This is a genomic window from Colwellia sp. BRX8-5 (assembly GCF_014077325.1).
Lineage (GTDB): Bacteria > Pseudomonadota > Gammaproteobacteria > Enterobacterales > Alteromonadaceae > Colwellia_A.
The window spans coordinates 1-57,671 of the sequence record NZ_JACGVR010000002.1 but is presented as its reverse complement, the minus strand read 5'-3'; the positions used below and the strand labels follow the sequence as shown (position 1 = coordinate 57,671).

General features: G+C 37.4%; 53 protein-coding genes (1 of these 53 running past the window's edge). 42 read left to right on the top strand and 11 right to left on the bottom strand.

Translation table 11 applies throughout. The features are described 5' to 3' along the window. Both H4J62_RS01815 and H4J62_RS01810 read right to left on the bottom strand, forming a co-directional pair. Positions 1-1,070: the 5' portion of an HD-GYP domain-containing protein gene (locus H4J62_RS01815; protein ID WP_182215569.1), read on the bottom strand. The gene continues 121 nt to the left of window position 1, outside the view; the window shows 1,070 of its 1,191 coding nt (coding positions 1-1,070); the start codon lies at positions 1,068-1,070; its stop codon lies off the left edge, out of view. 14 nt (positions 1,071-1,084) lie between these two features. Beyond that, the gene (locus H4J62_RS01810; protein ID WP_182215568.1) at positions 1,085-2,107 is read right to left on the bottom strand and encodes a DUF484 family protein; all 1,023 of its coding nucleotides are present in this window, start codon (positions 2,105-2,107) and stop codon (positions 1,085-1,087) included. 284 nt (positions 2,108-2,391) lie between these two features. Here H4J62_RS01810 and H4J62_RS01805 point away from each other — a divergent pair, with 284 nt between their 5' ends. The 7 genes from H4J62_RS01805 (at position 2,392) to rplI (ending at position 8,286) form a co-directional block, all read left to right on the top strand. Then, a complete protein-coding gene (locus H4J62_RS01805; protein WP_182215566.1) occupies positions 2,392-3,009 on the top strand; it encodes a tetratricopeptide repeat protein in 618 nt (205 codons plus the stop codon). Positions 3,010-3,302: 293 nt separating this feature from the next. Further along, entirely contained in the window at positions 3,303-5,690 is a 2,388-nt protein-coding gene (gene rnr / locus H4J62_RS01800; protein ID WP_404842397.1) for a ribonuclease R, read from the top strand. Between the two features lie 93 nt (positions 5,691-5,783). Then, the gene (gene rlmB / locus H4J62_RS01795) at positions 5,784-6,536 is read left to right on the top strand and encodes a 23S rRNA (guanosine(2251)-2'-O)-methyltransferase RlmB (protein ID WP_070375544.1); all 753 of its coding nucleotides are present in this window, start codon (positions 5,784-5,786) and stop codon (positions 6,534-6,536) included. A gap of 243 nt (positions 6,537-6,779) precedes the next feature. Continuing rightward, positions 6,780-7,199 (top strand): 30S ribosomal protein S6, encoded by a 420-nt coding sequence (rpsF, locus tag H4J62_RS01790; protein ID WP_070375545.1) that lies wholly within the window; start codon positions 6,780-6,782, stop codon positions 7,197-7,199. Positions 7,200-7,206: 7 nt separating this feature from the next. Beyond that, positions 7,207-7,527: a primosomal replication protein N gene (priB, locus tag H4J62_RS01785; protein ID WP_070375546.1), complete on the top strand. Its 321-nt coding sequence runs from the start codon at positions 7,207-7,209 to the stop codon at positions 7,525-7,527. A gap of 58 nt (positions 7,528-7,585) precedes the next feature. Continuing rightward, complete coding sequence (gene rpsR / locus H4J62_RS01780; protein ID WP_070375547.1) at positions 7,586-7,813, top strand: 30S ribosomal protein S18; 228 nt, start codon at positions 7,586-7,588, stop codon at positions 7,811-7,813. A gap of 20 nt (positions 7,814-7,833) precedes the next feature. Continuing rightward, on the top strand, positions 7,834-8,286 hold the full coding sequence (gene rplI / locus H4J62_RS01775) for a 50S ribosomal protein L9 (protein ID WP_182175428.1): 453 nt from the start codon (positions 7,834-7,836) through the stop codon (positions 8,284-8,286). 140 nt (positions 8,287-8,426) lie between these two features. Here the strand turns inward: rplI and H4J62_RS01770 are convergent, their stop codons facing one another. Continuing rightward, the gene (locus H4J62_RS01770; RefSeq protein WP_182215565.1) at positions 8,427-9,356 is read right to left on the bottom strand and encodes a 1-aminocyclopropane-1-carboxylate deaminase/D-cysteine desulfhydrase; all 930 of its coding nucleotides are present in this window, start codon (positions 9,354-9,356) and stop codon (positions 8,427-8,429) included. Between the two features lie 115 nt (positions 9,357-9,471). Here H4J62_RS01770 and H4J62_RS01765 point away from each other — a divergent pair, with 115 nt between their 5' ends. The 12 genes from H4J62_RS01765 to H4J62_RS20605 all read left to right on the top strand — a co-directional run bounded on the left by H4J62_RS01765 (position 9,472) and on the right by H4J62_RS20605 (position 20,686). Further along, entirely contained in the window at positions 9,472-10,377 is a 906-nt protein-coding gene (locus H4J62_RS01765; RefSeq protein WP_182215563.1) for an MSHA biogenesis protein MshI, read from the top strand. Further along, the gene (locus tag H4J62_RS01760) at positions 10,377-10,982 is read left to right on the top strand and encodes a PilN domain-containing protein (RefSeq protein ID WP_182215561.1); all 606 of its coding nucleotides are present in this window, start codon (positions 10,377-10,379) and stop codon (positions 10,980-10,982) included. The genes H4J62_RS01765 and H4J62_RS01760 overlap by 1 nt, the downstream gene beginning before the upstream one ends. Beyond that, positions 10,975-11,673, top strand: coding sequence for a hypothetical protein (locus H4J62_RS01755; RefSeq protein ID WP_182215559.1), 699 nt, complete (start codon positions 10,975-10,977; stop codon positions 11,671-11,673). The genes H4J62_RS01760 and H4J62_RS01755 overlap by 8 nt, the downstream gene beginning before the upstream one ends. Further along, the gene (locus H4J62_RS01750) at positions 11,666-12,007 is read left to right on the top strand and encodes a hypothetical protein (RefSeq protein WP_182215557.1); all 342 of its coding nucleotides are present in this window, start codon (positions 11,666-11,668) and stop codon (positions 12,005-12,007) included. The genes H4J62_RS01755 and H4J62_RS01750 overlap by 8 nt, the downstream gene beginning before the upstream one ends. 14 nt (positions 12,008-12,021) lie before the next feature. Further along, entirely contained in the window at positions 12,022-13,731 is a 1,710-nt protein-coding gene (gene mshL / locus H4J62_RS01745) for a pilus (MSHA type) biogenesis protein MshL (RefSeq protein WP_182215556.1), read from the top strand. Between the two features lie 12 nt (positions 13,732-13,743). After that, on the top strand, positions 13,744-14,652 hold the full coding sequence (locus H4J62_RS01740; protein ID WP_182215554.1) for an ExeA family protein: 909 nt from the start codon (positions 13,744-13,746) through the stop codon (positions 14,650-14,652). Continuing rightward, entirely contained in the window at positions 14,649-15,803 is a 1,155-nt protein-coding gene (locus H4J62_RS01735) for a lipopolysaccharide assembly protein LapB (RefSeq protein ID WP_182215553.1), read from the top strand. The genes H4J62_RS01740 and H4J62_RS01735 overlap by 4 nt, the downstream gene beginning before the upstream one ends. Positions 15,804-15,805: 2 nt before the next feature. Then, entirely contained in the window at positions 15,806-17,521 is a 1,716-nt protein-coding gene (locus tag H4J62_RS01730; RefSeq protein ID WP_182215551.1) for a GspE/PulE family protein, read from the top strand. Between the two features lie 14 nt (positions 17,522-17,535). Further along, entirely contained in the window at positions 17,536-18,771 is a 1,236-nt protein-coding gene (locus tag H4J62_RS01725) for a type II secretion system F family protein (protein ID WP_182215549.1), read from the top strand. Positions 18,772-18,910: 139 nt separating this feature from the next. After that, positions 18,911-19,444 (top strand): hypothetical protein, encoded by a 534-nt coding sequence (locus tag H4J62_RS01720; RefSeq protein WP_182215548.1) that lies wholly within the window; start codon positions 18,911-18,913, stop codon positions 19,442-19,444. A gap of 139 nt (positions 19,445-19,583) precedes the next feature. Continuing rightward, positions 19,584-20,180 (top strand): type II secretion system protein, encoded by a 597-nt coding sequence (locus H4J62_RS01715; protein WP_182215546.1) that lies wholly within the window; start codon positions 19,584-19,586, stop codon positions 20,178-20,180. A gap of 44 nt (positions 20,181-20,224) precedes the next feature. Continuing rightward, positions 20,225-20,686 carry a prepilin-type N-terminal cleavage/methylation domain-containing protein gene (locus tag H4J62_RS20605; RefSeq protein WP_182215544.1) on the top strand — a complete coding sequence of 154 codons (462 nt, stop codon included), beginning with the start codon at positions 20,225-20,227 and terminating at the stop codon, positions 20,684-20,686. A 69-nt stretch (positions 20,687-20,755) separates the two neighbouring features. On the opposite strand, the gene H4J62_RS01705 is transcribed toward H4J62_RS20605, so the two are convergent. Beyond that, positions 20,756-22,387 carry a PglL family O-oligosaccharyltransferase gene (locus tag H4J62_RS01705; protein WP_182215542.1) on the bottom strand — a complete coding sequence of 544 codons (1,632 nt, stop codon included), beginning with the start codon at positions 22,385-22,387 and terminating at the stop codon, positions 20,756-20,758. A gap of 223 nt (positions 22,388-22,610) precedes the next feature. On the opposite strand from H4J62_RS01705, the gene H4J62_RS20600 reads away from it, so the two are divergent. From H4J62_RS20600 to H4J62_RS01625, 16 genes are all read left to right on the top strand, one after another. Next, positions 22,611-23,117 (top strand): prepilin-type N-terminal cleavage/methylation domain-containing protein, encoded by a 507-nt coding sequence (locus H4J62_RS20600; RefSeq protein WP_182215540.1) that lies wholly within the window; start codon positions 22,611-22,613, stop codon positions 23,115-23,117. Positions 23,118-23,148: 31 nt separating this feature from the next. After that, complete coding sequence (locus H4J62_RS01695) at positions 23,149-23,649, top strand: type II secretion system protein (protein WP_182215538.1); 501 nt, start codon at positions 23,149-23,151, stop codon at positions 23,647-23,649. After that, positions 23,636-24,211: a type II secretion system protein gene (locus tag H4J62_RS01690; RefSeq protein ID WP_182215536.1), complete on the top strand. Its 576-nt coding sequence runs from the start codon at positions 23,636-23,638 to the stop codon at positions 24,209-24,211. Before H4J62_RS01695 ends, H4J62_RS01690 begins: the two co-directional genes overlap by 14 nt. Before the next feature lie 74 nt (positions 24,212-24,285). Then, positions 24,286-25,104, top strand: coding sequence for a PilW family protein (locus H4J62_RS01685; protein ID WP_182215535.1), 819 nt, complete (start codon positions 24,286-24,288; stop codon positions 25,102-25,104). Continuing rightward, on the top strand, positions 25,094-25,546 hold the full coding sequence (locus tag H4J62_RS01680; protein ID WP_182215533.1) for an MSHA biogenesis protein MshP: 453 nt from the start codon (positions 25,094-25,096) through the stop codon (positions 25,544-25,546). Before H4J62_RS01685 ends, H4J62_RS01680 begins: the two co-directional genes overlap by 11 nt. A 194-nt stretch (positions 25,547-25,740) precedes the next feature. Next, positions 25,741-26,292 (top strand): PEP-CTERM sorting domain-containing protein, encoded by a 552-nt coding sequence (locus tag H4J62_RS01675; RefSeq protein ID WP_182215532.1) that lies wholly within the window; start codon positions 25,741-25,743, stop codon positions 26,290-26,292. Between the two features lie 711 nt (positions 26,293-27,003). Continuing rightward, a complete protein-coding gene (locus H4J62_RS01670) occupies positions 27,004-28,047 on the top strand; it encodes a rod shape-determining protein (RefSeq protein WP_070375565.1) in 1,044 nt (347 codons plus the stop codon). Positions 28,048-28,183: 136 nt separating this feature from the next. Further along, positions 28,184-29,104 (top strand): rod shape-determining protein MreC, encoded by a 921-nt coding sequence (gene mreC / locus H4J62_RS01665; protein WP_070375566.1) that lies wholly within the window; start codon positions 28,184-28,186, stop codon positions 29,102-29,104. After that, the gene (gene mreD, locus H4J62_RS01660; protein ID WP_070375567.1) at positions 29,091-29,570 is read left to right on the top strand and encodes a rod shape-determining protein MreD; all 480 of its coding nucleotides are present in this window, start codon (positions 29,091-29,093) and stop codon (positions 29,568-29,570) included. Before mreC ends, mreD begins: the two co-directional genes overlap by 14 nt. Before the next feature lie 36 nt (positions 29,571-29,606). Further along, entirely contained in the window at positions 29,607-30,224 is a 618-nt protein-coding gene (locus tag H4J62_RS01655) for a nucleoside triphosphate pyrophosphatase (protein WP_182215530.1), read from the top strand. Beyond that, positions 30,221-31,687 carry a ribonuclease G gene (gene rng, locus H4J62_RS01650; protein WP_182175473.1) on the top strand — a complete coding sequence of 489 codons (1,467 nt, stop codon included), beginning with the start codon at positions 30,221-30,223 and terminating at the stop codon, positions 31,685-31,687. The genes H4J62_RS01655 and rng overlap by 4 nt, the downstream gene beginning before the upstream one ends. A gap of 194 nt (positions 31,688-31,881) precedes the next feature. Beyond that, the gene (locus H4J62_RS01645) at positions 31,882-35,823 is read left to right on the top strand and encodes a YhdP family protein (RefSeq protein ID WP_182215529.1); all 3,942 of its coding nucleotides are present in this window, start codon (positions 31,882-31,884) and stop codon (positions 35,821-35,823) included. After that, a complete protein-coding gene (locus tag H4J62_RS01640; RefSeq protein WP_182215527.1) occupies positions 35,816-36,652 on the top strand; it encodes a carbon-nitrogen hydrolase family protein in 837 nt (278 codons plus the stop codon). Before H4J62_RS01645 ends, H4J62_RS01640 begins: the two co-directional genes overlap by 8 nt. 26 nt (positions 36,653-36,678) lie before the next feature. After that, positions 36,679-38,118 carry a metalloprotease TldD gene (gene tldD / locus H4J62_RS01635; RefSeq protein WP_182175476.1) on the top strand — a complete coding sequence of 480 codons (1,440 nt, stop codon included), beginning with the start codon at positions 36,679-36,681 and terminating at the stop codon, positions 38,116-38,118. Between the two features lie 256 nt (positions 38,119-38,374). Beyond that, positions 38,375-38,614, top strand: coding sequence for a hypothetical protein (locus H4J62_RS01630; protein ID WP_182175477.1), 240 nt, complete (start codon positions 38,375-38,377; stop codon positions 38,612-38,614). 86 nt (positions 38,615-38,700) lie between these two features. Beyond that, entirely contained in the window at positions 38,701-41,142 is a 2,442-nt protein-coding gene (locus H4J62_RS01625; RefSeq protein ID WP_182215526.1) for a TonB-dependent receptor, read from the top strand. Positions 41,143-41,204: 62 nt separating this feature from the next. Here H4J62_RS01625 and H4J62_RS01620 read toward each other — a convergent pair whose 3' ends face one another. Together H4J62_RS01620 and H4J62_RS01615 are read right to left on the bottom strand one after the other, a co-directional pair. Next, positions 41,205-42,035 (bottom strand): S1 RNA-binding domain-containing protein, encoded by an 831-nt coding sequence (locus tag H4J62_RS01620; RefSeq protein ID WP_182215524.1) that lies wholly within the window; start codon positions 42,033-42,035, stop codon positions 41,205-41,207. A gap of 70 nt (positions 42,036-42,105) precedes the next feature. Next, entirely contained in the window at positions 42,106-42,558 is a 453-nt protein-coding gene (locus H4J62_RS01615; RefSeq protein ID WP_182215523.1) for a TerB family tellurite resistance protein, read from the bottom strand. A gap of 188 nt (positions 42,559-42,746) precedes the next feature. On the opposite strand from H4J62_RS01615, the gene nagX reads away from it, so the two are divergent. From nagX to H4J62_RS01590, 5 genes are all read left to right on the top strand, one after another. Further along, on the top strand, positions 42,747-43,898 hold the full coding sequence (gene nagX, locus H4J62_RS01610; RefSeq protein WP_182215521.1) for a transmembrane glucosamine N-acetyltransferase NagX: 1,152 nt from the start codon (positions 42,747-42,749) through the stop codon (positions 43,896-43,898). Between the two features lie 265 nt (positions 43,899-44,163). Next, positions 44,164-45,363: an efflux RND transporter periplasmic adaptor subunit gene (locus tag H4J62_RS01605; protein ID WP_182215519.1), complete on the top strand. Its 1,200-nt coding sequence runs from the start codon at positions 44,164-44,166 to the stop codon at positions 45,361-45,363. A 3-nt stretch (positions 45,364-45,366) separates the two neighbouring features. Beyond that, positions 45,367-48,582, top strand: coding sequence for an efflux RND transporter permease subunit (locus H4J62_RS01600; RefSeq protein ID WP_182215518.1), 3,216 nt, complete (start codon positions 45,367-45,369; stop codon positions 48,580-48,582). A 174-nt stretch (positions 48,583-48,756) separates the two neighbouring features. Beyond that, on the top strand, positions 48,757-49,059 hold the full coding sequence (locus tag H4J62_RS01595) for a hypothetical protein (protein WP_182215516.1): 303 nt from the start codon (positions 48,757-48,759) through the stop codon (positions 49,057-49,059). A gap of 95 nt (positions 49,060-49,154) precedes the next feature. After that, entirely contained in the window at positions 49,155-49,580 is a 426-nt protein-coding gene (locus tag H4J62_RS01590) for a hypothetical protein (RefSeq protein WP_182215515.1), read from the top strand. A gap of 340 nt (positions 49,581-49,920) precedes the next feature. Here H4J62_RS01590 and H4J62_RS01585 read toward each other — a convergent pair whose 3' ends face one another. The 3 genes from H4J62_RS01585 to H4J62_RS01575 form a co-directional block, all read right to left on the bottom strand. Further along, positions 49,921-50,448, bottom strand: coding sequence for a histidine phosphatase family protein (locus H4J62_RS01585; protein WP_182215513.1), 528 nt, complete (start codon positions 50,446-50,448; stop codon positions 49,921-49,923). A gap of 33 nt (positions 50,449-50,481) precedes the next feature. Then, complete coding sequence (gene sthA, locus H4J62_RS01580; protein ID WP_182175485.1) at positions 50,482-51,918, bottom strand: Si-specific NAD(P)(+) transhydrogenase; 1,437 nt, start codon at positions 51,916-51,918, stop codon at positions 50,482-50,484. Positions 51,919-52,006: 88 nt separating this feature from the next. Then, positions 52,007-53,125: a fatty acid desaturase gene (locus H4J62_RS01575; protein ID WP_182215512.1), complete on the bottom strand. Its 1,119-nt coding sequence runs from the start codon at positions 53,123-53,125 to the stop codon at positions 52,007-52,009. Positions 53,126-53,353: 228 nt separating this feature from the next. Here H4J62_RS01575 and fabR point away from each other — a divergent pair, with 228 nt between their 5' ends. Then, the gene (gene fabR / locus H4J62_RS01570) at positions 53,354-53,971 is read left to right on the top strand and encodes an HTH-type transcriptional repressor FabR (RefSeq protein WP_070375583.1); all 618 of its coding nucleotides are present in this window, start codon (positions 53,354-53,356) and stop codon (positions 53,969-53,971) included. A gap of 5 nt (positions 53,972-53,976) precedes the next feature. On the opposite strand, the gene trmA is transcribed toward fabR, so the two are convergent. Continuing rightward, positions 53,977-55,074, bottom strand: a complete 1,098-nt coding sequence (gene trmA, locus H4J62_RS01565) for a tRNA (uridine(54)-C5)-methyltransferase TrmA (protein ID WP_182215510.1) — start codon at positions 55,072-55,074, stop codon at positions 53,977-53,979. 247 nt (positions 55,075-55,321) lie between these two features. On the opposite strand from trmA, the gene H4J62_RS01560 reads away from it, so the two are divergent. Continuing rightward, positions 55,322-56,590 (top strand): DUF5610 domain-containing protein, encoded by a 1,269-nt coding sequence (locus H4J62_RS01560; RefSeq protein WP_182215509.1) that lies wholly within the window; start codon positions 55,322-55,324, stop codon positions 56,588-56,590. 60 nt (positions 56,591-56,650) lie between these two features. Here the strand turns inward: H4J62_RS01560 and H4J62_RS01555 are convergent, their stop codons facing one another. Continuing rightward, a complete protein-coding gene (locus tag H4J62_RS01555) occupies positions 56,651-57,094 on the bottom strand; it encodes an RNA-binding protein (RefSeq protein WP_070375587.1) in 444 nt (147 codons plus the stop codon). Between the last annotated feature and the right edge of the window lie 577 nt (positions 57,095-57,671).

Sequence of the window (57,671 nt, the reverse complement as noted above, 5' to 3'; positions counted from 1 at the left end):
TAACGGCCATCTAGAGAATTATAGAATGAACGCACATTAGGATTGATTGGATCGCCATCATTTCTGCTTTCGACAATAGCCAGTTTATTGGAACTCAATTCGACTAATGAACCAACAGGATAAATACCCATACACTTGATAAATAAGTCGACTAAACGCTGATCTAAATGCTCTTTTTGCGCCAAACTTCGTAAAATACTAAATGCTTTTATATGGCTATAACCCTCTTTATAACAACGGTTGGCGGTTAGGGCATCAAAAATGTCACAAATGGCAATCATCCGACCATATTTCGTGATTTTTTCTTTAGGGATGTTATAAGGGTAGCCAGTGCCGTCGAGCTTCTCATGGTGGAGTGCAGCAACTTCAAGACTCAATTCGGAAATACCCGGCGTCGACTCTATTATTTTTATCGAATGGTTTACGTGGCTTTTCATAATGGTAAATTCAGCTTCTGTTAACTTACCCGGTTTATTTAAAATGCTATCTGGGATATTAATTTTACCGACATCATGTAAAAAAGCACCAACTGAAAGTAACTGAATTATTTTTTTGTCTATTTTTAAAAAGCGCGCAAAAATCGTCATTAATACAGAAACCGATACTGAATGCTCGAGTAAGTACTCATCTTTTTTCCTGATATTGATCACACAGGCTAAGGCATCCGCATTTTTAAATACGGTATCAATGGTTTTATTCGTTATTTCAATAACGGGTGTTAGGTTTATATTTCGTCCTTGTTGAGCATCTGAAAATACTTGCCGTTGAATCTCTTTTGATTGATTAAAGAGTTTTTTCGCTTTGTTTATCTCTAAGATAATGGGGGATTTATTACTTGCTGGTAAGGGCGTCTCTTTTATACGACCAACAATATTATTATCGGCATCGAAGGTGAGTGTTTTGCTGGTATCAATTAATAAACTTTCGACGCCCCTGCTACGCAAATTACCTATAACCTTGATATTTTTTATATGGCCAGGGGTTGTTAAGCTGTATGCGCCTCGTTGTTTGGCGATATCAACCACATAATGCCCTTTTAATAATCCTGAAATTTCAATTTCAACAATCATAAATAATATACTCGTTAAACTAGCAGCTGTTTTCTATTATTCTTTAGTTGATATAAATGGGTATCCGCCTCTTTTAGCAGTTCGTCCATAGAACGTTTACCATCACTTGCTGCTACCCCACAGGTTATTGTAACGGGTAAAATTGCTTGTTGATAAGGCATAGGGTTTTTAATAAAAAACTCGCTTAAACGTTTTGCTGCTAGTTCTGCTTCTTGGTATTTTTGGCTTGCCAATACCACAACAAATTCATCGCCTGCGAAACGAAAACAGCGGTCATTTTCTCTTATTAATCCTTGTAAATTTGTCGCTATATAAGCCAGTACTCTATCACCACAATCATGACCGTATCGGTCATTAACTTGTTTGAAATCATCACAATCAACAAATAATAGTGAAAAGGGAACGCCATACCTTTGCTGTCGTACTAACTCCTCAGCAATAAAAATTTCCATTAAACGACGGTTGGCAACACCGGTTAAGCGATCATAATGTGCCATGTATTCAAGTTGCTCTCGAATGAGCACATTGGATAAGCACAAACTTACTTTAGTAGCGAGTTGCTCTAAATGAAAGGTGCCGAGTATATTACTAAAGCGACTTTTATCTCTATCAGAAAACAATAGGCTACCAAAAAGTTGCCCTTCTAGTATTAAGGGAATAAGCGCAATAGATTGTGCTTCTATAAGTAATTCAGGAGGTATAACAGCAGGTAAATTATCTAAATCATTCGTTAGGAAAGGTTTACTGTCATGATGAAAAGCTTTTAGCTGCTCTAAAGATATTTTGTTACTATGTCGTTGTTGCCAATTCGATTGCAATCGTTCATTGAATAAATAGCTGATCGGTGTTGGTTCAACCAAAAGTAAAGTAATCTCAGTGATATCAAATTTTTGTTGTATGGAGTTCAACAAACGTTGGATAAGTTCTTCACAAGATTTACTTTCAAGTACTTCTTTTTCTATTTCAAATAGCTTTAGTGCAATGTTTTCATTAGCTTTTGAGTTGGCGATTAGTTGCTCAATCTCTAATTCTGACATAATCATTTCTTGTTTTATGAAACCGTTTTAATTGTGTTCTTTTCAGAGCTATTGTGCAAGGGCTTAGTCAGGTCCCCTTTGTTAATCGCTATATTTACTAAAACATCACTTTTAAACGCTAAGGTAGTTGAGATAATGGTATTAATATTGCTTAATCTTTAATCGTTGATAAGAGAGGATGTTGGCAACAAAAAAATGTCAGTCTTTATTACTTAACCTTTTTTATGTTCAGCCGATAATAAGTTAATGCTTATATATTTTTTTGAATTTTTGGATTGTCATTTATGCGATTTTTATTAGTAATTTTAGCGTTGTTATTTTTTATAAGTAATACCTGCTATGGTCAAAAACTTGAAGCAGTGCAAATTTATACAGATAACCAGCTTTTGGGTTTGATTAAAGAGAATAAACATTTGGGGCAAGTTGTGCTCGACGAATGTCAGCTTGTACAAGACATTGAAGCACGAGCCACTAAATCAGAATACCCTTCGTACCAATTTCTTTGGGGGGATATGCTAGCGTATGGTGTCTGTGTTAAAAAAGATGTGCCGCTTGGACTTCACTTTATGAAAAATGCTGCAGACCAAGCTTTGCCTGAGGCACTTGAACAACTGGGGCGTTACTACCATACCGGTAAATTTATGCAGGTTGATGTAGAAAAAGCAATGTTTTATCTCAAAGAAGCCGCGGCAGTAAATAATTTAAAAGCACAGATCCGTTTAGCGGATATTTATGCACAAGGCTATGGTAGTCCATTAGACTACCCAGAGTTATATACACAACTTCATCACTCAGTTACCGATGATAAAAAAATTCATCAGCAAATTGCAAAAATATTATCAGCGTTGGCAAATAAAATGCCGGAGCATGTTGTTAATTCAGCCAAAGAAGGTAAATTTTAAGCTGTTTTTCATGTGATGACATTTTTTATCGCATTACTCTCTTAATAGCTTTAGCTAGTAAATCCCATAATTAACATGGGGCTAAACGATTTATATTGCGTTATTAAATTTTAAAAAAGCATCATCATTCGATAAAATTAATGTCTATCGACAGCGTTTTTAATTACCACTTAAAACCAACGCTTTGAATGGTAACGGGTATAGGTATATAATTGCTGTATTAACACATTAATCGAGTTTATCCCCTGAAAGATCCTCATCAAAAACGCGAAGCACAAAAATACGACAATCCAGTGGCGAGTCGAGAATTACTATTATCAGTAATAGAAAACTCTGCTGTGCCACTTAATTTTAAAGCGATATGCAAAGCTTTGAATTATCATGATGAAACGCATCATGTTGGCGTAAAACGACGTTTGCGTGCTATGGAAAATGCAGGTCAGCTTGTTTTTAATAAACTTAAGCAATATGTCATTCCTGCCAAAAATAGTTTGATCACGGGTAAAGTTACCGGTCATCGTGATGGTTTTGGCTTTTTTATACCTGACATTGCTAAAGGTGAGAAGCCAGGCAAAGATTTTTATATTTCATCTCATGAAATGCAACGGGTATTCCATGGTGATATTGTTAGCGCTATTTTAGTGGATCGTACCGATCGCAAAGGCCGACAAGAAATTAAAATAATTGAAGTCATTGAACCGCGTAAAGCCGGTATTGTTGGCCGTTTCTATGTTGAACATGGTATCGCTTATATTGTTCCAGACGATGCGCGTATTAAGCAAGATATTTTGATTGAACCCGAAAGCAAGCTTGGTGCACGCCACGGACAAATGGTGGTGGTCAATGTTCTGCATCGCCCATCAAAACGCAATAATGCCGTAGGTGAAGTGATTGAAGTCTTAGGTGACCATTTAGCACCAGGCATGGAAATTGACATTGCTCTACGTGAGCATGATTTACCGCACGAATGGTCTTCTAGCGTTATTGAAGAAGTTGCAACAATAGCAGACGAAGTCGAAGACGAAGCAAAAATTTCACGAGTTGATTTACGTGACTTACCGCTAGTTACTATAGATGGCGAAGACGCCAGAGATTTTGATGATGCTGTTTACTGTCAGCCTGAAGAATCCGGTGGCTGGCGTTTATGGGTGGCTATAGCCGACGTAAGTTACTACGTACGTAATGGTACAGCGCTTGATGATGAAGCTATATCTCGTGGTAATTCGGTGTATTTCCCGAGCCAAGTTATTCCTATGTTACCGGAAAAACTATCTAACGGTTTATGTTCATTAAACCCTGATGTTGACCGTTTATGTATGGTTTGTGAAATGACTATCAGTGCGTCAGGTGAGTTGTCGGGTAGTAAGTTCTACTCTGCGGTTATGCGCTCACATGCTCGTTTTACTTATAGTAAAGTAGCAGCAATTCTATCGGGTGAAGACGCAACCGAAAAGGCAGCGTTGCGCGAACAATATCAGCCATTAGTCGGCGATTTAGAAAATTTATATCAAATGTATTTAGCATTAAAGACCTCGCGAACTAATCGTGGTGCCATTGCCTTTGAAACCTCCGAGTCTCTATTTTTGTTTAATAGTGATCGTAAAATAGAATCGATTGTGCCACTTATTCGTAACGATGCGCATAAAATCATTGAAGAATGTATGGTTTTAGCGAATGTGGCAACGGCAAAATTTGTAGAAAAACACCAAATGCCGGGCTTATTCCGTGTTCATGACAAACCGAGTGAAGATAAGTATAAAAACTTTGTCAGTTATTTAACTGAGCTTGGCATATCCTTGCCAACGCGAGAGCAACCTGAACCTGCTGATTACGCTAATATTTTAAACCATGTTCAAGGTCGTCCGGACCAAGAGTTGATCCAAACCATGTTGCTGCGCTCTATGCGCCAAGCAGTTTATCAAAGTGAAAATTTAGGACACTTTGGTTTAGCACTCGAGTCTTATAGTCATTTTACTTCGCCAATTCGTCGTTATCCAGATCTAGTTATTCATCGAGTGATTAAAGCGATTCTGGCAAAGCAAGCACAAAGCGCTAACGAAAGTAATGAAGCGAACGCCGGATTTTACCAATACTCACCTGAAGAAGTTATTGAACTAGGAGAGCATTGTTCAATGACCGAACGTCGTGCAGATGATGCGACTCGTGATGTTGCTGATTGGTTGAAATGTGAATTTATGCAAGATCACGTTGGTGATACTTTCACCGGTGTTATTTCAACCGTTACTAATTTTGGTCTATTTGTACGCTTAACCGATTTACATATCGAAGGCTTAATTCATATAACCTCTTTAGGGCATGACTATTATCACTTTGATGATGTTCGCATGTGTTTGAGCGGTGAACGTTCGGGCACTAAATATCGTATTGGTGATGTTTTAGAAGTTAATGTTGCCGCAGTAAACTTAGATGAGAAAAAAATAGATCTCGTTTTGTCGGGTGAACAAGCCCCGAAAAGTAGTGGTAAACCTGATGGTAAATCGAAAGCTAAAAGTACAGGGCTGAGAAAAAACGCCGATCAGGGCTTTAATAGGCCCAAGGGAACTAGCGACAAAGGAGCGCCTAAAAAGCCAAAAGACAAGAAAACAGAAAAATCAAAAGCTAAAAAGCGTACCGCACGAAAAAAACGTCCAGGTAAAAATGCTCGTAAAACGGCTGAGTAATATCGGTTAAAAAGTCGTAACGATTAACGTTCGACCGATACGTAATGAAGCTCGATATAGAGTAATTAAAGAAGAAGTTGAAAAGAGAATAACATGGCAAAACAAGACGAATTAGTATTTGGCATTCATGCTGTTAATGAATTAATTAAACGTGCTCCAGAACGCTTTATTGAGCTTTTTTTATTAAAAGGTCGTGAAGATGAACGGTTAATGACGATCATTAATTTGTCAAAAAAGTATGACATATCCACCCAGCTTGTTAGCCGTAAGGTCCTTGATGAAAAAAGTGATGGCGAACAGCATCAAGGCGTCTTAGCACGTATTACTCAAGGAAAAACTTACACCGAAAATGATCTCGTTGATATTCTAGCCCAAGCCAAACAAAAAGATGAAACACCCTTTTTATTAATTCTTGATGGTGTCACCGATCCTCATAATCTTGGTGCGTGTCTTAGAAATGCAGATGCGGCCGGTGTACAGGCTATTATTGTTCCAAAAGATAATGCGGCCCGCTTAACAGCAACAGTGCGTAAGGTTGCTGTTGGTGCAGCTGAAACCGTGCCATTGGTACAAGTGACAAATTTAGTACGTACGATGAAACAGTTGCAAGACAATGGTGTTTGGATTATTGGTACAGCAGGAGAAACGGATCATTGTTTGTACGATGAGAAATTAGCTGGCCCAATGGCATTAGTGATGGGCGCAGAAGGCAAAGGTATGCGTCGATTAACCCGTGAAAACTGTGATCAATTAGTTAAATTACCTATGGCTGGCAGTGTTTCAAGTTTAAATGTTTCTGTTGCTACCGGCATTTGTTTGTTTGAAATAGTACGCCAACGCCGTTAATGCTTACCTACATTTATGGTAGTTAAGTTGCTCCACAGCTTTAAACCTCAATAAAATCATCAAAGAAGTCATTTTCTTGGTGATTTTTTTGTTTATTGCCCTGTATCCTTATATTTATCTTGCCTTCGCTGCTTATATTTACTACACTTCGCGACCTTAATTCAGCCCGAACTTTTTGTTCCTTGCCTCTTTCTGGTGTTTGGCTGAGCCAGCTAATGAGGCTACAACCGTAAGGAGCTCGTAATGCGTCATTACGAAATCGTATTTATGGTTCACCCTGATCAGAGTGAACAAGTACCTGGCATGATCCAGCGCTATACAGACTTGATCAATGCTGCTGAAGGCAAAGTCCACCGTCTTGAAGACTGGGGCCGTCGCCAATTAGCATACCCAATCAATAAATTGCACAAAGCACACTATGTTTTATTAAACATTGAAGCGCCACAAGCAGTTATTGATGAGCTTGAAACAGCTTTCCGTTACAATGATGTTGTTATTCGTAACATGATCATGCGTACTAAAGACGCAGTAACAGAAGCGTCAGCAATGGCTGCTGCTAAAGAAGAACGTCGCGACGATCGCCGCGAAGTTAAGAAAGATGCTCCAGCTGTTACAGAAGCACCAGTTGCTACTGAAACTACAGAAGAAGCTGCGAGCGAATAAGTAACTCGTGACAAACTCTCTTTATGAGAATTGCCTTGTGTTGGTAGGTGAAGTGGTAAAACCACCGAAAAAATCAACAAGCCCTGCAGGTATTCAGCATTGTCAGTTTTCAATGGACCATAAGTCCATACAAAATGAAGCTGGCATGAACCGACAAGCATTTGTCCGGATACAGGTTGTCGCAACAGGTGAGCTGTCACAAAACTTAACTCGTGATTTAATTGCGGGCAGTAAGCTCAAAGTGACTGGTTTTATAAACCGTCATGAATCAAGAAATGGTAACCCACTTCTTGTCTTACATGCTCAACATATTGAAATGATTAATTAAGGTGGTTTTTTTGGTTGGTTAATCTACCCAATAAAGACACCATATTTAGGAGAAATCCATGTCTCGTTTTTTTAGACGTCGTAAGTTCTGCCGCTTCACAGCGGAAGGTGCTACCTCTATCGATTATAAAGATATTGCTACACTGAAAAACTATATCACTGAAAGTGGTAAAATCGTTCCTAGCCGTATTACTGGTACTGCCGCTAAATATCAACGTCAACTTGGTCGTGCGATCAAGCGTGCTCGTTACTTAGCTTTATTACCATATACTGATTTACATAAGTAACCTAAAAAGGGGTTTTGAAAATGGAAGTAATACTTCTTGATAAAATCGCCAAATTAGGCGGCCTTGGTGACAAGGTATCAGTTAAATCTGGTTATGCACGTAACTTCTTATTACCGCAAGGTAAAGCAGTTTTTGCATCTGAAGCTAACGTTGAACATTTTGAAGCACGTCGTGCTGAAATTGAAACAGCATTAGCAGCAACTTTAAAAGCTGCTGAAGCTAAAGCTGCTAAAATCGTTGAATTGGCTGAAATCACTATCGCATCATCTGCGGGTGAAGAAGGCAAATTATTCGGTTCTATCGGTACTAAAGATATTGCTGATGCAATTACTGAAGCAGGCGTTGAAGTAGCGAAAGCTCAAGTACGTATGCCTTTAGGTACAATCCGTGAAACGGGTGAATTCGAAATCGCAATTCACTTACACAACGATGTTGATACTAACATTAAAGTTGTTGTTATCGCTGAAGCTTAATTTAGTTCGCTAAATTACGTTGATAAAATACCGTTATTTCTTTTTAAGAATAGCGGTATTTTTTTGCCTATTGTTTCCGATAGTATAAATATTTTTACCTGAAAATTATCACTGTAAAATAATTCCCCTCTAAAATATCATCAAAAAGTAGGTATACTCCAGTCGTTAGCATTAAGTAAACCTCGTTCAATTAAACCGCCAATACCTTGTAAACCACCAGTATGTAATAAGACGAGGCGATGTCCTTTAGGAAAATACTGCTGATCTATTAAGTCTAATAACGCTAAAATCATTTTTCCTGAATATACAGGTTCAAAAATGAAACCTGTTTGTTGGCTAAAGCTTAATATTTTCTCCACATCTTCTTTACTAAATTTAGCATAACCGCCACGGTGAAATTCTGGCATTATTTGCCAATTACTGAAATGTAGATTATCACCGAGCAGGCTATTTACTTGTTCTGTTAAGTAACCATCTTGCTTTAATACGCCAATCCCTAAAAGATTATGCTGATTATTATCTGCTTTTATAAGTCCGGCTAATGTACCACCACTACCCACAGGCGTTACTAAAGTATCAAATTCACATTGTTGATTTAATTCAGTTATTACTTCGCCAACGCCAGCTAATGCCAAGGTGTTACTGCCGCCTTCAGGCACAATTAAATAGCCAGGGTATGTGAGTTGTAATTGATCTAAGTACTCCTTGTTTTCACGAAGTCGATAGGATTTTCTGTCAACAAAGTGCAGTTCCATGCCCCATTGTTGCGCCATCGAGAGGGTGAAATTACTCGCATATTCTTTTTCACCACGAATAATGCCGATACTTTTTAACCCCTGCTGATGGCAAGCAAAGGCGAGGGCGTGAATATGATTAGAAAAACTACCACCAAAACTTATCACACCAATATAGTTATGTGCTTGGGCGTGGCGTAAGTTAAATTTTAATTTACGCCATTTGTTGCCAGATATTATCGGATGAATAATGTCGTCTCGTTTGATCGAAACAGAGAGTTGATGCTTCTCAAATAAAGGATGGATGATTTTCTGTAAAGGAGATTCTGTTTTCATAAAAGGTAATGTTATTCTTTACTTAAATATAACTACTCGATAAAAAACTTGCGCCTTCAATGGAATAGGGGATAATGATTTATAGACATCTGACTATAAATAATAATATTGATAAATGTCACTTATTAAAAAAATAAATAATTTTTTCTCCAAAGTTGAGTCCAAAGACTTGTTAGGTGTAAGTTTACATCAGCATTCTTTTGCCTTTTTTTCCTGTCCAGAGCAGGGAGAATCTCAGTTTCAACAAATTAACTCGCCATTGGCAGAGCATCCTCAACAGATTAAAATTCAAAAAGAAAAATATCAGTTGCAAGGGCAATGTCATCTAGTGCTGGCTTCATCACAAACCCAAATATTGCAAGTCGACAAACCCAATATTCCCGATAATGAATTAAACGCCGCTTTAAAATGGCAGATTAAAGATCTCGTTAACCATTCTCCAGAAGATATGGTACTCGATTATTTTGACGGTCCAACACTTTCTGGTGGCAATGACAAAATAAACGTTGTTTGTGCTTCTAAAAAGGAATTATTAGCCTTAATTGGTCCACTTAATCAAGATGGGCTAATATTGAAGACGATTACTACCGAAGAATTCGCCTTTGCCAGTTTATTGCCAGTGAAAGATGATGCCTGTTTAATGGTATGTCAGCAACCTAACGAAGAAATAATTTTATTGATCGTTAAGCAAGGCAAAGTATTCTTCTCTCGTCGTTTACGTGGTTTTGCTCATATTGCAACCAAAACAGAAGAAGAGTTATCGTTTGGCATTGTTGATAATTTAAACCTTGAAATTCAACGCTCAACTGACTATTTTGAACGTCAATTAAAACAAGCACCTATACGCAGTATTGAAGTTATTGTGCCGATGGCTAATGAGGCGTTACTTGCACGTAAATTGGCTGAAAACACCAATGTTGCTGTGAACTTATTCACCATGCCTGAAGGTTTTAACCATGCACGAGAGTTTGCGGTAAGCTTAGGAGCAACAAAATTGAATAATATGGAGCCAATAAAATAATGGCAAAAAATTCAATTAATTTATTACAACAAGACTTATTGCCTAAACAAGTGCTGGTGACTTTACCCCGCGTTGTTATGCTTTGGTGTTTAGCTCTCGTCTTTATGTTGTCTTGGACTTTTTTCAACCTTTATCAAGTAACTGAATTGACAGCTAAGTACGTAGCGCTTTCTCAAATAAAAACTAATCAAGATAACCAACTTGCTCAACTAGAAGATAAGCTCAAAGCGAATAGGGCAGACGTAACAGTGCTTGAAGAACTAGCAATGTTGAAAATTGTTTTGAAAAATAAAAGTGTGCTACTGAATGAATTAACTGACCGCACTCATACTTCGGTGGCAGGTTTTGCCTCATCGATGACAGAACTGTCTTTAATGCATCATAAAGACATTAGTTTGCAGCATGTTAATATTACTTATCAAGATTTAACGTTTTCTGGTGTGGCGCGAACGCCAGAAGCGGTACCCGCATGGTTAGCTAAATTTGAAACATCAAAGTTTTTATCAGGTAAATCATTTATTAATTTTTCTCTTAACGAAAATGAGCAAAAGCTTACCGAATTTTTAGTTAGTTCTAAATCAAAGACCGGAGGCGCCGATGAATAAACAATGGCAAGCGTATAGTGAAAAATATTTAACGATTACTCCTCGTGAACAATATATGGTGTTATTAACTGGGTTAGTTGCCATTATATTTATTATTCATAACTTCTTTATTGATGATAACGCGCTAAAGATTGTTAAGCTTGATAAGCAAATTATACAAGTGAACAACGACAATCGAACAGCGAAAGCTTCTATATTAATTTTTGAAGAAGGCTTGTCAAAAGATCCTAACGAATCATTAAATAAGCAAATCTCACAATATAAAGATAAATTAAATAAGGTTGATGTAAATTTATTAAAACTTACCTCAGACTTAATAGACCCTGTTCAAATGCGTTACGCGTTAATGCAGTTATTAAAAACCCAGAAAGGTGTTTCTTTACAATCATTTCAAGTTATTGCTGCACAGCCGATGAACATCGCTAGTACAGCGACTGCGGTTACCGGTGATGGCACTAAAACGGCTGTCGTTAGCTCTGACCAGCCAGAATTGATACTTTATCGTCATGCGATAAAAATTAAACTCAGCGGTAGTTACTTTCAATTACGTGACTACTTAACACAGCTGGAAGCATTATCTTGGAAGTTTTTTTGGCAAGAGTTTACTTACCAGCTAAAAGAATACCCAGTGAGTGAGTTAGAAATAGAAATGTACAGCTTAAGTACTAAACGGGAGTTTATAGGTGTTTAAAATCTTAACTTTCAACAGTATTTTTTTTATAATTTTGCTGACTTCTATTGTGGTTAACGCTCAAGATGTTGACCCAACTAAACCGCTTTCAGGTACTGATTTTTCATCAATGAGCAAAGCTCAAACGACACCGAAAGCAGAATTAATATTAGAAAGTATTATTCATGGTGTAGAAGTACACACTGCTGTTATTAATGGCCAAGTGTTAAAAATAGGTGATTTTATTCGCCAGTATGAATTAGTAGCTGTGAACAATACCAGCGTGGTCTTACGTTCAGCAGAAAAACGCTTAAAGCTCAGTGTTTTTTCTAGTGTCGTGGTTAAATCAAAATGAAAAGATATGATCAAATGAAAAACACTCAAAGAAAATTTTATTGTTTCACCTTACTGTTAACTTTGTTTGGTTGTCAAACGGCGCCAGATAAACCAACTGAAATGATTAATGCACTAGACAAAGCGATTGAAGAATCGAGTAAACCTGCGCCTAAAGCATTGCAACAAGTGCCAAGTGCTATTCAGCAAGAATTAATGCAACGTAATGTTAGCCAAGCTCGAGAGGGTTTATTGGCAGAAAAACGCTTAGAAATTGCCGCTAGCGATGTTAGCGCACAAGAGTTTTTCGCAGCCTTAGTCGACGAGTCAGCGTACAGCGTTGTTGTACATCCCGACGTAAGCGGTACGATTACCTTGAACTTGAAAAGCAGTACGCTCAATGAAGTGCTTGATGTTGTTGAAGAGGTTTATGGCTATGAAATTAGACGTAGTGGCAAAATAGTACAAGTTTACCCAGCCGGTATTCGCACTGAAACTATTCCACTAAATTATTTGTTTGTTAAACGCTCAGGCATGTCGAGTACTAGTATTAATTCTGGTGGCGTGTCAGAAAATGACCAAGGTAGTGGTAATAACTCAAATAACAGTTCAAACGGTAATTCAAACAATTCTGGTAATTCAGGTGGTGGAAACAACCAAAATAGTCAGCAAGGAAGTAGCGGTATTAATATTTATACTGAGACCACATCTGACTTCTGGGCTGAATTAAAAGAAACGCTAACGGTATTGGTAGGTTCTGAAGAAGGCCGTTCAGTTTTTGTTTCTCCGCAAGCAGGCTTAGTGACTGTTCGAGCTTTTCCAGATGAAATAAAAGTCATTAAGAGTTTTATTAACGATACAGAAACTCATTTACGTCGCCAAGTCATTATTGAAGCTAAGATTATGGAAGTTACGCTCAACGATGATTATCAGCAAGGTGTTAAATGGGATCAAATTTTAGGCAGTATTGGTAGCACTAACTTAGCTTTTTCAACGTCTGGTTCCATCGCTGGCAATGTTATTTCAAATACTATTGGTGGCACAAGTAACCTTACCATTAACAATAACGATTTTTCAGGCGTTATAGATTTACTCTCTACCCAAGGAAATGTTCAAGTATTGTCAAGCCCAAGAATTACCGCTACCAATAATCAAAAAGCGGTAATTAAAGTCGGTGGTGATGAATATTATGTTACTGAGGTTTCAAGTACGACGACTACCGGTACGTCAACTACTACTACACCTGAAATTAACCTAACCCCTTTTTTCTCAGGGATTGCTTTGGATGTTACCCCTCAAATAGATGGTAATGGTGAGGTTATTCTTCATGTTCATCCTTCAGTTACTTCAACTGATGAGCAGACTAAAGTTATTAAACTTGGCAGTGAAGAAATAATTTTACCACTTGCACAAAGTAGCGTGCGTGAGTCCGATACTATTATTCGTGCTAAATCAGGTGAAATAGTGGTGATTGGTGGGTTAATAGAAACACGTAAAGTGATGTTAGATTCAAAAACACCTTTTTTGGGCGATATTCCATTTATGGGAGAGTTATTTAAAAGTAAAAGTGAAACTACCCAGAAAAAAGAACTGGTGATCATGTTAAAGCCGATTGTTATTGGCCAGGATACTTGGAAAAATCAATTACAAGATGCTCGCTCATTATTGAAACAATGGTTTCCTGAGGAAAATGATTTTTCTCAAAGTGAAAAAGGTAGGTCTGATGATTCTAGCGACAATGAATAATAGCTAAAATCTATGTACCTTTACCACTTTGGTTTAACGGAACTTCCGTTTACATTAACACCAAATACTGCATTTTATGTAGGGTTAGAGCCGCATAACGAAGCGTTAGCTGTCTTACTAACCGCGCTAAAAACAGGTGAAGGCTTTATAAAAGTTATCGGTGAAGTCGGTACGGGTAAAACCCTACTTTGCCGTAAACTGCTTAATGAAATACCCGAACATTTTGTAACCGCTTATATTCCTAACCCTTATTTAAAACCTGATGAATTACGACGAGCGGTGGCGGTTGAATTAGGTATCAAACAAGCACAGCGAATGTCAGTGCAATTGCTTACTCAACGTATTCAACAGCGATTATTAGAACTTCATTTAGCCGGTCATTCGGTAGTGCTTATACTTGATGAAGCACAAGCTTTACCAGAAGAAAGCCTTGAGGCTTTACGCTTATTTACTAATTTGGAAACTGAAACACGTAAACTTTTGCAAGTTGTGCTGTTCGCACAGCCAGAATTAGATGAGCGCTTAGCGACGAAAAGATTTAGGCAGTTAAAGCAACGTATCACTTTTTCTTATAAATTACGTGCGATGACAGCGCCAGAAGTTCAACGTTATATTCAACATCGTATGCAAGTTGCTGGCTATAAAGGTGCTTCTTTATTTAGTGCCGCCATATCGAAGAAGGTGGCGAAAGTTAGTTTAGGGATCCCACGTTTAGTTAATGTGTTATGTCATAAAATGTTGATGTTAAGTTATGGCCAAGGTCAATATCAGATAACGAACAAGCATTTATCTGTAGCGATAGAAGATACCGAAGCAACAACTCAAGCGAGCAATGTTAAAGGCTATTTAAGTATTACGGGTCTGATCATTTCAGCCATCTTAATCGTCTATGTTTTAAAAAATTATGGAGTGATAGCTTGAGCGTAATTAACCAGATGTTAAAAGATTTAGATCAGCGTAAAGCTGAACAACAAGGTTCGAGTGATTTTACCGTACCTGTTTCTTCAGCGTCCTTAAATAAAAAAACTGTTTTTATCAGTTTACTGGTCATTATTTTATTAAACATTTGCGGTATTTTTGTTTGGCAAATGTATGTTGAAAACCAAACATTAAAAATGTCTAATTCTTCAGAAATTAATCGAGTTGGGAAAAAAGCCGAGCCAGATCAAGTCGTAATAAGTGAACACTTAGCGCAACCACCGAACAGCACTGAACCAGTAAACATGACCCAAAATAGCGTTGTAGCATCTAAACAGGCTAGTTTGAATAATAATTTGAAAAGAGAACAGCTAATTCAAGTTGACTTAAACCAAGCTAATTTAGCTGAAACTCTGTCTCAGAATATTACAACCGAAGAAGCGCCCAGTAAGATTGATGCACCAGAGACAAAAAATAGTGGCTTAGTGAATGACTCAAATATTCAACAAGCGTCAATTGACTCTTTGGCGCCAGTAGCGAAAAAATCAACATTAACAATATCTCGAAAAGCACTAACGCCTTATCAACTTGCTGAGCAAAAATTAAAACGTGCTGAGCAAGCGCTTGCCAACAATGATATTTCTAAAGCAGAGACTATGTTCGAAGATGTATTATTAGTTCTGCCAACACATAAAACAGCGAGAAAACATTTAGCGGCTTTATGGTTTGGGCGTCAATCTTATGCTGCTGCGTTAAACTTACTTTCTCAAGGCATTAACTTATCCCCTGATGATAGCGAATTTCGGGTAATGCAAGCTCGAATTTATTTACAGCAAAACAGACAACAACAAGCATTCGCCACTTTAAATAATATGCCGAATGTCAATGATGTTATTAATGTCGAATATCAGAGTTTACGCGCAACAACAGCGCAGCAACTTAAGGAATTCACATTTTCTGCACAAGCCTACCAAATTTTAGTTAATATCGAACCTACTTCGGGGCGATGGTGGTTAGGCTTAGGCGTCGCTTTGGACAGTAATAGTGAATTTAAGCAAGCAAGTACGGCGTATCAAAACGCATTAACTAAAACAGGGTTATCTGCAAGCGCTGAGAATTTTGCCCGTCAGCGTATTATCGAGTTGGGAGAATAATTATGGCAGCACCTAAATTAAAAATGCGCCTAGGAGATTTATTAGTACACGAGCATATCATTACTAATGAACAATTAATGCAGGCACTGAATAGCCAGAAAGCGACAGGACGAAAACTAGGGGATACCTTAATTGAACTTGGCCACATCGGCGAGCGTCAATTGCAAGAGTTCTTAGCACAACAGCTTAATGTGCCTTTCTTAGATATTAGCCAACGTCGTATTCCCAATGAAGTCGCGTCATTATTACCAGAAGTTCATGCACGTCGTTTACGCGCGTTAATCATTGAAGATCAAGGTGAAAGTGTCTTGCTAGGGATGAGCGACCCTGCTGATTTAAGTGGTCTAGACCAGCTTGAAAGAATGCTTGCTCCGAAAAAAATAAACCTTGCTGTAGTCATGGAATCACAGCTTTATCAAGCATTTGATGGCTTGTATCGACGCACAGCAGATATTGAATCATTCGCCAGTCAGTTAGAAGAAGAGTATGAACAAACCACTGATTTCGATTTATCATCAACATTTTCAGATGACAGCGGTGATGCAACGGTTGGTAAATTATTACAATCGGTCTTTGAAGATGCGGTGCAGATGCGTGCCTCTGATATCCATATTGAGCCAGATGAAAATCTATTGCGCATTCGTCAGCGAATAGATGGCGTATTACAAGAAAATATATTAAAAGAAAATAAAATTGCCTCAGCTATGGTTTTACGATTGAAACTAATGGCTGGCTTAGATATTTCAGAAAAACGTTTACCACAAGATGGCCGTTTTAATCTTCAAATTAAAGGCCATAATATTGATGTGCGTATGTCTACTATGCCAGTACAGTATGGTGAATCGGTCGTTATGCGATTACTTGACCAGTCTGCAGGTTTGCTGTCTCTTGATAAAATTGGAATGCCTGCCGACTTAGTCGCCCGTGTTCGTCACCAAATTACCCGGCCACATGGTATGGTGCTAGTTACAGGGCCAACAGGTAGTGGTAAAACAACAACTTTATATGGCGCGTTAACCGAACTTAACCAAGCGAGTAAAAAAATTATTACCGTGGAAGACCCAGTAGAATATCGTCTACCTCGGATAAATCAGGTGCAAGTAGCACCAAAAATCAATTTAAATTTTTCAACCGTGTTACGTACTGCACTTCGTCAAGATCCCGATATTATTATGGTTGGCGAAATGCGAGATCAAGAAACGGTCGAAATTGGTTTGCGTGGCGCATTAACAGGTCACTTAGTGCTATCAACACTGCATACCAATGATGCCATTACCAGTGCCTTACGATTAATTGATATGGGCGCAGCGGGTTTTCTTGTTGGTAGTTCATTACGCGCGGTGATTGCACAACGTTTAGTGCGCAAGGTCTGTGAATATTGCCTTGAAGACCATTCGCCAGACAGTCAAGAAATGATGTGGCTTACTCATCTTGCTGGTGATGAAGCCACAACAGCCAATTATAAAAAAGGTCGTGGCTGTCAGTCATGCCAGTATACAGGTTATAAAGGACGTATAGGTGTATTCGAATTATTAGAAATGAATGATTCGATGATGGCGGCTTTAAAACGTGATGATGCTGAAGCATTCACTGAATTAGCAAAAGCTAATCCTACTTTCACACCGATAGCACAAGCGGCATTTAATTATGCTAAACAGGGTATTATTAGCGCAGAAGAAGTACTTCGTTTAGTTGATAGTATTGACGTTCAGGGTTAAGAGTAGACTTACTTATGGCTATATTTAGTTACGTAGGCAGAAATGCTAGCGGCTCACAAGTTAAAGGGACAATAGAAGCAACAAACGCTAATACGGTTGCTGAGCAATTGTCACGTCAAGGCATTATTCCCGTTGCTATTAATAAATCAAAAGATAGCAGTTCAACAGATATAGCAAATATAGATATTGGTGATTTACTGGGCTTTTCTGTTATATCACTGGATGAACTCATTGTCTTTTGTCGACAAATGTATGCACTTGTTCGTTCGGGTGTGCCAATATTACGCGCGATCAACGGTATGGCAGAATCAAGTACATCTGATAAATTAAAAGTTGCTTTAACTGATATTGGTAGTCAATTAGAAGGGGGCTACACCCTTTCAACCGCTTTAAGTAAATACCCTAAGCTTTTCTCACCTCTATTTGTTTCGTTAGTCCATGTTGGCGAGAATACCGGACAGCTAGATGGTTCGTTCTTAAAGCTGGCCAATTATCTTGAACGAGAGCAAGACACCCGTAAACGAATAAAAACCGCCTTACGTTATCCAAGTTTTGTCCTCGGCGCCATTGTGATTGCTATGGTCATTTTGAATATTTTTGTTGTCCCTACATTTGCAAATATGTTTGCAAAATTAGGTGCTGACTTACCCGTGACTACAAAAATGCTAATTGCCAGTTCGAATTTCTTTTTAAACTACTGGCCTCATCTGCTTGTAGGAAGTGTATTTGGCTTCTTTGGCCTAAAAAATTATTTAAAAACTGAACGTGGTATGTATTTATGGGACCGACTAAAAACAAAATTACCGGTTGTCGGAGGGGTGATTGAACGGTCTATTCTGTCACGATTTTCCCATACATTTGCCATTGTACTTAAAGCCGGTGTTCCTTTAACAACAGGATTAACCTTAGTTGCAGACGCCGTAGATAACACTTATATGCGAGATAAAATTTTAGCCATGCGCGGTGGTATTGAAAGTGGAGATAGTTTATTGCGCTCAGCCAATGCCAGTAAGTTATTTACACCTCTCGTTTTACAAATGGTGGCTGTTGGCGAAGAAACCGGTCGAGTAGACGAGCTTCTAGAAGAAGTCGGTGATTACTATGAACGCGAGGTTGATTACGAACTGAGTACGTTAACGGCTCGTATTGAGCCGATAATGATCGCTATTGTTGCCGCTATGGTATTGGTGCTTGCACTGGGTATATTTACTCCAATGTGGGACATGATGTCGGCCTTTAAAGGTAAATAGTGTTTGTCTTTCATTGTTACGTTTGATTATTATCAATGTAATGAGCCTATGACTTGAAATGTAGATCAATTTAGCTTGTTGATTTAATCGTTGAGGTATTTATAGCCTAATAATTTTTATGGACTAAATTAGTTATAATATGACATTACAACAGGTAAGTGCTAAAAAGGGTAAGTCGTTAGCTGAAAATCTGATCATACTCGCTATGATTGGCTTACTTATGTCGACATTCCTCTATTATTTTTTTAAACAAGAGCAGCATTTATCCCGTGTAGGTTTTGATTCTGTTGCCAATACATTTTCCGCACGAGTTATAGGTATTCATGCGCAATGGTTTATGGATAATAAACCCAACTGGGTCTTGATCAAAGAAGCAACAGCAGTCAATGGCGATCGCGAAAATAATCGCATTGCCGTAAACAAATTGGGTTGGGTTGATATAGCAACTGTAAATAACCTAAGTAATGAAAACGAGTGTCAGAAAATATGGCAACAAGTGTTAGCAACACCTATGATTTATATAAAACAGCCTATTTCAGCAGTAATAGTCAATATAAAAACTAATCAAGTGGGGCAGCAACAAAAATATCTTTGCCAATATAGCTTACCTTCGGGTGAATATTTTGAATATCACCCAAGCAACGGTAAGGTTACTGAAATAAAAATACATTAATAAAAAACATTGAATTTGTTTTATATACGTTAATAATGCTATAAAAGTACACTAAGTAAGTGACTTTATTAGTAAATCGTTGTTAGAATCAATTTATAACACTAGTCAAAGCGCTAGCAAAACGATAGAAGAGGTTGTGATGAAAAAACAAGCAGGTTTTACACTCATTGAATTAGTCATTGTTGTGGTTATTTTAGGTTTCTTAGCGGTAACGGCCATTCCTAAATTTATTGATTTAACTGATCAAGCTAAACAAGCCAATATCGAAGGTATGGCAGGTGGTTTTGCAACGGGTATTTCTCTAGCTAGAGCTCAGTGGGAAGCTGAAGGGCGCACGACTACTGGCACAAATAACACCACAGTTTATGATGGTGTGAGTCTAACATTAACCACTGAAGCAGCAGGTGTACGTCCTGGTTATGTAACGGGTTTAACCGATGGGGCAACATTAGGTGGTGGCTTCGACGCAGCTAATTGTAAAGAAATTTGGGATAATATTTTTCAACAACCTCCAACACTAGAAACATTTGCTAACTCAGACAGTACAACAAATTATATTGTTGCTGAAACAGGTGATGTCGCTGACTCACATTGTATTTATTATTTAACAGAAACATTGAATAAAGACGCAACAACGGGTGCTTTTGTTGACCCAGGTGTAGCAAATATAGGCAACAATTTTACCTATTATCCTGCGACTAGTCGTGTAGAGATTAATATTGCAGTAATAAACTAATCGTTAGATAGATAAGAATTTAAAATTAAATTAAAAGGTAAATTATGAAAAAATTACAAAAGCAAGCCGGTTTTACGTTAATTGAATTAGTTATCGTTATCGTTATTTTAGGTATTTTAGCTGCAACAGCAGCACCTAAGTTTCTTGATTTGACTGGAGATGCCAAGGCATCAGTAGTCGAAGGAGTTAGAGGTGCATTAAACTCAGCTGCTGATCTAGCACACGCTAAAGCATTAGTTGCGGGTAAAATTAGTGCGGCATCAGCAGGTCAAGCGATCAGTGTTGGTTCTTCAAACATTCTTTTAAATTATGGCTGGCCAACAAATGCATCTATTGGTGATTTAATTGATATCGATGGAGATTTATCTGAAGTATCAACTGCTGTTGGTACTTTTCAGCATGATAACGGTGTAACCGTAACAAGTTGTATTGCTGTTTATGACAGTAGTTCTGTAAATAATGCTGAAACACGTCCCACTATTAATTCTACAACTACTGGTTGTTAGTCAGAAGCTTTGTTGTAATAAGAAACCGAGCATTGCTCGGTTTTTTATTATTAGATGTTTATTAATACACTAATCATTTTTAGACTCTACAATATTTATTCCCCAATCTTCAACGAGCGGATATGTGAATTTAGCTTCTTTTAAAACTCTCTGATATACAACTTCCTGTTTCATAATATCTAAACATAGCAATATATTTGAATAAATGCTCTTTCTTGGAGCATGTCTAACACGCTCAAGTCCCCAATTAATATATCGCTGTAAAGCTTGAGGGCTTTTCTCTCGCAACCCAGCAACTAATGTATGCTCATAAATGTTTTTATCTAGCCTACTTTGCCAAGCGATAGGGTTTTCAATATCTAACAAACGCTCAATATTTTGATAACCATATTTTTCATGTTCAACAATAATGTTGCCTGTGTGTAAGGTCGTTATCAAGAAAGGGAGGAAAATGATGGGAGACAATATAGATAGAAAACGGAGTAAGAAGGTATTGTCTAATGAAATACCATGGCTCTTAATGTTACTTTGTACATCAGTATACCAAAGTAACATAATAAAAATAAACCAGTGGCTTATAGAGGTATAAAAAGGAAACTCTAATTGACTGTGCAGCAACAAAGGGGTAATCAAACCTAATATAGCTAAGCGCTTAGCTGACTTATTATTAATTTTAAGCCAGCTATTCATATAAGCAATAAAGAAAAAAATCATACCAAAAAACGCTACTATTCCTCCTTCACTAACCCAATATAAAACTTCACTGTGTGGGTGAGACAGATTTAATTCAGGTTTTCTAAACTTAGGGTCTAATATTTTATGCTCGTTATATCGGTCTAAGAACTTGCGTTCAAAGTTACCGTAACCAACGCCTAAAAAAGGATTTTCTTTTATTATTAAAGTTGTTACATAAAAGTTGTAAGGCCTTGTGCCTTCTGACTGATAACTGCTTTCACCTCTTTTAGCTACATTACTATCATCAAAGCTTTGCATTGCAGCTAAAGTAGAAATGATTATAAATAGGAAGTTAATCCCCAGTTGTTTTTTATTCTTCAGATATAAAAAAGGGCTGATAAAGGCTAGCACTAGAAGTGTTGCGAAATGTCCGGTTCTTGACTGCAACACCACCACTAAAAACGTCGCGGAAAATAAGCAGAAATAACAGAGCGCTTGTTGATATTTATCTACGGAAAATGTTTTTGATGAGACTGATAAATACAGTGCAATCGCAATGCCTGTTGCCATAAAACTTGCCATTACATTAGGTTGTAAAAAACTGCCGTGAGGTCGACTAATTCCAACCTTATAACCACCCCAATCCCCTGTTTCTAAAATAAAATACTGTACTAAGCCAAAACTTGCTTGCAGAGCAACGGCAATTAATATCCACCAGAGAACTTGTTGAGGGTTATTTCTTAATTCATCAAATTGATATAAACATAACAGAAGCAATAAACCACCGGCCAAACCTAGTAAGCGTGGAATAGCGTGGTCACTGAACTCACTGCCATAAAACATAGGCACACATAAACACAGAAACCCCAATAAACTGTAAAGCTGTAATTTACTAAGAATGACTTTTTTATTAAGGCTGATTTGCCAAAGACCTAAAGAAATAAGTATGGTGGCGATTAACCAGCCAAAAACATTGAATGACAAATAAAGCCCTGTGCCGCCGGGTGTTTCTAAAACTATGTGCATGGCAAAGCAGAAGTATAAAATGAGAAAAAACCGGAAATAGGGAAAAAGGCGCAATGGTATCAAATGAGTAAAAAAACAATATACAAAGACTAATGGTGTTCACTAGTATTTACAATATCTTATCGCCAGATTGTTTGTTAGGTGCAAGATATATTTTTTTTGATAAATGTTATATGCTATCAAAAGATAATAAATTGAATTTTTAAACAAAAGTGAAAGACCGATGAAGTCTAGGAATACACTAAAACAACCAAAGAAAAATCAGCAAGGATTTACCCTGATTGAGTTGGTGATCGTTATTGTTATTTTAGGCATTCTTGCAGTAACAGTAGTACCCAAGTATATAAACTTAACTGCCGATGCCAATACCGCGACATTACAAGCAGTTAAGGGTTCATTAGAAGGTGCATCAGCGCTTGTTTATAGTAAATCCATTGTTGCTGGAAATCAAAGTGATAGAACGGCTTCAATTACTTTAAAAGATGGTAACTCTCTTGCTATTAGTTATGGTTACCCTGTAGTACCAAGATCTCCTGGAGTTTATTGGCGTAGATTAATCAATTTAGGAGATGACTTTGTGATTAGTGCTAATAATACGGGGGCAATTTTAACTATTTATCCTGCAAATATTGACGCCCCAACGAGTTTAACGTCACCTTGTATGGTCACTTTTCAGGGATCTGTTGGGAAAGATATAGCACCTGTAATAAGTGTTTTTGACTGTATTTAATTTATTTTATAACTATTTTAAGAGATGATTTGTGAGCATAAATAAACTTATCACCAATCAAAGAAAATTACTGAAACAACAAGGTTTCACAACAATTGAGTTAGTAGTTGTCATTATACTCATTGGTATACTCGCCACGACCATTATTCCAAAAATGCAAACTTCTGGTGGCTATGAAGAAATCACCTACCAAAACGAAACCGTAACTAAACTGCGTGGTATTCAATTACGTACCATGCAAGATACTTCTGTTAGTCAATGCCACCTTGTTTTAATTACTAATGATAAACTAGGCATTCCAGATGATAGCTGCAGCAGTTTTGTAAATAATAATATCAACAGCACGACTATCGTTAAAATTATCGATGATACTGTTAATTTTCAATATGCAGGTGGTACAACGCCATTTTCATTTGATCATTTAGGTCGGCCGATTAATTGTTCTTCTCCTTGCCAAGTTAGTATAGTTGGTCAAGAACAAACGCTCATTGTTGCTATTAACGAGCAAGGTTATATTTATGCTGTTAACTAATTGTATGAGTGCGAAAAAAAATTATAAGCAGAAAGGTTTTACGCTGATTGAGCTTATTGTTGGTATTGTCGTGCTATCTATTACCTATGCAGTGTTAACAAGTTTAATTTATCCAATGGCAAGTCAAAGCGCCGCACAAGTTCACCAGATCAGAGCCGCAGAATTAGGGCAATCGATGATTAATGAAATTTTAGGTAAAGCGTTTGATGAGAACTCTGATATGTCTGGTGGTTTTGTCAGGTGTGGCGAAATATCTGCGCTTAGTTGCACAGCTTCGAGTAACTTAGGAGCTGAGCCTGGTGAACAACGTAATAATTTTGATGATGTAGACGATTACAACTCAATTAATTTTGGCGATGAAATTGTAAATTCCTCAGGCAATAGTCTTGCTGATATTTATATGGGTTTTAATATGAATGTTTCAGTCATCAATGATAGCGACTATAGCGGTGAATACCAATCAGCTACAGATAATGAAAAAACAGCAAAATTAATTACTATTACTGTACGCAGCCCGCAAAACGATGATTATGTTTTTTCGGTATATAAGGCGAATTTCTAATGCTAATTCGTTTTAGACAACCATATAGCACTGTAAAAAAAATTAAGGATGCTTCTTTGTTAAAAAGAGTACCTTTGAGAAGTACTAATTTTAAAGGTAAAGCTTCAAAAGGTTTTACCTTGATTGAACTTATCATTGCTATGGTATTACTGGGCATATTATCGGTAGGAGTAAGTAGCTTCTTACAGTTTGGTAGCCAGTTATATGCTGATGCTACTGCACGTGATCAAATATTATCGTCTGCTCGCTTTGCCATCGAAAGACTTAACAGAGAGCTTAGGGCCTCATTGCCTAATAGTGCACGAATAACTAATACTTGTTTAGAGTTTATGCCAATTAAAGCAAGCGCTGTATATGTTGATATACCTGTTTCTCCAGATTCAGCAAGTGATGAAATTACTATTGTACCCGCTTCAACTACTGTCAGTAGTGCCGATATTATAAACTTTAATGTCATTGTTTACCCGGTTGTGGCAAATGATGTTTACCTTAAATCAAATAAGAAGTTTTATCCTATTGATAGTGCAGCTTATTCAAGCGATCGTACTATTGACCCACATGTTTTAACCTTAGAAAACTCAGTGCTTTTTGCTGAGGATTCCGCAACGAATCGGGTTTATTTTATTGATGATTCAGTGATGTATTGTATTGAAGGTAGTGGTGATAATAATAATTTAATAAGATACGATGTTACCGGGCATAGTAATGCAGGTGAACCACTTGGTTTAATTAACCGGGCTATAATGGCTGAGTTTTTAACAGATGATTCAGCATTTAGTACCGATGGCGCTAATTTACAACGTAATGCGATTGTATCTATTCGGCTACATTTTATGAGGTTATTTGAAGAAATTGTTTTTGATAATGAGATACAGGTGCCCAATGTTCCATAATCCAGTTTATCATTATAAATATGCTGCAAACCAAGTCAAAAGTAAGCAAGAAGGCAGTGCAATTGTTGTCGCTATTTTTGTTATTGTTGTCTTGGCATTACTGGGTGCGGGGCTAGTAAAAATACTATCTTCAAGTGCGGAATCTGTTGCCTATGAAGTTATAGGCACCCGTGCTTATGCGGCAGCACAGACAGGTGCTCAATGGCAGTTACTAGAAGTTTTTCCACACGATACTAATGTTAAAACGGCTTGCAAGAGCAATATTATTGTACCTGATTTTTCGAATGTTGAAGGCTTGTCTTCTTGTCAAGCAACAGTAACCTGTAAGGACGATGGTGTATTTGATGGTACAACATATTATGTGATTACCAGCGTTGGCCAATGTTCAATTGGAGGTGTTGTTACTTCTCGAACTGTTCAGATAGAGGCAAGAAGTTTATAACACTCTTATGGAAAACATTTAAATCAAGTGTGATTTAAGTGTTAGGTTTTTTTACAGTTAGCTTTGTTGATTATATTTTTACCTATCTATCTTATTGTTTTTCATTGCCTTTAATTGGTTGGCATGACTTATGCTTTATTGTTGATTAAGTAGTAAACAAGTGTACTGATGTTCTTCATTAATTGAGGTTTATAATGATTAAGTTTTCTTTAAAATTTACCACGTTTATTTTTTTATTTTTATCTAATGTTGCCCACTCAGGGCTAATCAAATCTGAGCTCACTCAGGATAACTATGTCACAATTGGCGGCTTAGACTGGACTTGGGCGTCTGCTGAGAATGCGTCGTGGGCCAGTAATACTATTTATACGCCTGATTCAATTGACAGTCTTAATGGCTGGGATCGTAAAGGATGGAGACATGCTGAATCTTCTGAGTTATTAATATTTATAAATAATAGAGATATTGCAGACTTTAGTTACTTAAATGCTTCAAATGAACTTGTATACAAGAATTCATTTGTGTTTTGGAATACTGCTATTACAGAGGTATCTGATATAGATGTTGATGGTTTTAATGCAGGACTAATTGAGACCTACTTAGTGGGTGATAACAATACAAGTAGCTGGGCATATGAAACTTTTTACGTTCGCAATACTCCAGCTCAAGTACCTGAACCTACAACAATTATGATTTTTGCCATTGCTTTAATCGCATTGTCGATGAGAAATCGTGTAATTCAATAGTTTGGAATTTGTAGCGTTTACGTGCAAACAGCCTCGTCAATGCGGGGCTTTTTATTGCCTTAAAATAATTATATAGGACCTATATTAGGCTCGCTAAATTTATTTGAAAAGATGTGCCGATAAAAAATAGTTGGCTTTTAAGCCGAACATTCATCTTTATTCATTAGTCATAGTGAAATTTTATTCACCGATAAATATGATTAATTAGCATGGTTATCTCGTGGTAAAATGCTGAAATTTATTAAATAGGTTATCTAAAAAGATTGATTTGTAATTCGAAGCGAGTACAAAAATATTTTGTTATTTTATGGTAATAATTAGGGAACTATTGGTGTTGAATACAAGACTAAAGATTGGCGAAAATGTAACTGCACCGCAAAAGTAAGTAACACAACCGATAAACGTAATTGTGCAATTGTAACATTTTGTCCAAATCGAGAAAATGTTACTATGACTTTTTAACAAGAATGAGGGATTTAATACATTATTGATTAACAATTCCCTCAATTTTGGCTTAGTCATTAAAAATATGCTAAAAAAGTGATGTTTTTTATCATTCAAACAACACAAATTTGAAACACTCAGGTATGATTAGCCCATATAATATATTATTAACAAACTTGACAAAATGCTCATTGATTAACTCAATGCTTTGTTGAGAATAAAAGAGATTAATTCTCTTTTTATAACACTTTAGGATATTTAGATCTTATGTTTAAAAAATTACGCGGCATGTTTTCTAATGATTTATCAATAGATTTAGGAACGGCGAACACTCTTATTTATGTAAAAGATCAAGGCATCGTTTTGAATGAGCCTTCGGTAGTTGCTATTCGCCAAGACCGCTCTGGTGGTTCAAAAAGTGTAGCCGCAGTAGGTTCTGCTGCAAAACAAATGCTGGGCAGAACGCCAGGTAATATTGAAGCTATTCGCCCAATGAAAGATGGTGTTATCGCTAACTTTTTTGTTACTGAAAAAATGCTGCAATACTTTATTAAACAAGTTCACAGTAATAATTTTTTACGCCCAAGTCCTCGTGTACTTGTTTGTGTTCCTTGCGGTTCTACTCAAGTTGAACGTCGCGCTATTCGTGAGTCTGCACTTGGTGCTGGCGCCCGTGAAGTTTATCTTATTGACGAACCAATGGCTGCGGCTATTGGTGCAGGTATGCCAGTTTCAGAAGCTACAGGTTCGATGGTAGTTGATATTGGTGGTGGTACCACTGAAGTCGGTATTATTTCATTGAACGGTGTGGTTTATTCTTCTTCTGTACGTATCGGTGGCGATAAGTTTGACGATGCCATTATCAATTACGTACGTCGTAACTTTGGTAGTTTAATTGGCGAAGCAACCGCTGAGCGTATTAAACATGAAATTGGTTCAGCCTACCCAGGTGAAGAAGTATTAGAAATTGAAGTACGTGGCCGTAACTTAGCTGAAGGTGTTCCTCGTAGTTTTACGTTGAACAGCAATGAAATATTAGAAGCACTACAAGAACCACTAACCGGCATTGTTAGTGCTATTATGGTTGCTTTAGAGCAAGCGCCACCAGAACTAGCCTCTGACATTTCAGAACGTGGTATGGTACTTACTGGTGGTGGCGCATTATTACGTGACTTGGATCGTTTATTAATGGAAGAAACTGGCATTCCTGTTGTCGTTGCTGATGATCCACTTACGTGTGTGGCTCTTGGTGGTGGTAAAGCGCTTGAGATGATTGATATGCACGGCGGCGATTTATTCTCTTATGAATAAGTAACCTTCCGTCTGTCGTTGTAGGGTAAATTTAGCGGGTAGAAGTACTTATTGACTGATGTCATCTTGTATCTATTACTTAAATTTACCTATGTAGTTTAACGATGACCATTCCCTAAATAAATTTTAGGTTTATATGAATCCAATATTTAAACATGGCCCTTCCCCTCAGCACCGACTCTTGTTGGTGCTGTTTTGTTCTGTGTCTTTAATTTTTTTCGATCACAAAATGAATAGCTTTGAAAATATTCGAGGTTATTTACAGTCTCTGGTCAGCCCCTTACAGTATTTAGCGACGACTCCTAAGCAAGTCATGACTTGGGCTGCCGAAAATATTGTTACGCGGCGACAACTACTCAGTGATAACCAGCAATATAAAGTTGAAGAATTGCGTTTTCATCAACAACTATTAGAACTTGAAATTATCAAGAAAGAAAATAAGCGGTTGCGTTTATTACTGGCGTCGCCGATACGTGGTGAAGTAAAGAAAATGGTCGCTGAAATAATATCAGTCGACTCTGATCCGTATAGTCAGCAAGTCGTTATTAACCGTGGCAGTGATGATGGTGTCTTTGAAGGTCAACCTGTTATTGACGATGAAGGTATTGTTGGGCAAGTATTACATGTGGGTATTAATAGTAGTCGGGTTATTTTAATTACTGATGTCACTCACGCCGTACCTGTTAGAGTTAGTCGAAATGGTGTGCGTTTAGTCGCTTCAGGAACAGGACAAATAGACAGATTAACCCATAATTTTGTGCAACACAGTACGGATGTTCGCACGGGTGATTTATTAGTAACTTCAGGTCTTGGTGATAAGTACCCTGAAGGGTATCCTGTTGCACGAGTGACCAAAGTTTCACAGAATGATGCAAATGCCTTTGCTTTAGTACAAAGTCAGCCGGTCGCTAAAATTGATCGATTACGCTATTTATTATTGCTGTGGCCTGAAAAAGCATCAGAGATTTTTGCGCCTTCGCAAAAAGTAGTAACACCAAACGTACCTGATAATAAAAAAAGTGAAGATAACACAGGACTAAATAATGTCGATACGTAACCTTTTGATTATTATTTTTACTACGGTTATCGCTTTAATCGCCAGCATTATGCCATTACCCCAGAGTATTGATGTTTTTCGTCCAGACTGGGTGTTAGTGGTATTAGTATACTGGTGCTTAGCCTTACCCGCGCGTGTTAATGTTATAACCGCTGGTTTTGTTGGCTTATTACTTGATGTTTTACTGGGGTCTATTCTCGGTGTGCACACGATGGCGATGGCTCTTGCTGTTTATATTATCGCGGGCAACTTTCAAAAAATTAGAAATTTCTCTGTTTGGCAACAATCACTCATTGTTGGTGTTTTATCGGCGTTATATCATTTAATTGTTTTTTGGATGCAACGGTTTTTAACTGATGCCGTGTTCCTACCTAGTTATTTATATCCGGTGATCACAACTATTGTACTGTGGCCTTGGGCGTTTTTATTATTAAGAAAAGTACGTCGTCACTTTCGTATTACTTAACCCCTGTTATTGACCCGTTAACTGAGTAATTTTTCTATGAAGCCTGTTTTAATTTTAGCGTCACAGTCACCACGAAGAAAAGAATTACTTAGCCAACTGGGTTATCAATTTCAAACTATTTCTGCTGATATCGATGAAAGCATCATCGACAATGAATCACCAAGCGATTATGTGTTACGTTTGGCGATTGAAAAAGCGACAGTAGTCTCAAAAAATCAAGTAGCAGGCAGTGTCGTGCTCGGTTCTGATACTAGCGTTATTTTCGACAATCATATTCTTGGTAAACCTGAGAATATTGCAGCATGCTGTCAACAACTGCTAATGTTATCAAACAACACTCACCAAGTACTGACCGCCATTGCCGTTGTAAAAAACAAACAAATATTATCCGCGGTTATTTCTACGGATGTTACCTTTAAAAAATTGTCTGTTGAAGAAATTAAGCGCTACTGGCATACCGGTGAACCTCAAGATAAAGCAGGCTCGTACGGTATTCAAGGTATTGGTGGACAATTTGTGACACAAATTAAAGGTAGTTATTCTGCTGTAGTCGGTTTACCTTTATATGAAACAGCAAAATTATTGGCTGAGTTAGGTTTACCTACCCCTGTTCAAGACCAAACAAGCCCCCTCAGCGACGGAGAAATTTTATGAGCGGTGAATTACTGATTAATGTAACCCCAAGTGAAACTCGAGTTGCGCTAATAGAAAATGGCGTATTGCAAGAAGTTCATGTTGAACGTGAATCTCGTCGTGGTTTGGTTGGCAATATTTATCTAGGTAAAGTTATTCGGGTTTTACCGGGTATGCAAGCAGCCTTTATTGATATTAATTTAGAAAAAGCCGCGTTCTTACATGCTTCAGACATCAACACTAAACTCATTATTAGTAATGACGATTTGCCCGCTGACCACGTACCTGACATTAGAGCGTTAGTGCATGAAGGCCAGCAAATTGTGGTTCAGGTCATTAAAGATCCACTGGGCACCAAAGGAGCGCGCTTAACCACAGATATTACCGTAGCCGCTCGATATTTGGTGTTAATGCCAAATGCTAATCATGCGGGCATATCACAACGTATTGAATCTTCAAAAGAGCGCAATCGTCTCAAAGATATTATTACGCCATATTGTAGTGAGGAACACGGCTTTATTGTTCGAACGGCTGCTGAAGGTGCTGATGAAAAAGAATTAAAACATGATGCTGAATTTTTACGTCGTGTCTGGAAAAAAGTGCAAGACCGTAAAAAAAGAAAGCAAATGAAAGCGCCTATCTATCAAGATCTTTCATTAGCATTTCGTGTACTCCGTGATTTTGTTGGTATTGATCTTGAACGAATTCGTATCGATTCAAAACTGACTTTTGAGCAGTTGCGGGAATTTACCGAAGAATTTGTCCCTAATTTAACCCCTTTTTTAGAAAATTACCCAGGGGAGCGACCAATCTTTGACTTGTTTGATGTCGAAAATGAGATACAAAGAGCGTTGCATAGAAGAATTGAATTGAAGTCGGGTGGTTACTTAATTATTGATCAAACCGAAGCGATGACCACGATTGATATAAATACCGGTGGATTTGTCGGCCATCGTAATCTAGAAGAAACTATTTTTAATACTAATTCAGAAGCCACACAAGTCATTGCTCGACAGTTGAGACTGAGAAATCTAGGTGGCATCATTATTGTCGATTTTATTGACATGAACAGTGCCGAGCACCAAAAACGTGTGTTACACAGTTTAGATGTAGCGATGGCGAAAGATAATGTTAAATACAGTATTAGTAAGTTTTCTAAGCTCGGCTTAGTAGAAATGACCCGTAAACGTACCCGAGAGAGTTTAGAACATATATTATGTGGCGAATGTTCAGTGTGTTCAGGTCGAGGGCATTTAAAAACTGTTGAAACCGTTTGTTTTGAAATTTTGCGTGAAATAGTACGAGTAAATCGCGCCTATGATTCAGATAAATTTACTGTTTATGCTTCTTCTGCAGTAAGTGAATCACTAATTAATGATGAATATCATCACCTTGCTGAGTTAGAAGTTTTCATCGGTAAGCAAATTAAAGTTCAGACAGAAACCATGTATAATCAAGAGCAGTTTGATGTGATTATGATGTAATTAAAAACTATCGATAAAGGCCAATAGGGTCTTATTGTTACTTAAACTTAGGTTTATAGTTCCAGACTAAACCTAAGTACCTACATCCGTGTAGGCAATTTAGTATATTGGCTTCAAAACCTGATTTGACGGTAAATAAATCAATCACCGTAAGTTAAAAATTAAGATAATTAAGTGTGTAGTAAATTCATTTTATGAGTATTTCAGCTTTTTCGAATCGTTGGTTAAATCGACTGTATAAAGTATTGGCAATTTTGTTGGTGCTTTTTGCGGTACTGATCAGTGCGTTTCGTTTATCTTTGCCCTACGCACATAATTTTCATCAAGACTTACAATATTATCTCAATGAAACTTATGACAGCAATGTAAGCATAGGTTCGTTGAGCATGGAGTGGGAGGTTGACGGGCCGACGATAGTTGTTGAAAAAGTTAATGTACTAGATACTCAAACCGCTAATATATTTGTGTCTCGCATGGAATTGACTGTTGATTTCTGGGGAAGCTTACGCCATCAAAAATTGATTTCTCAAGATATAACCTTAGCAGGTGTACAAGTTTTTTTTGATAAAGCATTATTAACGTCAAAAGATCAAAACGCGGAAGATAGTTCGGTTATTGCTACCATCAGCGATGTATTGTTTCAGCAAATTAATCGCTTTTCATTAATAAACAGTAATATCACCATACAAGATGAGTCAAAAACGCGAACCTTTTTAGTCGACCAACTTGCTTGGGTCAATAACGGTAATCATCATCGAGCTACGGGTAGTATGCTTATTGACGGGCTAACATCTAATAATATTAAATTTAATCTTGATGCATCAGGACAAGACCTTCGTGATTTAAGTGGTCAACTATACTTTGAAGCGAATAAGCTTAATGTAACTCCGTGGCTAGATACTGTTTTTGCTATCGAAAATGACAAAACTTATTCATCGGTTAATTTTAGTGCTTGGTATACCTTAAACAAAGGCAAAGCCAACAGATTACAAATCGCATTAGGCGATAATGAAGTGAGTTGGCTTTTTAAAGATGAATTACACAGTATTCGTATCGACGAAGGTAATATCTTGGTTGAAAATTTTGACGATGCTAAAAATATAAACACTACGACCACACCATTACAGTTCTACACCAACAATAAGGCTTGGCAGCCATTAACCATCAACACGAAAAGAACGGCCAATGGCCTACTTACGTATATTTCTTCATTAGAGCTGTTTGGTTTAGCTGACCTTTATCCACTTTTTTCTGGCCACCCAGAAAGTGAAACATTATTAAATGATCTTGCTCCGGTTGGACAGATAACCGACGTTTACTTGCTCAATAATGACGATGATATTAAAGCCGTAGCGCAATTTTCGGATGTTACCTCTTCGTTTAGTCAAGGGATCCCCGGCGTTGAAAATGTCAGTGGTGAACTTACCTTCACTCAAAAAAACTTGCAGGTTAAGTTGTTAGCTCAAAATGGAGAGCTAGATTTTGACCAACACTTTCTTTATCCCATTCCATACCAATCGATTGCTGCACAAGTTAATGTCGACTTTAATCATGCTGAACTATTAGTGAAAGTTCAGCAAATCGAAATGATATCAGAACAACTTAATGCTACCGCCGATGTAGAAATTAAAGCGCTAGAAGATGAAACAATCACGATGGCATTACTCGCTAATGTGCATCAAGGTGACGCTAAGCTCGCAAACTATTTTTACCCACATCTATTGATGGGACAGGAGCTGGTCGATTACTTAAACTTAGCCATCATTGACGGTGAATTCGCACAAGCTCAAGTGCTTTTTAATGGGCCACTCGATAAATTCCCATTTGAAGATAATAGCGGTATTTTTGTTGTTAATGCAGAATTGGTCAAGAGTAAATTTCAGTTTGATCCAAGTTGGCCGGTGATTAATGATTTTGATGCTAACTTAAATTTCACTAACAACAGCATGCTAATTACGGGTCGAGGTGGCGAGCTTACTGGCATAGACGTTACCGGTGTTAAGGTTGCTATTGATGATTTAGCTGGCCAACAAATATTAACGGTTGCCGCGAATTTTAAAGATACCCAAGCCAATGCAGTAAGTGACTTAATGAACAATAGTCCGTTGGCCGACACGGTTGGAGAGACACTAAACCAGCTACAAGTATCAGAAAATATTTCAGGTAGCTTTGCACTAAATTTACCTTTAAATGATCTTGATAGTGCTGTGGCAAGTGGCAAGGTTGAGTTCAAGAATAATAAAATAGCATTGCAAGCACCTGCCATGAACTTTACGGAAGTGAATGGTGAATTGAGCTACGAAAATGATGTAATAAAGACGCAAGGACTGACATTAAATTGGCGAGAAATGCCCTTAGTACTGAAAGTAGAAGCCCAGGATACTAACCGTAAATATTACCAAACATTGATTAACCTACAAGCGCAGTGGCCAGAAACCGCTTGGAAAAAAGAGCTGCCAGAATTACTTGAAAAATATGGTCAGGGTCTGTTAGCGTGGCAAGGTGATTTAACGCTAAAGATGCACCACCAAGGTGGTTTTAGTTATGAACTCTTACTGGACTCTACTTTAGAAAAGATAGCACTTTCATTACCTGCGCCTTATAAAAAAATAGCCGATGATGTACTTAATGTTGCGGTAAAAGTTTCTGGAGAGGAACATTCATCAGTACTTTACGCACAAATCGGTGATGAGCTAAATTTTTATGGTGAGTTAAATCATAGTAAAGTGCAATTTACTAAAGCACATTTAGTCTTAGGTAATGAACATATGTTATTACCAACGGAAGGCTTTCATATCACGACAAACTTATCTACCGCCTCAGTAACCGAGTGGCAACCGTTAATTTTTGATATTCTTGATGGCATAGAACAAGCATCGGTAAATACAGCTGCAGATAATGTTGCCCTGTTAAGTGCGCCTAAACGTATTAGGGGCAAGGTTGAAAAGCTTAATGTGTTAGGACAAGAATTAACTGACGTCTCTTTTAATCTTAACGATGAAGAGCAATGGTGGTTACTTGAATTGCAAGCCAAAGAAACACGTACCAAAGCTAAGTTTTATCCTGATTGGCATCAACAAGGGATAGAGCTTAATGCTGATTTTATTCATTTAACGGCAGATGATGAACTTGTTAATGAAAACCTTGTTGAGGAACCATCAGCAGAACCGATAAGTAACGATGTTATTTTCGCTAATATTCCGCCTATTCGTGGGAAATGTTCGAGTTGTAGCTATGGAAAATTTGATTTTGGTGAAGTTGATTTTTCTATTGAACGGTCTGCTGTCGATACGTTAACCATTAAAAAATTTACGGCTACACGGGGTAAAACACAATTAAGTTTTGATGCCAGTTGGCAACATAATGCCGATGAATCTCAAACCACTATTATAGGCAAATTGAAAGCGAAAAATGTTGATCAAGAAGTCGAGAAATTAGGTTATCCTTCAACGATAAAAGATAGTGAATTGGACATGTACTATAATTTTAACTGGACAGGTAGCCCATTAGATTTTGCGATAGGAAGCTTTAACGGTACAAGCCAAGTTAAACTTTCAGACGGATATTTAGCTGAAGTACCTGATCAAGCCCGAGCATTTTCACTACTCAGTTTACAGTCCTTAGTTCGTAAATTGAAGTTTGATTTTCGAGATATTTTTAGTGATGGTATGTTCTATGATTCCATTAAAGGAGATTTTGAGGTCAAAAATGGCGTTGTTTATACTGATAACACTTTCATGAAAGGTGCGGCAGGCGACTTATCTATAAAAGGTAATACCAACTTAAACGACCAAGTACTCGATTATAAAATGTCTTATAAGCCCAATTTAACCTCAAGCTTACCTGCAATTGCCTGGATAGCGACATTAAACCCATTGACCTTTATTGGTGCTTTGGCTCTTGATGGCGTTATTACCTCGCAAGTTGTTTCAGAATATAAAATTGAAGTTACTGGGCCAATTGACTTACCCGTAGTAAAAGTCGTCGATAAAAAAAACCAAAATATAAAAGTTGGCCGTTCAACACCTCCTGAAGTTATTGATATCATTCCTGATCAGAACAATATCACTCCTGTTACACCAGCAAATAAAACAGAGGGTATAAAAGATCACAAGGAAATAAACCTAGATGGTTAGACTTACGGCAATACAACTATGCTCTGTACCCAATGTTGAAGAAAACCTAGTGAGTATTGAGGCTGAATTAGCTCGATTATCGCCAGTTACTTCGAATGATGAACATATTGTCGTTTTACCTGAGTGTTGTTTGTTCTTTGGAGGAAAAGACGCCGAGCAATTAGCGGTATCTAAACGATCATTAAAAGATAAGCTGGCAACGTTAGCCAAAAAATATCAGGTGCTTTTGGTTGCTGGTAGTATTCCACTAGCAACCTCAGCCAAAATTGAAGATAAGTTTACTAACAGTAGTTGTATTTTTTCACCGCAAGGTCATGAGTTAATACAGTACGATAAAATTCATTTATTCGATGCTAATGTTGAAGATAACGAAAAAAGTTATCGTGAATCTCGCTATACTCAAGCGGGTGATAAAATTTGTTGTTGGCAAGCTGAAAATGTAAATATTGGCTTAACAATTTGTTATGACTTGAGATTTCCTGAACTTTATCGCCAACTTCGCTTGTTAGGTGCTGATGTTATTACGGTACCAAGTGCCTTTACTACAGTAACTGGTCAAGCACATTGGCAAACATTATTACAAGCACGTGCCATTGAAAATCAAGTGTATATTGTAGCTGCAGGCCAACATGGTACGCATCTTAATGGTAGAGAAACATGGGGACACAGTATGATTATCAGTCCTTGGGGAGAAATACTTAGCTGTATAGAGCAAGGTATTGGTAGTATTAGTGTTGAATTTTCCCGTGACGAACTAGACAGAGTAAGAGCAGCAATGCCTGTTACTGAACATAATCAATTTGAAAGCACATTAAAACGCCCAAATTAAATAAATTAATACGATAAGTGAAAAATATGAATAGTGTTGAACGTGAACTTTTAGCCGATAGCCAAATTGACCGAGATCTTTTAGATCAAACGTTAAACAATATATATCAACGAAACATTGATTTAGCCGACTTATACTTTCAGTCGAGCTGTCATGAGTCATGGATGCTAGAAGATGGCATTGTCAAAGAAGGTTCATATAATATTGAACGTGGTGTTGGTGTGCGAGCAATATCAGGCGAAAAAACTGGTTTTGCTTACTCTGATGATATTTCTCCTCTCGCGTTAAAAAAAGCAGCTGATGCCGCTAAAGGTATTGCAAATGCCGACCAAAATGGTCGAGTACTTGCTTTTAAAAATCAAACAGTGAAATCAGTTTATCAAGCCACTGATCCGTTAGGCAGTCTAGCGCAAGAGCAAAAAATCACCTTAATGCATGAAATTGAAGCCCATGCTCGTTCAGTTGATAAGCGTGTTCAGCAGGTTATTGTTAGTTTGTCAGGTGTTTATGAAAAAATATTAGTGGCTGCTAGCGATGGTACTTTTGCTACTGATATACGACCACTGGTTCGCTTAAATTGCTCAGTATTAGTTGAAGATAATGGTAAACGTGAACGTGGCAGTGCTGGCGGTGGTGCTCGAACTGATTATAGTTATTTCTTTGAACTTGAAAATGGTAAAGCACGTTATTTAGCTTATGCCGAAGAAGCGGTTCGTCAAGCTTTAGTCAATGTGGTGGCAATAGAATCTCCAGCTGGCATGTTACCTGTTGTACTTGGTTCTGGTTGGCCGGGCGTGCTATTGCATGAAGCCGTTGGTCATGGTTTAGAAGGTGATTTTAACCGTAAAGGTTCGTCAGCATTTTCAGGTAAAATTGGTCAAAAGGTGACTTCTGATTTATGCACTATTGTTGATGATGGCACAATCCCTAATCGCCGTGGTTCAATTTCAATAGATGATGAAGGAACGCCAGGACAATACAATGTACTGATTGAAAAAGGTATTTTGAAAGGTTATATGCAAGATAAGCATAACGCTAAGCTGATGGGTGTAGCACCTACCGGTAATGGTCGCCGTGAATCTTATGCACATTTACCTATGCCTAGAATGACTAATACTTATATGCTTGCGGGTGAACATGATCCAAAAGATATTATTAAGTCAGTGAAAAAAGGCATTTACGCGCCACATTTTGCTGGTGGTCAAGTTGATATTACCTCTGGAAAATTTGTTTTCACCAGCTCTGAAGCTTACCTTATTGAAAACGGTGAAATTACTTCGCCAATAAAAGGCGCTACGTTAATTGGTAGTGGTCCTGAAGCGATGAAAAATGTCAGCATGGTCGGTAACGACCTGAAACTTGATGCTGGCGTTGGTGTTTGTGGAAAAGATGGACAAAGTATTCCGGTAGGTGTTGGCCAACCTACTTTGAAAATCAATGAAATGACAATTGGTGGCACTCAGTAGTTCATTTCTGAATAAATTACTTTTAAGAAAGTCATCTGCTATTTAGAAATAAATGGCTGATGACTTTTTTTTGCGCTAGCTATTAAGAGGAATATTTTGGCAAAACATTATAAAAATAATAACAATCGCTATTTTTATTAACAGGGATTGAAAAACAGCTCTAATTGTTATAATGTAACAACATATGCGTAGTAATCACTTTTTATTTACACAGTTTTTTTCACAGAGTCGGCAATCAATAATAAGTTTATTGATCATGTCTGCATTTCTGTGCGCCACGCTTAGTCATAGTTCGCATGGTGAATTGATACCTGATAATGTTGAATTACAGCAGTGTAAACTGTGTCAGCATAACATTGACACGCCAAAGAATAATATCACCTTAAAACTGGTTAACGTCAGTAATTATCAACAATCTACGCAAACATTAATTATAGTTAATCGTTACACGCCATTTTATTTGATACCACAGTTACGTGCCCCCCCTGTTCAATAGATAAAAATTAACACAGTTCAAAAATACAAATTTTAGGAAATTAGCTTAATCGCTAATCTTCTTTAGATCTATCTATTGGAAAAAAAATGAAATCAATTTATATCAATAAAATTGCACCTTTGTGTGCCTTATCATTATTAATGGTCGGCGCTGCCAGCCATGCTCAAAAATTTTCAGGCGTAGTATTTGATGCCGATGGCAACAGGATTGCGAAAGCTAAAGTTTCTTTGGTTAATACTAAATATAAAGCAGTTACTGACGAAAAAGGCCAATTTACTTTTAGTGACATTGGTGTTGGTAAAGTAGAACTTCATGTTAGTGCTAAAAACTTTAGTCATATCAACGAGTATTTCACCATTACCGATCAAGACATTACCGAGGTGACAATTTCACTGAGCGCTACGGTCATGGAAGTGGTCGATGTTTATGCAACGCCTTTGCATTCATCGAGTATTGAGTCGGCTTTGCCAGTAAATGTTATTTCTGGTGACGAGCTGCGTTTAAAGCAAGCATCTACTTTAGGTGAAACACTGAAAAATGAAGTGGGTGTACATTCAAGTTATTTTGGCCCAGTTGCAAGTAGTCCTATTATTCGTGGTATGGATGGACCAAGAGTGTTAATCACACAAAATGGTTTAGACGTAGGGGATGCATCTCGTGTAGGACCAGACCACGCGGTTGCAGCCGAAGCTGGTACTGCCCAACAGGTAGAAGTACTTCGTGGGCCGTCAACGCTTTTTTATGGTAGTGGTGCGATAGGTGGTGTGGTGAATGTCGTTGATAATCGAGTACCTACAAATATTGATAATCAGGTCGATTATTTACTTAAGCATAATGATGTTGCAGATGAAAGTGAAGCAACACTCAATGTAAACACAGGGTACAAAAGTCTAGCCGTTCATCTTGATGCGTTTTGGCGTGAATCTAATGATTATAAGATCCCAGGCTATGCGACTGCAGAAGAAGACCATGATGAACATGAAGAAGGTCATGATGAACATGAAGGCGAAGAAATTAAAGGTATTCTAGAGAACAGTGCCTCGAAGTCATCAGGTTTTACCCTGGGTTCAAGTTATTTGTTTGACGCAGGATATATTGGCTTTTCGTATGGCCGAATGGAAAGAACTTACGGTATTCCTGGGCATTCAGAACACGGTGAAGAAGAACATGAAGAAACAGGAACTGAAATCAGTGAAGAAGGCGCTGTTTTTGGTGATTTAGTACAAGACAGATATCAACTATTGAGTGAAATTAGTTTTGAAGACAGTTTTATTAATCGTGTGATGAGTAAAGCTGCTTACACAGATTACCAACATCAAGAAATTGAAGGAGGTGAAGTCGGTACTCAATTTAATAATGAGATGTTAGAAACACGCTTTGATCTTTATCATCAAGCCGTTGACGGTTGGAAAGGTGCATGGACATTGCATTATAAAGAAAATGATTTTAATGCTATCGGAGAAGAAGCATTCACGCCTCCTTCAAACACAGAATCAATTGCCATTGCTTGGCTTGAAGAGAAACACATAGATGATGTTTTATGGCAATTAGGTATACGTGCCGAACATGTAACCTTGAGTGCAAATAGTGAAGTTGAATCACACGATGAACATAGCGATGAACTAGGCAGCCATGAAGAAGAGTCGCATTTTAATAAACAGAGCTTTACGCCTATAAGTGCGTCTTTAGGTGCTGTATGGGAATATTCAACGGGTTATAATTTAGGATTTTCTGCTGCGTTTTCTCAGCGAGCACCTTCAGCGAGTGAATTGTTTTCGAATGGTGCTCATATCGGCACGAATACTTATGAAGTTGGGGCATTGTTTGAGGTACATGAAGAAGACCATGAATTACATGTAGACCTGTCTGATCAAAATGTTGAGTTAGAGACAGCTTATAATCTAGATCTTACTTGGAGAAAATTTGAAGGCGACTTTGGTTTTGTTGCCAGTGCTTTTTATAATCATATTGACGATTATTATTATCAAGCGAATACTGGGCTATTTGCAGAAAGCGGCCATGATAGTCACGATGAAGCCATTGAAGAAAATCATGAGGAGGAAACTGCCGGTTTGCCCGTTTATGTATTCCAACAAAATAATGTGGTGATGTATGGTGTAGAAGCTGAGTTTTTTTATCAGGTAGCACCTTCACTTAAAGCGACGCTATTTACTGATTATATTCGTGCAAAGCTTACTGATAATAACAATGATAATCTACCTAGGATCCCGCCAATGCGCGTTGGTGGTCAATTAAATTATATGACCGATAAGTATTCAGCAGAGCTAAGTGCAACACATTACTTTAAACAATCAGACACAGCGGCATTAGAAAGTGAAACAGACGGCTATACTATGCTAGATGCTAACTTTAATTACTTTATTAATAATGTTGGCGACGATATGGTGGCATTTTTAAAAGTGAATAATATTACAGATGAAGAAGCACGAGTACATACGTCATTTCTCAAAGGTGTTTCACCATTACCGGCACGAGGGTTTACGGTTGGTATTAGAGGAAGTTTTTAAGCAGTAGAATAATAGCTTTGTAGATGAGGCCAAGGCTTCATCTACAAAGTATGTTTAACGATTTACTTTAATCTAAGACCTGACTTTTCAATCGTGATTTTGTCTTTCTTCAATAAGTTTCCAACGGTAGCTTTAAAGGTTTTTTTACTAACACCAAGAATACGCTGAATAAGTTCTGGCGAACTTTTGTCATGTAATGGGCTAAAACCATCATTTTCTGCAATGTGCGCTAATAATTTATCGGCAAAGTCATTAACTTTCCCTTCACCTGAACGAGAAAGTGATAAATCGATACGACCATCTTCACGGATGTTTTTAATAAAACCGTCAATAATTTTACCAACACGTAATGGTTGAAAAATTTCATTGTCGTAAAGTAAGCCCCAGTGCTTATCGTTGATAATCGCTTTGAAACCCAGATCAGTTTTTCCACCAATCATTAACTTAACTTTGTCCCACTTTTGATAATCAGCAGGCCAAATATCAATATATTTGTCGAGCTTACTTGAAGCGGCAATTCGGTCTGTGGTGGTATCAAGAAAAATACGTACTAGATAATATTTCCCTTCTTCCATTGGTGTATGCTGCTGATTAAAAGGTACTAATAAATCTTTAGGTAACCCCCAATCAAGGAATGCACCCATTTTATTGAGCTGTTTTACTTTCAATGAAACGAATTCATCTACTTGGCCAAACGGCTTTTCAGTGGTCGCAATAATGCGTTCAGCTGAATCAACATAAATGAAGACAGTGAGTTTATCGTCTACTTTACAGTTTTCAGGAATAAAACGGTTCGGTAGTAATACTTCACCCAGTTCTCCAGCACTTAAATAAGCACCTTTTTCGGTGACTGCAACTACAGAAAGGGTATTATATTTACCAATGTCGGCCATTTGAATTTACCAAGAAAATTAATATGAAAATCTTAAGGGCTATAATAACGCATATCAAAAATGAATGATGTTATTTTCTTGGTTTGGTTTGAATATATTCAGCGTGGCGTAGCTGAAGTAAATCGCCAATTTTGCGAATAACATGCTCTTCAATACTTGCCAGCTCACCATCGGCATAAGCCATATTCCATAACTGCTTAACAATTGATATTCGTTGTTCGATAGAAAAATGTTTATTTATTTTCGATGTATATCGATAAAAATCAGTCGCTTGTTCACTTTGAATCAGCGCCTGGTCAATAATTTGCTTAACTTCTTCTTCATTCAAGTGAAACTGTTCAACGAGTAACACGGCCAGTTTAGCTTGTTCTTTTTGGTCAAAGTGTCCATCAGCACGCATCACTTCACACAATAATACCGCACAGGCTAGCTCTATAGTCACCTCATCAGAATTTTTTTTAGTGTTATTGTCTGTTAAATCATCGGCCAGGTTTTGAAAAAAAGAACTTATTTTTGTAAGCATGTTTATTCCTTAAATAAAGTAATCACTTTATTGTTACGCTCAGCAATAAAGAAAACAAGCAGATAATAGCTATATTTGATAACAAAGTGTGTCTGATTGCTATTTTTTGCTGGTAATATTATGATAACAAACTGATGACAGCGCTGTCTTTGGCGGCAACGTTGCACTAAAGTTTATAAGGTAAAAGAATGTTAAGTCAGTATCCCTCTGCAGTTGTAAAAGCAAGTCCAAATAAAAAACGACTATTGTCAGTTGACGCTTTACGTGGTTTCGATATGTTTTGGATTTTAGGCGCTGAAGGTTTGTTTGCAGCATTATTTATAGCGACAGGCTGGCCCATTCTTGCGGTGCTTGCACAGCAAATGGAACACAGTGCTTGGCATGGGTTTCGTATTTATGATTTAATTTTTCCCTTATTTATTTTTCTATCAGGAGTCGGTCTAGGTATCGCAGCAAAGCCCTTATCTAGCTATGAGCCAGAACAAGCAAAATCGATTTTATATAATGGCATCAGGCGCTTATTGCTTTTGATTAGTTTTGGTATTTTATATAACCATGGTTGGGGCGGCGGTATTCCCACATCATTTGATAGTATCCGTTATGTTAGCGTACTCGGGCGTATTGGTATTGCGTGGTTTGTAGCAGCATTATTAGTTTGGTACGTCAGTGAAAAAATACAGTGGTTCGTTGCAGCCGGTATTTTAATAGGATATTGGTTACTACTAAGTTTAGTCACATTAGGTGGATATGGTGGCGGTGATTTTTCAGCGAATGGAGCATTGAACGCTTGGTTTGATCAACATTTATTACCGGGGTCAACTTATCAGGGGCTCGCCATCGACCCAGAAGGGTTGTTATCAAATATAACATCGATTGTAAATGCACTAGCGGGTGTCTTCATTGGTCGTTACATGATAAAAAATATTTATACGCCCAAGACACTATTAACCGGTCTTTTGGTTATTGGGACCTCTATTTTATTACTCGGTTATTTATGGGGCGTTTTTTTCCCAATTAACAAAACATTATGGACGAGTTCATTCACTTTGGTCACTATTGGTTACAGTATCTTATTACTGACGCTATTTTATTGGCTGATTGATGTATTAGAGTTCACCCTATGGGCTAAATTTTTCGCAGTAATTGGTACGAATTCAATCATTATTTATTTAGGTTCGAGTATTGTTGATTGGCAATATACCTCGAAAAGTATTTTCGGAGGCTTAATCAACTCTGTACCTGCAGGTTGGCAAGATTTTATTCTTTATGCTGGCATGGTGCTTTTACAATGGCTAGTCCTGTATTGGCTATATCGAAGAAATATTTTTATAAAAGTATAAATATTGGTTAAAAGGACGAATATTGTCGAGGACTGTTTTTTCAAGGCAGTCTTTTTTTATATCAGTAAATAAATAGTGGCTTGTTAACTTATTGTTTTTGATTGAAAAATGATGTTTTTTTGTTTTTGTTTACTGAATTTGTTATTTCGGCGCGTATCTTGTAACAAGCATTTACAACTTAATTGATTGTATAGACTGTTAATTAGCTATCCTATAGACAATTAAAAAAATTATTAGTTCAGATCACATTTATGAGGACATAACCGTGACACGTAAAAAACAAATTATTATACCCATTGCCATTCTAATCATTGGCATTTTATTGTTTTTTGGCTTTTCAAGCATGAAATCGCCACCAGAAGAAAAAGCGGAAGTTGATAATACCCCCATCGTTGCTGTTGAAGAGGTTCATGTTGCACCGATGAATTTAACGGTTAAATCATATGGTGTCGTACAGCCTAAGTATGAAACCGAACTTGTCGCTCAAATTAGTGGTGAAGTAGTTGAACTGGCAGATGTTTTTGTACGTGGTGGTTTTGTTGCAAAAAACCAATTGCTCGCCCGTATCGACCCTAATGATTACCAAGCTGCATTAATTGATGCTGAAGCAACAATGGCCTCGGCACGTGCTTCGCTAGAAAAAGAGCGTGCCCAAGGGCAGGTAGCTGAACAAGAATGGAAACGCATTACGGATACTTCTCCTACTGAATTGAGCTTGCGTAAACCGCAACTAGCACAAGAACTTGCTAATGTTAAATCAGCACAAGCCTCTGTACTTCGCGCCAAACGTAACCTAGAACGTACCGAAATTAGAGCGCCTTATGATGCAATGATTGAAAGTCGTATGATTGGTTTAGGCTCTTTTGTCGGTACTGGCACTAAAGTGGGTAAATTATTAGGAACAGGGGTAGCTGAAGTTCGCTTACCCGTAGCCGATGATCAACTGCAGTTTTTAGCTTCACAAGGGGAAAATGCCCAGGTTAATTTACTTGGAACATTTGCGGGTGAAAATATTACATGGTCCGCAAAAATTGCTCGCAGTGAAGGTGTTGTAGACAATAAAAGCCGTATGACTTATTTAGTGGCTGAAGTTAAAGACCCTTATGGTTTGAAGTCTCAAAAAAATGTAAATAAACACAATCCTATTCGCTTTGGCTCTTATGTTAAAGCAGAAATTTTTGGTATTAGCCTTAATCGTGCCGCTTTGTTACCTCGATACCTCGTTAGTAATAACCGCGTTGCCATTTTAGATGCCGATTCTACATTGCACTATGCTGACATCATTATCGCTCGTCAAGAAGGCTCAAATGTTATTGTAACTGACGGTTTGAAGGAAGGTGACCAGCTCATTGTTTCAGCATTAGATTACCCTGTTGATGGTATGAAATTAGCTTTGCAAGGTAGTAAAAGTGAAGTCATTAATCAAGATGCACTTGAAACACAAATCGCAAGCACTAAGGATTAGATGATGGATGATACCAATAAAGGCTTAATTGCTTGGTTCGCCCGTAATAGTGTCGCGGCAAATTTGTTGATGATATTTATTCTAGTGGGTGGTTTTTTTACGATTAGCACCATCAACAAACAAATGTTTCCACAAATAAACATTAACTGGATTTCTTATACCGCACCTTATCCAGGGGCAGCCCCTCAGGAAGTAGAGGAAGGTATTACCATTAAGGTTGAAGAAGCTTTAGAGACTGTCCAAGGCTTAAAGCGTGTGATCACTTATTCTAACCGCAATTTTTCAAATGGTTGGTTTGAGGTTGATCTCGATTACGACCCACAAGTTGTTTTAGAAGAAGTTAAATCAGCAATTGATTCTATTTCAAGCTTTCCTGACGGTATGGAACGTATTAAAGTTGAACGCGAAAAGTTTCGCCAAGAAGTTATGTATATCAGCTTATACGGTGACCTAACTAATGGCGAGCTTAAAGAGTTAGGACGAAAAGTCCATAATGAAATTCAACAATTACCTTTAGTCAATATTGCAGAATTATACAGCGGCTTAGACTACGAAATTTCAATAGAAGTTAGTAAAGATAAGTTACGCGAATATGGCTTAACTTTTAGAGATGTTGCTCAAGCGGTACGTGGTTATTCTGGCAATATGTCTGCTGGACAAATTCGTGCAGAGAATGGCTACATTAATTTACGCGTTGAGAATCAAGCTTATCGAGGTTACGAATTCGAGCAAATACCTATTATTACCTTAGCCGATGGTACTAAAGTCTTGTTAGGCCAAATGGCGACTATTATTGATGGTTTTACTGAAGGCCTACAGTATTCAAAATTCAATGGTGAAAACTCGGTCAGTATCTTTATTGGCGCAGCTGATAATCAAAGTATTACCGATGTTGCCGATGTCATTAATAAGTATGTTGATGAAAAGTCGAATGTTCTTCCTGCAGGCGTTAAGTTAGAAACTTGGGTTGATATGACCTACTATCTTGAAGGCCGTTTGACCATGATGATAGACAATATGAAAAGTGGTGCAATATTAGTCTTTCTAATGTTAGCGTTATTCTTACGTGTCCGTTTGGCTTTTTGGGTAATGATGGGCTTACCCGTATGTTTTCTTGGTACTTTATTCCTGATGCCATTAGAATTTATTAATGTCACTATTAATGTCATTAGCTTGTTCGCCTTTATTTTGGTGTTAGGTATTGTTGTTGATGATGCCATCGTTATGGGGGAGAGTGCCCATGACGAAATTGAACAACATGGCCATAGTACTGAAAATGTTATTCGCGGTATTCAACGTGTTGCTATGCCAGCAACCTTTGGGGTATTAACAACGATTGCGGTCTTCTTGCCTTTTCTTTTTGGTGAAGGGCCTTCTGCCGCGTTCGGTAAAGCCATTGGCTCGGTAGTTATCTTGTGTTTAATTTTCTCTTTAATTGAGTCAAAACTCATTTTACCGGCGCATTTGGTTAAAATGAAACCTAAGGTTAATATAATAAAACTTAAGAAATTAAACGAGTATGGCTTCTTTTGGTTCATTCAATATCCTTTAGATAGGATCACTAAAGTAGTAGACAGGCTTCGAGGAGCCATTGATGACAGTTTAAAATCTTTTATTCAAAATATTTATCAGCCAGCGTTACAGAAATTTCTAGATTATCGTTATGCCGTACTAATGTTTTTTATTAGTTTAATGTTAATCAGCGCAGGTTTGTTTAGTGGTGGTTTTGTTCGCTTTGTTGGTCAACCTAAGATCCCACATGACTTTCCTCGTGTTAATGTTGAAATGAATGTAGATGCCTCAGAGAAAGCAACCTTACAAACCTTATTAAATATCCAAGGTGTAATTAATACCATAGATAAAGAGATTGAAGCTCAATACGGTCAGTCAATGATCTCTGATATGCAGGTCGATTTACGCAGCAGAACCAGTGGTCAATTGATGGTTAAATTAGTGGTACCTGAATTAAGACCGATGAATACTTTCGAACTGGCTGATTTATGGCGTGCCGCTATACCGAATTATCCTGGGGTAAAATCGTTTACCATTGGTGATAATTTATTTGGCTCTGGCCGAGACGACGGTGATATTGCCTTTAGATTAGAAAGTAAAGATGATGCACAACTACTCGCCGCATCAAGAGAGTTAAAAACTAAACTTAATTCTTTAAAAGGTATTGGCGATGTTAATGATAGTCGTCAAACAAGTGCCAAAGAAGTTCAGTTTGAATTGAAACCGCTTGCTTATAGTTTAGGATTAACTTTAGCCGAAATTGCTTCACAAGTGAGTTACAGTTTCTATGGTTTAGAAGCACAACGCATTTTACGTGACAGCGAAGAAGTGAAAGTGATGATCCGTTATCCACTTGAGCAACGAAGCTCTGTTGGACATGTTGATGATGTGATGATCAAAGCGCCAAATGGTGCGGAATTACCTTTGTCGGAATTGGCTAATATTACCTTACAAGAAGGGGTGACTAGTATTCGTCGTGAAAATGGTAATCGGACAATTAACGTCTGGGCAAGTGTTGACGCTGAACAAGTTGAGCCATTCAAAGTTGCTAACGATATCAGAGACAACTTTATTCCTGAACTATTAAGAAAATTTCCAAAAGTTCAAAGTGAAGTGTCGGGCAGTATTCAAGAAGAAATGGAAGGTGCGGACAATCAAAAACGTGACTTTATTATCTCATTGTTGATTGTTTTCTCATTACTGGCTATACCATTGAAGTCTTACTCTCAGGCAGTGATGATTATGATCGTTATTCCTTTTGGTATTATTGGTTCGGTCTTTGGCCACTTCCTTTTAGGTATGGACTTAAGTGCACTATCAGTTATGGGGATATTAGCGGCTGCGGGTGTGGTCGTTAATGACTCCTTAGTCATGGTTGATTATGTTAATAATGCCAGAAAATCAGGCGTCAAACTAAAAGATGCGGTAATACATGCCGGCACTAAACGTTTTAGAGCTATCATGTTAACGTCAATAACAACCTTTATTGGTTTAGTGCCTATCATCTTCTTTGAGGTAAGTGCCCAAGCACAAATCGTAATTCCAATGGCGATATCTTTAGCCTTTGGGGTATTATTTGCGACTATAGTTACACTGGTATTGATCCCAAGTTTATATCTTATTATTGAAGATATGAAAAAGATCTTTAAGCGTAAAAAGAAACAACCGCTTATTGCTGAAAACACAGGTGATTTATCGGTTAATTAATCGATAGTATTTTTATCAAAGCCATTACTTTTGTAATGGCTTTTTTATGCGATTCATTAAATTTATTAACCAATATCTCTCTGCTAGCCTGGTCAAGAAAAGCTATCGTTAATAATAATAGCTGGCTATAATGGTGTTAATGCTAATATTAATAAATGAAGCGAACTCATTATAATGAAATATATTTATCTTTTTTCAACACTTACTCTCATGACAATAACGGGTTGTTCGACAACTGAAAATGCTTGCGAAGATATAACCATCGCGAGTGAACAGATTCAAATGTGCCAGTCACTGCAACGCCAAATAGCAGACGCCAAAGGTAAACCTATAAAACGAACTGAGTTAGAACGTCGTTATCAAGTTGACTGCATCGACATTCGCTACTATCGTGATGACAAACAACCAGCAATTTGTGGTAATAAACAAAAAATTGGCGAAGAAATTAAGACGCTTAAAAAAGAGGCTAATCAGTAAACGATTAAGCTCTTGGTCGCTTACTTTAAGGCAAACTTTAGGGTTTGCTTTTTTGTTTACTTTTCTTAAAATTAATCATCAAATGAGTGTGTCATATGTTTAAAAAAATAGTCGGTTTAGTCTTCACTTGTAGCTTTTTATTCTCATGTCAGCAAGCCGCTGAGGAAGTGACTAGCAGAGATACAGCCAATACCGAAGCTATTTCAGCCGCAGAGGTATCAATAATGCCTAAAAAAAGTTTGTCTGCTAAAGCGGAACCTGAGCAAATATCATTTACCGCAACAATTAAATATATGAATTTAGAAGGGGGCTTTTTTGGATTAATTTCTAAAGAAGGTAAGCATTGGTTACCGCTGAATTTAGAAAAAGAATTCCAAAAAGATGGCGCTGTTATCAAAGTAACAGGCAAAGCTATCACGGGTATGATGACTATTCAGCAATGGGGAACTCCTTTTTCAATTACCGATATTGAATTAATTACTGCAGCGAATAAAGCGCCTGAAAATAAGAACCTGCAGTAGTTTTACTTACTGAGCGAAGGTTGCATCAATAATGTTAGATGACTAATGTTAGGTGACGATTTTCACCTGAAATGATGATTTGATAGATACCACGATATTCTTGTTCTGTCATTAGTGATACAAAGCTTTGGCTTAGTCATTCTGCCAATTGTATTAAGGTATGTAGCGGTGTTACTTACAGAGCGAAGGTTGCATCCATAATGTTAGATGAGTAATGTTAGGTGACGGTTTTTACCTGAAATGATGATTTGATAGATACCACGATATTCTTGTTCTGTCATTAGTGATACAAAGCTTTGGCTTAGTCATTCTGCCAATTGTATTAAGGTATGTAGCGGTGTTACTTGCAGAGCGAAGGTTGCATTAGTAATGTTAGGTGTCGATTTTCACCTGAAATGATGATTTGATAGATACCACGATATTCTTGTTCTGTCATTGGTGATACTGAGCTTTGGCTTAGTAATTCTGCCAATTGTGCCGTGGTGTTACTGTGTCCAAACACTACGGTGTTCTCTTGTTCTTTGATCAATTGCCAGGCGAGTTGCTCTAATTTATTGGGCGCATAATTTTTGATCGCAAGTTGTTGCTGTTGTGCTAGCGGTGTAGCCGTTGCCATAGTCCGTTGATAGCGCGTACTGTATATATTTTCTATTTCTGCATTCTCTAGAATACGCGCAAGTTCTTTTGCTCTATATGTACCGCATTGTGTTAATCCAGAATCTTCTTGTTCAGTTTTGTTTTCAGCATGACGAATTAAATAAAGGCTGTAGCTTTTACTTTCCTTTTGTATATAAGCGTTTTCAGTCGCATTAACGATTAAAATAGGTATGTTGATAAAAAAAATTAACAGTAAAATTAATTTATTCATAACATACCTTTTTCGACTCATGCTTATTCACTATTAAAATAAACGATTCAAACCATTCAATGCAGCAACACGAAATGCCTCAGCCATCGTTGGATAATTAAACGTGGTATTAACAAAGTATTCAATGGTATTACCGCCATTGGTTTGTTGCATAATTGCTTGACCAATATGAATGATTTCAGCCGCATTTTCACCAAAACAATGAATACCTAAAATTTCTTTAGTTTCGCTGTGAAAAAGTATCTTCAGGGAACCGACTAAACTATTTGATATTTGTGCTCTTGCTAAATGTTTGAACTGGGCACGACCAACCTCATAAGGAATTTTTGCCGCGGTCAGTTCTTGTTCTGTCTTACCAACAGAGCTTATTTCTGGAATCGTGTAGATACCTGTAGGAATATCAGCAATAAGTTTTGCTGTACTTTGGTGATCTATCATCGCTGAAGCTGCTAACCGGCCTTGATCATAAGCGGCACTGGCTAAGCTTGGGTAACCAATGACATCACCAACCGCATATATATTGTCGACACTGGTTTGATATTGATCGTTGACTTTTAGTTGCCCACGTCCATCTGCTGATAATCCTGCATTTTCAACTTTTAAGTCGGCTGTATTACCTGTTCGCCCATTAGCAAAGAGTAAACAGTCGGCGCGCATTTTTTTACCTGATTCTAAATGAACAACCACAGAGTCGTCGGATGCTTCAACTCGTGCAATCGCTTCGCCATGACGGATCACTACACCATTATTCCATAAGTGGTAGCTGAGTGAATCAGACATTTCTGCATCTAAAAAAGAAAGCAGTCTATCTCGGGTATTAATTAAATCTACCTTTACACCTAAACCTCTAAATATAGAGGCGTATTCGGAACCAATAACACCAGCACCATAAATAATGATAGAACGGGGATCATGCTTAAGTGATAAGATGGTATCTGAGTCATAGACTCGCGGATGGTTAAAATCAATATCTTTAGGTCGGTAGGGATGTGAACCAGTAGCAATAACAATTTGCTTTGCCGTAATTTGTTCAATGGCGCCCTCGTTATTCACTATTCTAAGCGTATGGGCATCAATAAAAGACGCTTCACCCGAAATCAGTTCAACGCGGTTACGATCATAAAAGCCACTGCGTAGCTGCACTTGTTTACGAATAACCGAAGAGGCATGTTTAAGAATAGCTGGGAACGTTAAGTGTTTTGCTTTTTCATGGCCTCTAAAAAGTGGACTCGCGTTATACTCAATGAGTCGGCTAACACTTTGACGTAAAGCTTTTGAAGGAATAGTTCCCCAATGCGTACAACCACCGCCAACGTCTTTATATCGTTCAACAATAGCAACACGTTTTTCTTTTTTAGATAGCTCCATAGCCGTACCTTCGCCACCTGGTCCGGTACCTATAATTATTGCATCGTAATCGTAATCGTTATTTGTTTTCTTCTTCGTTTTAGCTTTATTTTGAGTTGCCAAAATCTTGCCTTAAATTCCTACTAAGATAAAAAAATTTTAGCAGGAATTTAGACATCTGACCATGTAAAAGCTTATTAATCTAGAGGGTTTATGCCAGTTGGGTTAATAAGCGTTGAAAATGTTGTTGCTGGTCTGCCAAGTGCTGCTTAAATTCTTGGTATTGCGCTGCTAATTCAGAGCTCTCAACGTCGGCGATTAATTTATCGCGCCTACTGGCAAGTAATTTTTTACGCACATCATAGTAGTCATTAATTCTACTAATGAGTAAATCATATTCTTGCTGTAGTTTTTCTCGCATTTGCTCCGCATTTGGATGAGAGAGTAACTTCTTCTGGCTACGTTTAAATACCATAGCTAAGCGCGCTTTTTCAATTTTGTCATCCGGGTAAGTCCGTAGTTTTGAGGTAAGATTCAAAAACTCACAACCCTTAATCAACCATTTAGTTGGATCAAACTGCCACCAACGAATGCCGTTACGATAATCATTTTCAAAAATATGATGATAGTTATGATAGCCCTCACCAAAAGTTAAAAAAGCAAGAAAGCCATTATCTCGTGCAGTATTTCTTTCTGTGTAAGTTTGTTTACCCCAGATATGTGCCAAAGAATTAATGAAAAAAGTAGTGTGATGGCTTAACACTAAACGCAAGAAACCGACTAAAAGTAAACTACTAATAATATCGCCGTGCCATAAACCAAATAAAATAGGTACACCAAAGTTCATTAATATTGTCAGCAACAAATAATTTCTGTGCTGCCACATTACAATAGCGTCTTTTTGTAAATCACGGGTATTGTCGTAATTAGCATATCGATGCGCTTGATACTCACGAAGCATCCAACCGATATGTGAATACCAAAAGCCTTTTTTAGCTGAATAGGGGTCTTTGTCATTATTATCGACATGCTTATGATGAACTCTATGATCAGAAGCCCAATGTAATATACTATTTTGTAAGGCAAATGCTCCGCCTAGTGCAAAAATGAAACGCAGCGAAGCATGTGCTTGATAGGTTTTGTGCGACCATAATCGGTGATAGCCAGCAGTAATAGACATACCACAATAGATAAAGCAGCATAGTGCTACTACAAGTTCAGTGGTATCAAAACCGTGTGTTATTGCTCGATACGGGACGCCAATTGCGGCAACTAAAAAGGTAATTAAAAACACACTAAAATTTAGCCAAACGATTTTAGGTTTATTCATGTAATAAGAATTCCATCAGTAAAAAACGAACACTAAGTAAATAATTTCAGTGTACACGTGTACTCTATTTTAACTTTGATCACTTTTCAGTCAAGGTAATTTTTATTAAACTTTTTATCTTCAATCAATAATACTGGATTTAAATGTAGATGTTAGTGATCAAGTTTCTAGTAAATAGATGAAAATTCAGTATGATATAAACAGGCTAAAGTATAGGTTAATTAAGTAATGAGCGGGATTCGGGCACAGCAAAAAGAAAAAACACGTCGACAAATAATTGATGCTGCTCTTGGGCAGTTAAGTAGTGAACGTAGCTTTTCGAGTTTGAGCTTACGGGAAGTCGCTAAAGAGGCTGGCTTAGCACCAACATCATTTTATCGACATTTTTCTGATATGAACGAACTAGGTTTGACGCTGGTCGATGAAGCGGGTTTAACTTTGCGTCAATTAATGCGACAAGCTCGCCAACGAATTGAAAAAGGTGGTTCTGTCATTCAAATATCTGTCGTTACCTTTATGGAGTTTATTGAAAGTAACGGTAATATATTTCGCTTATTATTACGAGAGCGTTCTGGAACGTCAGCTGCTTTTCGAGCGGCGGTAAATCGAGAAGTGCGTTATTTCACCTTAGAATTATGTGATTATTTACAGCAAGCAAATAAATTGAATGCGGATGTGGCTTTTTTACAAGCCGATGCAGCGGTGACTATCGTATTTAGTGCTGGCTCTGATGCATTAGATGTTGATAAAGAGGATCGTCAACAAATTTCAATGCGTACCATTCAGCAGCTGCGCTTTATAGCACGGGGAGCTGCTGAATTTAGCAATAGGGGAGTAAAAAAGTAAAAACGTTACTTTTTACGTGAAAGTATCACACCTGTTTCAACATGGTGGGTATATGGAAACTGATCAAATAACGCAAATTTTTCAATATTGTGTGTCTTTATTAGTTCAACTAAGTTTTCTTTTAATGTCTCAGGATTACATGAGATATAAACAATACGTTCAAATCGGCTGACTAACTCAACGCTGTCAGGGTCAAGGCCAGCTCTTGGTGGATCAACTAATACTGTATCGTAATTATAGCTTTTAAGATCGAAACCTTCTAGACGACGAAATACTCGCTCACCGTTCATCGCTTGACTAAAATCTTCACTAGACATTCTTATTATATCAACATTGGTTAACTGGTTTGCGGTGATATTATTTTGTGCTGATTTTACTGATGTTTTCGATATTTCAGTACCTAAAACCCGATCAAAGTTTTCAGCGAGTGCGATACTAAAGTTACCATTACCACAATAGAGTTCGATTAAGTCACCACCGATATTTTGTGTGCCTTGCTTTGCCCAAAGTAGCATTTGCTCATTAACGTGCCCATTAGGCTGTGTAAAACTATTTTCTACTTGCTCGTAGATATAAGTTTTATCGCCAACAGTTAACTTCTCAGTGACATAATCTTTATCAAGGATAAATTTTTGTTTTTTAGCACGGCCAATAATATCAACAGGGGCTATTGCTGAAAGGGTTGATTTTAGTGTTGCCGCTTCAGTTAGCCATTCTTCATCTAATTGTCTGTGATACAACAAGCTTATTAAAAGCTCGCCACTGAGCGTTGATAAAAAATCGACTTGAAATAATCGATGACGAAGTGACGGTTTATCTTTAATTTCGTCAAGCAAGGCTTTCATAGCTTGATTAATGAGTTTACTGGCAACCGGAAAAGTGTCGACGCGATACTTTTCTTTCGTTTCACTATTAAACATAATATAAAATAAGTCATCATTGTCATGCCAAACTCTAAATTCTGCTCGTAATCTATAGTTTAAAGGATCTGATCGAAAAACATCAAAATTTGGTAAGTCAAAATCACTAAACAATTTAGCGATATCATCCTGTTTGTTATCAAGTTGTTTATCATAAAATTGTGGTGCAATGTGACTAAACATATATAAGCCTTAAACGTAGAAAGAATTAAAGAATATTATACCCAACTCTAGTGAGTATTAAAGAGGCGCTGAGTTTAGCGATTGTGATTACTTTGTCTAGTCATTTGTCTATAATTTTCTTACAAGAGATTGACTTCTTGCTAAAGTTTTACGAAAAAATGCCGATATATTAGCCATATTAAATTTAAGGATCTTTAGATCTTTGATTGTGTTTAATTAAAATTTAATTAGATACTGGAGAGTAACAATGAATAAAATTGATAATCAGACAAGGTTGCCGAATTATTTAGGGCAAAGTCGTAAAAGTGAACCAGCAAATAATGAAGTCGTTAAACGAGAAATGCCAGCAGAGTCAGTTAATACACTGGCATTAAACCATCGTGCTGCCATTACGATGAAAATTATATCTCAATCAATTTCTAGTCAGATTTCAGCAAATTTTCAAAAGATTACCGATGCACCACAAGCAACTAATGTAGTGATGAGTGATATCAGTAAAACAGCGTTAACTGAAAGCGAGCCATCAACTAGCCTTTTTGATTTCGAAGCAGTGGCTCGTAATGTTATGGACTTTGTTAGCGCGAGTATCTTAGCTGCCCAAGCAAATGGAGCGAGTGAGGATAAGTTAAAAGAGATGTTTGAGCAGGGGCGTGCTGGGGCGAATTTAGGTATTGATCAAGCAAAAGGCGATTTAAAAGATCTCGCCATGCTTGACGATGACTTAAACCAAGGTATAGAAAAAAGTCGTACGCTTATTAACAAGGGAATTGATGACCTCCATGAACAAATGTTTCCTTCAGCCAATAAATCAAATGAGAAGGTATCAGAGTTAACGCCAATTATCAGTTCTACAGCAATTGATAGCGAATTATACACAAGCAATTCAAAAAGTAGCGAGCTGAGTATTACCACTACTGACGGTGATGTAGTTTCAATATCATTTAGCGAATTACAAGAATATGCCAGTAAAGAAGCTTACCAGTATCAAGGGAGTAGCCAGGGGGGATCGACAAATTATAGTAGTACCAGTAGTCAGTATCATGAAATCAACTTTTCTTATAGCGTAGAGGGTGAACTTGATGATGATGAAAAAGCAGCAATCGAAGCATTAATTAAAGACGTAAATTCATTACAAAAAGATTTCTTTAATGGCGATGTTAATAAAGCTTTTGAAAAAGCAGTTGAACTTGGCTTCGATAATAAACAGATAACTAGTTTTAGTATGGACTTGCAACAAACAAAAACCAGTTATGTTAGCCAAGCGTATACAGCAGTGGCAGAGTTGGATGATAAATTAGCGCCTAGTGTCGGAAAAGACCTGAGGCCTTTAATTGACTTCTTAGATCAGTTTAACCAACTGCAAGAACAAGCAGATAAAATATTGTCTAAGAATGATGATGCTTTTGGTCAGTTACTTGATGCAGTCTTTAAAGCTGAGTTTGGTGACGATAAAGTCGCTAAAGAAAAGTTCGATAAAGTAATAGATACGGTTAAGTCTGACAACATTAAGCTTTAATAGATAAAATAAACCCACGCTAACGTGGGTTTATTTAGGATAACTTACCAAGAAGAACGGTTATTCTTCTTCAAGATTTTTTTCTGGACGTTCCTTAGCTTCACGGACTTTCAAAGTACGCTGCTGAAATTCAGTATCATTAAGCGATGAAACAGCCGCATCAGCCGCATCAGCTGACATTTCAACAAAACCAAAACCACGACGCTTTCCAGTATGTTTATCTTTCATTAAACGAACAGAATGAACTTGACCATGTTCAGAGAATAACTCTCTAATCGATGATTCATTTGCTCGGTAAGGTAGATTCCCTACATATAACGTTTTTATTTCTTCATCAGCACTTTCTGCAGTAGTTGATGAACCTATAAGTGGCGCAATAAAAGTACTTACTAAAACTAATATCGCAGTAATTTCTGGTGAGCTGCCAATAACAGTTGATAAAATGTAAGCAATAACAGCAAATACTACTGCGACTATAAATGTTAACCCTTGAGGAGACTTCATATATGAATACCTAATTATTATTTTAAATTCTAAATTAAAAAACTAAATTGCAATGTACCTGCTACCCAGCCTTGAATATTGTACAAAGTACAAAGTTGTAAAAAAGATAAGTGTAATTTATATGCAAATAACACCTTACTTATATTAAGCAAAAAATAAAAAGTTTACTACACTAAATAAGCATATTAATTAAAAGCACTATTTTAGTGCTTATATAAGCCACTTTAAATGGATTATTATATAGGTGGAATAAGAACACTGATGTTTATTGAGCGATTAGAGAGTATATTGCCCACATTGTTTTTATTTTCAGCAAACAAACATAAAGATGAAAATAGTGCTTGATCCTTTTCAAAATATGTCTAGAATGCGCTCCAGTTCCAAGGGGTAACCCAAACGAACGTTTTGATAAGTTATCTACATCACTTTAGAGTAAAGTAGTTAACTTAACATTTTATAGATAAGGTTTGAATCTTCGAAAAGAAACTTCAAATTAAATTAAATAAAACGTTGACATCAAAACTGAGAAGCGTATCATGCGCATCTCGCTTCAGGCAAGGCCTGCAGCAACGGAGCA

Bases quoted from the DNA above. Each gene is read 5' to 3' on its own strand.
- H4J62_RS01765 (WP_182215563.1), top strand. From the start codon at position 9,472: ATGTCACTTATTAAAAAAATAAATAATTTTTTCTCCAAAGTTGAGTCC.
- nagX (WP_182215521.1), top strand. From the start codon at position 42,747: ATGTTAAGTCAGTATCCCTCTGCAGTTGTAAAAGCAAGTCCAAATAAA.
- H4J62_RS01805 (WP_182215566.1), top strand. From the start codon at position 2,392: ATGCGATTTTTATTAGTAATTTTAGCGTTGTTATTTTTTATAAGTAAT.
- H4J62_RS01575 (WP_182215512.1), bottom strand. From the start codon at position 53,125: ATGAATAAACCTAAAATCGTTTGGCTAAATTTTAGTGTGTTTTTAATT.
- rpsF (WP_070375545.1), top strand. From the start codon at position 6,780: ATGCGTCATTACGAAATCGTATTTATGGTTCACCCTGATCAGAGTGAA.
- H4J62_RS01755 (WP_182215559.1), top strand. From the start codon at position 10,975: ATGAATAAACAATGGCAAGCGTATAGTGAAAAATATTTAACGATTACT.
- H4J62_RS01670 (WP_070375565.1), top strand. From the start codon at position 27,004: ATGTTTAAAAAATTACGCGGCATGTTTTCTAATGATTTATCAATAGAT.
- H4J62_RS01720 (WP_182215548.1), top strand. From the start codon at position 18,911: ATGACATTACAACAGGTAAGTGCTAAAAAGGGTAAGTCGTTAGCTGAA.
- mshL (WP_182215556.1), top strand. From the start codon at position 12,022: ATGAAAAACACTCAAAGAAAATTTTATTGTTTCACCTTACTGTTAACT.
- tldD (WP_182175476.1), top strand. From the start codon at position 36,679: ATGAATAGTGTTGAACGTGAACTTTTAGCCGATAGCCAAATTGACCGA.
- H4J62_RS01590 (WP_182215515.1), top strand. From the start codon at position 49,155: ATGTTTAAAAAAATAGTCGGTTTAGTCTTCACTTGTAGCTTTTTATTC.
- H4J62_RS01705 (WP_182215542.1), bottom strand. From the start codon at position 22,387: ATGCACATAGTTTTAGAAACACCCGGCGGCACAGGGCTTTATTTGTCA.
- H4J62_RS01770 (WP_182215565.1), bottom strand. From the start codon at position 9,356: ATGAAAACAGAATCTCCTTTACAGAAAATCATCCATCCTTTATTTGAG.
- H4J62_RS01620 (WP_182215524.1), bottom strand. From the start codon at position 42,035: ATGGCCGACATTGGTAAATATAATACCCTTTCTGTAGTTGCAGTCACC.
- H4J62_RS01690 (WP_182215536.1), top strand. From the start codon at position 23,636: ATGCTGTTAACTAATTGTATGAGTGCGAAAAAAAATTATAAGCAGAAA.
- H4J62_RS01625 (WP_182215526.1), top strand. From the start codon at position 38,701: ATGAAATCAATTTATATCAATAAAATTGCACCTTTGTGTGCCTTATCA.
- H4J62_RS01730 (WP_182215551.1), top strand. From the start codon at position 15,806: ATGGCAGCACCTAAATTAAAAATGCGCCTAGGAGATTTATTAGTACAC.
- mreC (WP_070375566.1), top strand. From the start codon at position 28,184: ATGAATCCAATATTTAAACATGGCCCTTCCCCTCAGCACCGACTCTTG.
- H4J62_RS01740 (WP_182215554.1), top strand. From the start codon at position 13,744: ATGTACCTTTACCACTTTGGTTTAACGGAACTTCCGTTTACATTAACA.
- H4J62_RS01810 (WP_182215568.1), bottom strand. From the start codon at position 2,107: ATGTCAGAATTAGAGATTGAGCAACTAATCGCCAACTCAAAAGCTAAT.
- mreD (WP_070375567.1), top strand. From the start codon at position 29,091: ATGTCGATACGTAACCTTTTGATTATTATTTTTACTACGGTTATCGCT.
- H4J62_RS01675 (WP_182215532.1), top strand. From the start codon at position 25,741: ATGATTAAGTTTTCTTTAAAATTTACCACGTTTATTTTTTTATTTTTA.
- rlmB (WP_070375544.1), top strand. From the start codon at position 5,784: ATGGCAAAACAAGACGAATTAGTATTTGGCATTCATGCTGTTAATGAA.
- H4J62_RS01655 (WP_182215530.1), top strand. From the start codon at position 29,607: ATGAAGCCTGTTTTAATTTTAGCGTCACAGTCACCACGAAGAAAAGAA.
- H4J62_RS01760 (WP_182215561.1), top strand. From the start codon at position 10,377: ATGGCAAAAAATTCAATTAATTTATTACAACAAGACTTATTGCCTAAA.
- H4J62_RS01725 (WP_182215549.1), top strand. From the start codon at position 17,536: ATGGCTATATTTAGTTACGTAGGCAGAAATGCTAGCGGCTCACAAGTT.
- rplI (WP_182175428.1), top strand. From the start codon at position 7,834: ATGGAAGTAATACTTCTTGATAAAATCGCCAAATTAGGCGGCCTTGGT.
- H4J62_RS01560 (WP_182215509.1), top strand. From the start codon at position 55,322: ATGAATAAAATTGATAATCAGACAAGGTTGCCGAATTATTTAGGGCAA.
- H4J62_RS20600 (WP_182215540.1), top strand. From the start codon at position 22,611: ATGAAGTCTAGGAATACACTAAAACAACCAAAGAAAAATCAGCAAGGA.
- rpsR (WP_070375547.1), top strand. From the start codon at position 7,586: ATGTCTCGTTTTTTTAGACGTCGTAAGTTCTGCCGCTTCACAGCGGAA.
- fabR (WP_070375583.1), top strand. From the start codon at position 53,354: ATGAGCGGGATTCGGGCACAGCAAAAAGAAAAAACACGTCGACAAATA.
- trmA (WP_182215510.1), bottom strand. From the start codon at position 55,074: ATGTTTAGTCACATTGCACCACAATTTTATGATAAACAACTTGATAAC.
- H4J62_RS01640 (WP_182215527.1), top strand. From the start codon at position 35,816: ATGGTTAGACTTACGGCAATACAACTATGCTCTGTACCCAATGTTGAA.
- H4J62_RS01715 (WP_182215546.1), top strand. From the start codon at position 19,584: ATGAAAAAACAAGCAGGTTTTACACTCATTGAATTAGTCATTGTTGTG.
- H4J62_RS01555 (WP_070375587.1), bottom strand. From the start codon at position 57,094: ATGAAGTCTCCTCAAGGGTTAACATTTATAGTCGCAGTAGTATTTGCT.
- H4J62_RS20605 (WP_182215544.1), top strand. From the start codon at position 20,225: ATGAAAAAATTACAAAAGCAAGCCGGTTTTACGTTAATTGAATTAGTT.
- H4J62_RS01645 (WP_182215529.1), top strand. From the start codon at position 31,882: ATGAGTATTTCAGCTTTTTCGAATCGTTGGTTAAATCGACTGTATAAA.
- H4J62_RS01585 (WP_182215513.1), bottom strand. From the start codon at position 50,448: ATGAATAAATTAATTTTACTGTTAATTTTTTTTATCAACATACCTATT.
- H4J62_RS01600 (WP_182215518.1), top strand. From the start codon at position 45,367: ATGGATGATACCAATAAAGGCTTAATTGCTTGGTTCGCCCGTAATAGT.
- H4J62_RS01630 (WP_182175477.1), top strand. From the start codon at position 38,375: ATGTCTGCATTTCTGTGCGCCACGCTTAGTCATAGTTCGCATGGTGAA.
- H4J62_RS01680 (WP_182215533.1), top strand. From the start codon at position 25,094: ATGTTCCATAATCCAGTTTATCATTATAAATATGCTGCAAACCAAGTC.
- H4J62_RS01595 (WP_182215516.1), top strand. From the start codon at position 48,757: ATGAAATATATTTATCTTTTTTCAACACTTACTCTCATGACAATAACG.
- H4J62_RS01615 (WP_182215523.1), bottom strand. From the start codon at position 42,558: ATGCTTACAAAAATAAGTTCTTTTTTTCAAAACCTGGCCGATGATTTA.
- rng (WP_182175473.1), top strand. From the start codon at position 30,221: ATGAGCGGTGAATTACTGATTAATGTAACCCCAAGTGAAACTCGAGTT.